The sequence below is a fragment of the Pseudomonas sp. KCJK9016 genome (genome assembly GCF_046231795.1).
Lineage (GTDB): Bacteria > Pseudomonadota > Gammaproteobacteria > Pseudomonadales > Pseudomonadaceae > Aquipseudomonas > Aquipseudomonas bananamidigenes.
In genome coordinates this window covers 1-55272 of record NZ_JBJJMM010000028.1, presented here as the reverse complement: position 1 = coordinate 55272, position 55272 = coordinate 1, and the positions used below count along the sequence as shown (strand labels likewise).

Here is a 55272-nt window from a genome sequence, read left to right as displayed (position 1 = left end):
ACATCGCCAAGTGGCGCGACCACGATCAGAAAGGGGTTGCCGAGCAGCGGAATGAAAGCCTGGCTGCCCAGCGGATGGCGTTCCAGCATGCTCACGGTCAGTGGCATGTCCTGCGCGTCGGCGCGGAAGATGCTGATGATCGCGTTGTCCTCGGGCGTCGCGGTTTCGACCGTCGCCAGTTTGTGGAAGCGCATGGTCGAACCGTTGTTGATCATGAAGTGATCGCTGCCGTCGGTTTCGATCACGTCACCGAACGGGGCGAAGGCTTCTTTGGTCAGCGGTTCAATCGTCAATGTGCGCATGCTGTTCTTTTCCGAATTCTGTGTTGTTTGATCTGACGCTTTCGCGAGCAAGCTCGCTCCCACAGGCGTTGCGATCAATGTGGGAGCGAGCCTGCTCGCGAATGGGTTCAACGCTTATTTAGCGACCTTGCCGAACAGGCGCAGGCGGCTCACACCACCGTCCGGGAACACGTTCAGACGGATGTGGGTGATCGGACCCAGTGCCTTGATCTGCTCGACGAAGGTGTGTTCGGCGTGCATTTCCAGCTTCTGGCTCGGCAGCAGTTCGCGCCAGAACAGCGATTGGGTTTCGATCTGGCTGTCGGTGCCTCCCTTGACGAACGCGCCCTGGATCGAGCAGCTGTCCGGGTAGTTGCCTTTGAAGTGCAGGGTGTCGACGACGATTTTCTCGATCTCGCCCGGGTGGCCCAGCGCGACGATCACCCAGTCATTGCCCGGGGTGCGGCGGCGTGCGGTTTCCCAGCCGTCGCCCATGTTGATGCCACGGCCCGGGTTGAGGATGTTGCTCATGCGGCCGAAGTGTTCGTCGGAACAGGCGAGGGCGCGGCCACCGTTGAGGGCTGCAGCCAGGTCGACTTGCTCGTTGTCGCCAACAGCGGACCAGTCGCGGAACGGGATGCCGTACACGCGCAGACGTGCCACGCCGCCGTCCGGGTAGATATTGAAGCGCAGGTGGCTGAACGCCTGGTCGTTGCTGATTTCGTGGTAGTGATGGCTGTTGCCTTGCAGCTCGACGGCCGACAGTACTTCAGTCCACTGGGTGTTTTCGTCCGGCTCGCCCGACGCCAGGAAGCAGGCTTCCAGCGAGGCCGATGGCGGGAAGTTGCCGGTGAAGAATGAAGTGTCGATGTCCACGCCTTTGATCGAACCCGGTACGCCCAGGCGGATCACCGCGCTGTCATAGCCTTCGAAGCGCTTGCGGCGCGATTCCCAGCCGTCCATCCACTTGCCGTTGTCATCGAACACGCCCTCCTTCCATACGGCCGGGGTCGGCTGAAACAGACGGTTGGCGTCTGCGAACCAGTCATCGGTGACCGAGATGATTTTGGTGCCCAGACGGGCATCGGCCAGGTTGACGAACTTCTCGAAAGGTACGGCGTAAGCTTTCATTCTTCTTGTCTGCCTTTAAATAAGTGGCTTGGGATGCTTGCGAGGCCCTGGGAAACACAAGCGTTCTGGAGGTTTCTCGGGCCAGGCTTGCTAGAGAGTCAGTAAACGGAACAGGGCGATCTTGTTGATCTCCGCCAGCGCGCATTTGAACTCGGTGTCGACCGGGTTGTGGATGCGCGTTTCGAACGCCGCGAGGATCTGATGCCGGTTGCTGCCTTTTACCGCCATGATGAAGGGAAACTTGAACTTGGCCTTGTAGGCCTCGTTCAGCTCGGTGAAGCGCTGGAACTCTTCGGCCGTGCATTGGTGAATACCGGCGCCAGCCTGTTCATTGGTGCTGGCTTCGGTCAACTGGCCCTGGACGGCAGCTTTGCCGGCCAGGTCCGGGTGAGCGTTGATCAGCGCCAGCTGACTGGCGTGATCGGCGCTCAACAGGATGTCGCTCATGCGCTGGTGCAGGGTTTCGATCTGGTCGATCGAAGCGTCCTGGCCCAGGTCGAAGGCCTTTTCGGCCACCCATGGCGAATGTTCGTAGATGTCGGCGAAGGCTTTGACGAAGGCGTCACGGCTCAGGGCCGACGGTTTCAAGGTTTGAAAGGTGCTCATTTGGCAGCCCCTTGGTACGGGTGGGTTTCGTGCCAGTGACGGGCGATGTCGACGCGGCGGGTGAACCACACCTGTTCATGACTTTTAGCGTATTCGATGAAGCGTTTGAGCGAAGCCAGACGCGCCGGGCGGCCCACCAGACGGCAGTGCAGACCGATCGACAGCATCTTCGGCGCTTCGGCGCCTTCGGCGTAGAGCACGTCGAAGGCGTCTTTGAGGTATTCGAAGAAATCGTCGCCCTTGTTGAAACCCTGGACCTGGGTGAAGCGCATGTCGTTGGTGTCCAGGGTGTACGGAATCACCAGGTGCGGTTTGCCGGTCGGATTGTTCGGCTCCCAGTAGGGCAGGTCGTCGTCGTAGGTGTCGCAGTCGTAGAGGAAACCGCCTTCTTCCATCACCAGACGCCGGGTATTCGGGCCGGTGCGGCCGGTGTACCAGCCCAACGGGCGCTCGCCAGTGAGTTCGGTGAGGATGCGGATCGCTTCGAGCATGTGCTCGCGTTCCTGAGCCTCGTCCATGTACTGGTAGTCGATCCAGCGATAGCCGTGGCTGCAGATCTCGTGACCGGCCTCGACCATCGCGCGGATCACGTCCGGGTGGCGCTGGGCGGCCATGGCCACGGCGAAGATGGTCAGCGGAATGTCGAATTCCTTGAACAGTTTCAGGATCCGCCAGACACCGGCACGGCTGCCATACTCGTAGAGCGATTCCATGCTCATGTTGCGCACGCCTTGCAGAGGCTGGGCCGCGACCATTTCCGAAAGGAAGGCTTCCGATTCCTTGTCGCCATGCAGGATGTTGCGCTCGCCGCCTTCTTCGTAATTGAGCACGAAGGACAAAGCGATCCGGGCATTGCCCGGCCAGTGTGGGTGAGGAGGGTTACTGCCGTAACCGATCAGGTCGCGTGGGTAGTCAGCGCTCACTGCAGTCTTCCTTCTTATCGTTGACAGATGGTGTGGCGCCCTGGCGGTGAGATGGCAGGCTGGCGTCACAGCGATGGGCTGATTGTATACAACTTTATTCTCGATTTGTAAGCCTGAATTTTTGCATTTTTCACCGGCTGTCATCTTTTGCGGATCATGGCGTGAAGCTGCAAGAAACCTGCCTGACCAGTCAGCTAATGGTTCAGGGGTTCAATGAATGCGTGGTTCATGGGCAAATTCCCGATAAATCACGGGATGGCGGGGGTGAGAGGAAAAATGTCGTTTTTATTGTGTACAATTTTTTTGAAAAGTGTCTTAATCAGTCGCTCGCCGCAGCTTTTCGTGCTCCGAAACGGTGCGGTCTCCTTTTTCAACTGACTTCGGGAGGCGCGAAGTCTGACTGCTCCATGCAGGCAGGCGCGCAGAATCAATGGGACGTTTGACAACACACGTTTTGGACGCTGCACACGGTTGCCCGGGCAGCTCGATCAAGGTCGAGCTGTACCGCGTCGAAGGTTCGCACCTGGAATTGGTCGCCAGTGCGCTTACCAACAGCGATGGCCGGGTCGATGCGCCGCTGCTGCAAGGCGATGACTACCGTACCGGTGTCTATCAGGTTCAGTTCCACGCTGGCGATTATTACCGCGCCCGTGGCGTCCAGTTGCCGGAACCGGCATTTCTGGACGTGGTCGTGCTGCGGTTCGGTATTTCGGCCGAACAGGACCACTACCACGTACCGTTGCTGATCTCGCCTTACAGCTATTCCACCTACCGGGGCAGCTGACCCCAAGCAGCTGCCCCCACCGGGAAGCGACTGCGCATATAGCTTCTTTGGTCTTTCGCCCGCTCACACTGCGGGCTTTTTTTCGTCTCCCCGAAAGCGTTCCGGATTATTGGTTCGCAAGACTATCGAGCCTCGACTCATTATCCCTGACGATGAAAATACTGTCCGGTTGCGATACATGGGTCTGAGATCCACCCTTGAGCCACACCAGTCTGTTTTCAGCGTGCGCCTGAAGGATTTCCTGCAGTGCCGGGTATCCCACTTGAGCGTTCAGTCGCGCGTCGCTCTCAGGACCGGAATTCAAGAGCTGATGGATTTTCCTGCCCCTGACACGGTGCAGGCTGATGAAAAAGACGAAGGGATGATTCTCCCGACGAAACACCAGAGCAGGGAAGGTCGTCGAAGGCGTCGGCGTGAAAACATCGTAGCCCTGGCGGATCAGGATGCCGGCCATGAGCCGCTTGAGGTCGACCCCTGACTGCGTCGTTTTGAAAGAGTCCCACTCCTGTCTTGTCAGATCGAAGTCCAGCCGCTGCAGGGGGCCTTCCGCCGTCAGGGCTGGCAGTTCCAGTGTGCGACTGAACCCTGGCCCGGTGCCGGAGTTTGTCAGCGCCGGGAGCATCAGCAACGGATCGGCCAGCGCCGGATGAGGTGTGCTGTTGCCGCGCTTCCAGTCATTGAACGTCTGCCTGAGGCGCGTCAGGCCGACGCCGGTCGCCATGTCGCCGTTGTTGGCCAGGCTGAACTGATGTCTGGCAACCTTGTTCACCGAGATTTCGGACAACTGCGGAAAAAAAACGCCAATGTATTGCTTCAGCGGATGTTGAAAGGGGAGGTTTGGATCAACCTCCCACTGATTCGCAGGCGGAACGCGGATCGCACCTCTGGGTTGCTGCATCAAATCTGTACCGAGGATCCGTTCCAGGTAATCGAAGTCATACATCCAGTGTTCCGGATTCCTGATGTAGACGATCGGGTGATGCGGATCGGTTCCTCGTGGCACAACGAGAAAACGGATACCGTCGACTTCAATGCCTCCGGCGGAGGGTTGCTGGAGTGATGCATCCCATTTTTTCCAGGGATCGGACCATTCCTCACCCGTCGAGGTGGAAGCACGTTTGGGCGCGACGGCGGTTTCTGCGGAATCGTCATCCGGGTTTCGCAGGCGTTTGAGTGACAATCTGGATTCGTTGCCCGAGGCGCCCTCCACAGCAGGTTTTACGCGCCAGGTGAGTGTGCCTTCGACCCGCTCGACTCGTGGGCCGGAGGGCCTGAAGTCGCTGTTCAATCTGGCCCGGTAGTGATTTTCCGCATCGATTCCCAGCAGGACCGTACCTCCTTCCTGAAGATCCACAAAGTGTCTCTGCGTTCCGAGTTCCCGGATACCGGAAAGCGCATTCGGCGCCGGGAGTCTGGAGAGCTGATTGGGCGGAAGGAAAAAGTGCTCGATCGGCGCATGAACCACCACAGGAGTCACATGGGTCTCGACCGGCAGGTCGGCGATCTCCAGAGGCACAGGTCGGGAGGAAGGTGATTGAACAGATGTCCCGAGGGGATCGATCGATACTCGATCTTCGCCATGAGGGGCGATGTTCAGCGGCAATCTGTGGATGGCCGGAGGCCCGACGTCGGGAAGGGAGGAAGGCGTTTCGGGGGTGTTGGTTGGTGCGCCGGTTTTTATCGGGCGTCTGGGGCTCATAGGTATTTTACTCGCAAGGTCGATTCACGTTGGTCTGGCCAGAAGAAGCCGGATGTTCGGTGAATCGACGTTGCAAAGTGCGGTACATAGATCTATCTGCGAGACGAAATGTTACCGGGTATCGCTCGCTCCCGAGGGGCTCAGTGACTGCTCAGCAACGAGGCTGCACCTGCTCCGCCAAACAGTCCGGCACTGATGCGGTTGAACCAGCTCTGGCCCTTGCCGCTGCGCAGGTATCGCGCTGCACCGTGAGCGCCGAGACCGTAAGTCAATTTGCACAGCAGATCGAGCACCGTCCAGGTCGCAATCATCACCAGCAACTGCGGCAGAAACGGCTGCTCGGCATTGAGGAACTGCGGCAGAAACGCGGCAAAGAACAGGATGTCCTTCGGGTTGCTGGCGCCCAGTACGAATGCACGCCCGAACAGTGCGCGAAAGCGCGGAATCGGCGCTGCGTCTGGAACCTGGGCGCCGACCGATGGCTGACGCGATTGTTGCCAGCTCTGCCAGGCGAGGTAGAACAGGTACAGCGCACCGACGATTTTCAGTGCGCTGAAGAGTTTTTCCGATGCCAGCAGCAAGGCGCCCAGACCCAGGGCCGAGGCGCTGAGCAGGCAGATCGACGCACTGACGCCACCCAGAAAGGCCGGGTAAGAGCGGCGCAACCCGTAATTCAGACTGTTGCTGATCATCAGCAGCGACAGTGGTCCCGGTATCAGAATCACCACCAGCGCAGCGCCGCTGAACAGCAGCCAGGTTTCCAGACTCATCACTTTCTCCTTTTTGTCGTTATCAAAGATGTGCAAAAGCCCCACCCGCTGGGGTGAGGCTGTTTTGACGCTTGAACCGCGTGTCGCTTACAGGAAGATGAACTTGGCGATGAAGATCGCGCAGAGCACCCACAGGCTGACGGAAATCTCTTTGTACTTGCCGGTGCCGGCCTTCAGCGCGACATAGGTGATGAAACCCAGCGCGATGCCGTCGGCGACCGAGAAGGTCAGCGGCATCATGATCGCGGTGACGATGGCCGGAATGCTGTCGGTCGCTTCGTCCCATTCGATATGTGCCATGCCGCCCATCATCAGCATCGCGACATAAATCAGCGCGCCAGCGGTGGCGTAGGCGGGAATCATGCCGGCCAGCGGTGCAAAGAACATCGCGGCTATAAATAGCACACCGACGGTGACTGCGGTAAGACCAGTCCGACCACCCGCCGCTACACCGGCGGCACTTTCCACGTAGCTGGTGACCGGTGGAACGCCGACGACCGCACCGAATACGCTGGAGGCGGAGTCGGCTTTCATCGCGCGAGACAGGTTTTCGATACGACCGTCAGCGCCTACCAGATTGGCGCGCTGGGCAACGCCCATCAGGGTGCCGGCGGTGTCGAACATGTGTACGAAGAGGAAGGCCAGTACCACGCTGATCATGCTGACGTTGAACACGCCGGCGACATTCATGGCCATGAAGGTCGGTGCCAGGCTTGGCGGAGCGGACATGATGCCCTCGTAGTGCACCAGACCGATGCCCCAGCCGGCCAGAGTCACGGTGATGATGCTGATGAGAATCGCGCCGAACACCTTGTGGTAACTGAGGATCGCGATCATCAGGAAGCAGAGCGCGGCGAGCAGCGGGCCGGGTTCGCGCAGCGAGCCGAGCTTGATCAGCGTGGCCGGGCTGTCGACCACGATACCGGCGGTTTTCAGGCCGATCAGCCCGAGAAACAGACCGACACCGGCACCCATCGCAAAGCGCAAGCTGACCGGAATGCTGTTGAGCAGCCATTCGCGGATGCGCGAAAAGGTCAGGATCATGAACAGCACGCCCGAGACGAACACCGCACCGAGGGCGGTTTCCCAGTTGTAGCCCATGGTGCCGACCACGGTGTAGGTGAAGAATGCGTTGAGGCCCATGCCCGGCGCCAGGCCCACCGGCCAGTTGGCGTAAAGGCCCATCAGCAGGCAGCCCAATGCGGCGGCAATGCAGGTGGCGACGAAGGCCGCACCATGGTCAATCCCGGCATCGGCCATGATGTTCGGGTTGACGAAAATGATGTAAGCCATGGTGATGAAGGTTGTCAGACCGGCAATCAGCTCGGTCTTCACCGTGGTGCCATGCAAGCTGAGTTTGAAGATACGCTCCAGCAGGCCATTGCATAACGGCGGCGAGAGTTCCAGCGTCGATGCTTCGGATTTGCGGCTTTCCACAGCGAGTACTCCTCAAGAGTTTTATTGTTATTTCCAGGGCCGGACCCTATGAGGAGGGTGGCAGCGGCCCTTTGAGGCATACGCGAATTTGTTGACCATGCGGTCAGGAACTCGCACGCAGTGGATTATGCTTTTGTATACAAATAAAGCAAATAATGTTTTTGGTTTTGTTGACGAAAGTTTTGAGGATCGCGCTATATCACTCGGTCGAGCGGTTTTTCCCCAGGGCCGTATTCACCGCCAGCCAGCCATTCACTGCTGTTTCACCGGCCTCGGCGAACGCTCGCTCCAGTAATTTCACCTGCTCGCGACGCAGCGCCTGTTCAAGTTTCGCGCCTTCGACGGTCAGTTCCAGCAAGCGCTTACGCTTGTCAGCCTCGGACGCGACGCTGTCGACCAGGTGCATTTCCTGCAGCTGACGCAATGGCATGTTCAACGCCTGTTTGCTCACGCCGAGCAGTGTGAGTAACTCCTTGACGCTTGAATTCGGATAGCGGGCGATGAAAAACACGATGCGCTGATGCACTCGCGACAGACCGCGACGTTCGAGCATTTCATCGGCTTTGGCGGTGAATGCCTGATAGCCGAAGAAGAACGCTTCCATGGCCTGTTGTTGGCTGGTGCAGTTTTTAAGGTCAATCATGTTGACGTTTCCGCGGGGGTTGACGTAATTTCAGTCAACAAGTTTGACTCATTTCCTTCCAGCCTCGCTAGCGGTGATCCCCATGGCTTTTTCCGAACGTGTGTCGCGTCTCAAAAGTTCTCTGATCCGTGAAATCCTTGCCGCGGCGCAGCGCCCGGAAGTCATGTCGTTCGCCGGCGGCTTGCCGGCTGAAACGATGCTGCCGAAGGTCGAGTGGGCCAACATGCCGCTGTCTATCGGCCAATACGGCATGAGCGAAGGCGAGCCAGCGTTGCGTGAAGTGTTGGCTGCAGAGGCAAGGGCGCTCGGGTTGTCTTGCGAGGCGAGCCAGGTGTTGGTGGTCAGTGGCTCCCAGCAAACCCTCGATCTGGCCGCCAAGCTGTACATCGACAAGGGCACGGAAATTCTGCTCGAAGCACCGACGTATCTGGCGGCGTTGCAGATTTTCCAGTTGTTCGGCGCCGATTGCCTGACCGTGCCGCTCGAGGCCGACGGACCAGACCTTACGCAATTGCGCCAGCGCCTTGAACAACACCGCCCGGCGTTCATCTATCTGATCCCGACCTTCCAGAATCCGTCCGCCGTACGCTACAGCGAAGCCAAACGCGAGGCGGTAGCCGCGCTGCTCGACGAGTTCGGCGTGACCCTGATCGAAGACGAGCCCTACCGCGAACTGACCTTCGACGGCGGCAGCGCCCGACCGATTGCCGGTCGTTTGAAGAAATCCAGCTGGATTTACACCGGCACCGTTTCGAAAACCCTGCTGCCAGGCCTGCGCGTCGGGTATCTGATTGCCAGTCCGGACCTGTTTCCACATTTGCTCAAGCTCAAGCAATCGGCAGATTTGCACACCAATCGCATCGGCCAGTGGCAGGCGTTGCAGTGGATCGGCAGCGAAAAATATCAACAACATTTGAGTGAGTTGCGCGGCTTCTACCGTCAGCGCCGCGATGCCTTTCAAGCGGCGCTGGAAACTCACTTCGCCGATCTGGCGGACTGGGAAACGCCGCAGGGCGGGCTGTTTTTCTGGCTGACCCTGAAACAGCCGCTGGACACGCGCACCTTGCTCAACACCGCTTTGGCCAACGATGTGGCGTTCATGCCGGGCGAACCGTTCTTCCCCGAGCCGGATCGCAACCCTGGCCATCTGCGCCTGAACTTCAGCCACATTGATCCGGTTCGTCTGGATGAAGGGCTCAAGCGTCTGGCAGGCGTCGTGCGCCAGGCACTGGCCGCGCAGGCGGCATAAAAAAACCGGCCGCGCAGGCCGGTTTTTTGGGTTCAGACGGCGGCGAACCGCTTGTTCAGATATTCGATGATGGTGTTGGATTCATACATCCAGGTGGTCTGACCGTTCTCTTCGATGCGCAGGCACGGCACCTTGATCTTGCCGCCCTGTTCCAGCAGGGTCTGGCGATCCTGCTCGTTGTTCTTCGCATCCTTCAGGGTCACCGGAACGTTCAGGCGACGCAGGCTGCGGCGGGTCTTCACGCAGAACGGACAGGCGTGAAACTGATACAGGGTCAGGTCTTTCGCGGCGGCGTCCACTTGGGCCTGGGCCGCGGCAGGGCGTTGCTTCTTGCCTGGTCGGGTCAGGAAGTCAACGAAGATGATCAGTTGGCCGAGGCCGACACGAAGCGCTTTGACGAACACGTTACAAGCCTCACAGGGACATTGAAGAAGGCGCGCAGCTTACCCGATTTTTCACGGACGAAAAAAAACCGGCGATCAGCGCCGGTTTTTTTGTGTCGCAGGTTACTTGATCAGGCTGAGAAACTCGCTGCGGGTCGCCGCGTTTTCACGGAACTCACCGAGCATCACCGAAGTGATCATCGACGAATTCTGCTTCTCCACACCGCGCATCATCATGCACATGTGCTTGGCCTCGATCACCACGGCCACGCCCAGCGCGCCGGTGACCTGCTGGACCGCATCGGCGATCTGGCGACTGAGGTTTTCCTGGATCTGCAGGCGGCGGGCGTACATGTCGACGATCCGCGCGACCTTCGACAGGCCCAGCACTTTGCCGCTCGGGATATATGCGACATGGGCCTTGCCGATGAACGGCAGCAGGTGGTGTTCGCACAACGAGTAGAGCTCGATGTCCTTGACCAGCACCATTTCGCTGTTGTCGGAGCTGAACAGGGCACCGTTGGTGACCTCTTCGAGCGTCTGTTCATAACCGCGGCAGAGGTACTGCATGGCTTTGGCGGCACGCTTCGGCGTGTCGAGCAGGCCCTCGCGGGACACGTCCTCGCCCAGTTGGCCGAGAATCGCGGTGTAATTCTGTTCCAGTGTCACAGAGGCTGATTCCATAAGGGTTTCAGAGGGGTACTGTTTCTGTCTGTACCAATTTTGTACCAATCAAGCTGTTTTCGAGCTTTCCGAGTTCACCCCAGTCGGTGCTGGAGTTGATCCATCGGGCGTAGGTCGATAGCAACATCTGAACGCTATGACCGAGCTGAGTGGCAATAAACGCAGGGTTCATACCCGCCATGAGGCACATGGTAGCGTAAGTGTGTCGGCAGTTGTATTGCCGGTGGGTGCGGATCCCTTATTTGTTAGCACCATTAACTTAGATTGCACGGTCTGGACGGCAGCATTGCTCTCAGGTTTGTTTTGGCAGGCTTCGTAAAGCGTGCGCTGGAGTCGTAAAATTGACCTTTGCAGATTTGAGGTAATTCCGCTCTTGAAGGGCAAACACTACATATAGTGGTTTATCCTTTGGATCCAGCCTCGCAACACAACATATTTGTGTATAAGTATTAGTGGCGAATTGCCATCAATTTCCGGTGGGCAAATTACATGGCAATCCCTTTTGTTTATTGCCCTTGGAGATTTTCACCTTAACTGGTGGCCACATCTTGTCCACAGACTTATCCACAGATGATTGTGCATAAAAAAGGAGTTGATTTCTCTTAAAAGAGATGGTTATTATCTTCTCGCCGGACCTAGATGTAGGGGGCGGCGTTTTGATGGAGTCTTTTTTGACGCCATAAAAAAGTCCCGAATGCTTTCGCACACGGGACTTCTAGGCTGACTTTGGGGACGATTTTCCAGACCTTCCCAAATCAGAAACCATAGCCAACAAGAAGCTACAGGTTTATTGATTCTATATGCGCTTGCGTTTCAACGCAAACGTAGTGATGTGTCTCAGTGTCTGTAGCTCCTTTTAGGCATCATTGCCAATTAGGAGAACCTCCATGGCAGACGGTAAAAAACCCGGTCAAAACACCGGAAAACAAGGCGGTATTTTTCAAGAGCAAGGCCCTCGTGGTGGCTTGAGGGATAACTACGCGGCGGTGCCTGACGGCAAGCCGTTACCTCCCACCAGCAAGCCAGGAAGCACGTGGGTTCCAACCCATACGACTCCTGATAGTAAGCGCTAAACAAAAGGCCGCGGATTTTTCTCCGCGGCCTTTTTCTTTTATGGTTGATTTTGGAAGGGGTGGCTTATTCGAGTAGCCCTCTGTTCATTTTACTTTTCTTGTATAAAGAAGCTGCTCACATTCTTGAAGGTTTGCAGGTACGGCCAAATCTAGATTTGTTACTCCAAAAAAAAGCCCTAGCACTTGGCTAGGGCAGCTTTTTGCCATCAATATCAGGCGCAAGCTTCTTCCGCTCGATGTGATACAACCTTGGACATTCCCACGCCTAGTGCTTGAAGCACTTTGAGAATGGTTGAGAGCTTTGGATCTCCACCTACAGCGATAGATCTGTAGAGATTGCCCCGGGCTAGGCCGGTGCTCTGAGAAAGGCTGACCATGCCGCCCCTAGCTTCTACAAGGCGGCGAATGGCAACGAGGAAAGCATCCTCTCCACCGATTTCGTCGATTTCTTCAAGCGCGACGGAAAGATATTCGATGGCAAATGCTTCATCGTCTCTTAGCATTTCGAGAACGCTGTCTTCATGAGAACGAGTGCGAGTTGTCATTTTCTTTTCACCTTAAAAGAGTTCCAGAGAGCCTTGGCCTGATCGATGTCGTTTTGCTGTCTATCCTTTGAGCCTCCGCCCAATAGGAAGACCACCTTTTGTTCCTGAATTGCGTAATAGACGCGAAATCCAGGGCCAAAATTCAACTTCATTTCGAAGACCCCATCACCTACCGGCTCGGTGTCGCCAAAGTGCCCGAGGGAAGCTCGGTCCACTCTGGTGGTGATTCTTGCTTTAAATCGCATGTCTCGAACGGTGTCGAGCCAAGCTTGGTAAATATCCACTCCGTTGGCAGACAGTACGTGTTCCACTTCGTACATCACAAATGTACCTTAAAAGAGACACTGCGTTGATTGATATTTTATATCGAGTCCAGTGGTTGGCCCGAATTTTCAGCGTGGTGGCAATGTTGTAACAGTGTATCTGTTATGCATTGGTATTGGGAGGAACCCAAAAATTTCAGCTCCTTTGAGGTAGTCTGGATGAGCGTCTGTGACGTTTTAGCCGGTTGGCACAATCTCTAACATATTGATAAATAAGAAAAAATTTATGTGTTTTTCGAAGACTCCGGTTTCTTACCGAGCAATCTGGCGGTCAATCAAATTTTTTTCAAGTTTCATGATTTCTCCCCAGTCTGTTTGAGAGTTGATCCATCGGGCGTATGTCGATAGCAGCATCTGAATGCTATGACCTAGCTGATTGGCAATAAATGCAGGGTTCATCCCCGCCATGAGGCATGCGGTAGCGTAGGTGTGGCGGCAGTTATATTGTCGCCGTGAGCGAATGCCCAATTCGGTCAGCGCAGCCTGGAAGTGTTTGTCGGTCACACTCGATTGTTGAATGAACTCAAAGTTCTTCGTCGGCGGGAATACATAGGGCGATTCGGCGCGTTTGCGGCGGCTCTGCGAAGCGCGTTGTTGCGCCTCCAGCTCGGCTTGCTCAAGGGCGTGCAGCGCTCGGCTGTTGAGCATGACCTGGCGCACGTTCCGGGTTTTGGTGCGCTCCTCGATCTTATAGTCCGCGACGATCCGACACACGTTGACCAGTCGCTTTTCCTTATCGACCTCTTCCCAGCGCAGCGCCGCGATCTCACTGGGGCGCATGCCGGTGTAGAAGGCGAACTCAAAGTACGCCGCGTAGATCCGCATCGAATGGGTCAGCGTCTTATATAGGTGATCGATAATCTGGTTGGCCTCACCCACGGTGAAGGGATCGATGGGTTTCTTGGTCTTCACCGGCAGCTCAATAGACTCCACCGGGTTACGGGTGATCAGACCGTCTTTCACTGCCGTACCGAACACCGTGGTCAGACGCTGGATCGCCGCGCGCTTCACGCCCGGTGTCGGCCATTCGGTATTGGCTACTACCTTGCGCAGCATCACCGATGTGATGCTGTCGATGGGGAGCATTGCCAGATATGGCATCCAGTACAGATTGAGCGAGCCGAGGTAGTTCTTGCGCGTCCCGGCCACGATCTCTCTGCTGTCGAGCCACTCCTGGGCATACTCCCCGAAAAGGGGAGTCGCCGAGTAGTTGGCATAGGTGGAGTTGGGGAACAGTTCGGCGTAGCGCTGATCATCCAATACGCCATGCTTGATCAGGCTGGTTACGTTAGCGCGTAGGTCGGCGGCAGCCTTAATCCCCTTCGGCGTTTGGGGATAGGGGAGGGTTTCGCAACGGCGTTGCCCGTTCCAGGTGAAGCGAATGCGGACGGACTGTCCAGCAAATTCAACTCCGGTGGGCAATCCCATTGGCTTTCTAGCCATGCCTCGTATCTCCTGATGCTGTAGTAAATGCGGCTGTCGATGGTGTTCCAAACACCTTTTGGGATAACGCCTCTGGCGCGCTTACCTTGTAACGCCCGGCGGGTGGTACCAACCAACTCGGCCATCTTGTCTTCTGGAATCTTGTCCAGGTGGTAGGTCGGCAGCGATGAGTCTGCATCGTCATCAACGGGCGTATACCCCTCGGCAAGCTGCGCGGGCGGGCGTTGCTGAGCGGTCAGCGTTGCATTGGGTGTCGCTGCCCGGCGCAGCTTTTCTTGGGGGGGAAGTGCCTCGGTAGCGGCTTGAGGAAAAGCACTAATGCCTGCTGCTGCGCAGCAGAGACCTTTTATTTCTTGAGTGTCGACGCGCGTGCTGTCGCAGAGCAACGCGGTCGATAATCGAGCTCGTACGTAAGATTGCTCGCCGCCTTGCTCTGAGATTCGATAATGAGTCGGTCCGAAGTAAGACAGTGTGCCGTTCATGCGGCCTCTCCCTCATTTGTAACCTGCAGAAGTTTTGCCATGGCCAGCGCTTGGTTGCGCAAGGCTCTGGTTTCGCGTTCGAGTTTTTTACCCGTGCGGAAGGCGGCGAACGTGTCGGCTGCGATCCGCAGTTTCTCGGCAATCTCCAGCAGGGTGGTGCGTGCAGGTTCTCCAAGCTGTGAGGCCTCTACGGCGCGTTTGTAGAAGTCGTAGAGTTGCTCGTGTTTGTTTTGAACCTGCTTGAGCGATAGCGTGAGGTTGCGGATCTCTTCAGATTTGTCAGCGCTCTGAACGGCTATGCCTTCGCTGTAGCCTTCTGCATAACCCTCGGTAAGGCCGTTGCTGAATCCGTTCCGGTAGGCGAGCCAGTAAATGCCGGCGGTCATTAGGACGATTGCTATCAGCGCGTAGATTTGAATTGCAGTCATGTGGTGTGCTCCTGGTGATGTCATTGGCTGGTGGTGGCAGCCGCTCGGTTGTGGTTGTTACTCGGTGGTGTCGTCCTGCTGTCGCTGCATGTCTTCGTCGGCCTTGTAGGCGCGGATGTCGATCAGGGAGGCGACGTGGCGGATGTGGGCGTACTTCGGCGCTTTGCGGCTGGTGTCCAGCGTTGTGATGGGGAGCTGGATGCGGCCACTGCTGATTTCGGCCGCGAACGATTGCTCGTTGAGGTTGCGAAAGTAGCGTTCGCGAACTCTGTCTAGCGGGATCAGGACGTCGCCGAAGGTGCGAAAGAGCAGCTCGACGGTGGCTGACTCCGGTGCCGGGTGTAGGCGCAGCGGGTTTTGTGCTGTGTTACTCATGGCTTTGTTGGGCCTCCTTGCGTTGTTTTCTGGCCGGGTGATTCCAGGCGTTCAGGCAGTGGGTTCTGGTCAGCTCGCGCAGATGTTCGGGCACTTCGAGGAGCGCGGCGTTGCGCTCCTCTCGTGTCCGCATGGCGATGATCTGGCGGGCGTATTCCCTAGGCCACGTCACGGTTGTCTGCCGGTATGGCAGGTAGGTCGATGCCCAACTGTTCGGCTAGCCAGCGGATGCCGGGCTGTTTCACCCTGGTCGACTGGCTGTACTGCATGCCGAGTTGGTCGTGGTACCACTGGCCGTCCTTGATGCGCAGGTAATCGCGGTCGCGGTTGGGGTAGGCCGGTAGGTTCCTCTCGTTCAGCAGGCCTTTCTCCCGCATGCGAGCGATGAGCTTTGGCCGGGTGAGGCCGAGTTGGGTTGCGGCTTGGGCGAGGTTGCGTTCCATGGCGTCCTCCTCATGCCGCGTGCGCGGCTGGGGTGGCCGCTGCAGCGAGGTGGTTGATGGACTCGGTGACCTTGCCGTAGATCTCGACTTCGGTGCCGTAGGTGGTGAAGCAGCGGGTGTGCGGGCTTTTGTTGCCGATGCTCAGGATGGTGGTGACACCTGAGCGCGATTGCGTGCGATGCACCGCGACTTGCAAGGGGAAATCGAAACCCATGTCGAGGCTCAGCACGCCGCCGGTGCGTACCAGCTCGAACACGCGTTGCTTGTCGGAGACCTCGAAGCGGCCATATTCACGGCTGGCGTGCGGGCGGTGCACTAGGTCGCTGGTGTTGCTTGCATCGAACGGGCCGTTGGCAATCTCTTCGATAAAGTCGGCCAGCTTGAGGTGCGTTTTCTTGTCGTTCTGCAGGGTCAGCGTGTGGCGTTCGCTGCCCAGCTCGACGACGAAGGTACTCTCGGTCGTGCCTCGTTCGACCTTGAGACGGAACGCCAGGCATTCACGCTTGGGGGCTGTCCGGAGAACGTGGTTAAAGGTCTCGGTCAGGTTGACCTGGGCGTTGAGCAATTGCAGGGTGCGGTTGTCGATTTTGTACTTGATCATGCTGCATGCCCTCCGCCATTCGGATCGAATGGGGTGGGGGCGGTGCGAGGTTGCTGCTTCGGTTTGCTGGTGACAAACGAGCAGCCGCTCTCGCGGGCCAAGCGACGGATTTCGAAGATTCGGGAGGGGGCAGCAGCGGCCGGGTGGACGTGTAGGGTTGCTGTGGTGTGCATGGTTTTGCCTCGCTCTGTGGTGGAAGAGTGAGGTAAATATCAACTGATAGTTGATATTAGTCAACCCCCTCTTATCTCCCTTAGAGAAAATGGGCACGAGGACATTTTCAGAGTAATGGCTAATTGCCAATAACGTCGGATCTGGTATAGCTTCTATTTTTTTTTATTACAATAGGGACATTAGCATGCTCGAGAGCTGCATTTATCGTGGCCAAAGACTCCATTTTCATACGCGTACTGTTGACCAAGAAGGCAATATTTTCACAACAATTGTAGGGCGCAATGGGTCTGGTAAAAGTCGCTTTTTAAGAGAGCTAGTTAACTCTTTTGCGGAGGTGAATGAGCCTCGCAGAGAAAGGGAATTAAAAGAAATTTCCAGTTTGAGCGATTTAATAGGAAGTCGCCCAAAAAATATAATTGCTTCGTCAACAAGTCCTTTTGATAAGTTCCCTATACCTTATAGTAAAGTTGGCTATGAGCTTACTCATGATAACTATTATTTCTATCAGGGCTTAAGGGGGTTGGGAAGTTCAAATCTAAGTCTTGCTTTCATGAGTCGTACTCTCGGCTTTTTAATCAAGGCGCTAAGTAGCGATAGGGAACGTGTAGGCACTGTGATGGAGGTGCTAGATTACTTAGGGTATCAAGAGTTTATCGTTGCGCGGTTTATGCTGGATGTGCCAAGAGATTTCATGACGGGCTTCATATCTGCACATAATCCTACGGACTTTATAAATAATTTTTTAGGCAATGCCACGAATATCATAGGTATTCACGGGCGCAGAATTAGAGGCCTTCTCGACAGCATAACCAGTGAGGAGGATATATATAATCTGAGAAGTGCATTGCGGGATTTCTTGAGTAATTTTGGTCGCCCGCGAATTGATGCGGTGATTAGTGGTGCAGGAGCAGTGGATGCTATTTCCGGAAAAATACTAACTAGACATTTCAATGTGCTGTTGGATATGGGGTTGTTGCGACTTCGTGATGTGACATTGAAAAAGAAAGACGTAGAGGATGGTTTTACCATCACGGATGCGAGTTCGGGTGAGCAATGCGTCTTAATGGCGCTTATGGGGCTCGCTGCAAATATTAAAGATGGTTCTCTAGTTTGTATTGATGAGCCGGAGATTTGCCTTCATCCTGAGTGGCAAGAGCGTTACATAAAGTTGTTGATGAAGACTTTTAGTGGTTTTAAAGGATGTCATTTTATTATCGCTACACACTCACCTCAAATCATATCTAAACTTGCGGATGATAACTGTTTTGTGCTGGATATCCAAACTGGTAGAACTATCGATGCTAAGGATCTAAATAACAGATCCGCTGACTTCCAGTTGGCAAGAATTTTTGGGGCCCCGGGTTTTAAAAATGAATATTTAACAAGAGAGATACTGAACGCGTTGACTACTTTGGGGGCTGGGCGATCTTTGTCCGAGGAGCGGATAGCAGCATTGGAAGATCTGCTTAAGCTTAAGGAGATTCTTGAAGAGGATGACCCGGTTAGAGACCTGTTGACTCTATTAGATGGGGCGTTGGAGGCAAGAAAAAATGGCTAAAGTCCCGCCTCCTGAATGCTTTTTAATGCCTGTGGTTTACGTTGGGAAATTGAAAGAGAAAGTCGAAAGCTTTAATAAGCTACCTTTAAGTTCAAAAAAAGGAAAGCTTTGGGACTCCACAGATGATGGTGATATGGAGGATGTAAAGAAGTTCATCAAGGATCATTACAAGATCGCACAGAACTATAGGTGCCCATATTGTCAGCAAAAAATAGAAGTGGAGCACAACGGTTCGTGGGACGCTGAGCACATTATTCCGAAGGATACTCATCCGCAGTTCATGTTTGAACCGAGGAATTTATGTGTTAGCTGTAAAGATTGTAATTTAATCAAGTTGAATAAAAGGGTTCTAAAAAATCAGAAACGTGTGACATTTCCTGATGCTGCTGACGATTATCTTTTTTGCCACCCTCACTATCACTCGTATTTTGATCATGTAAATATTATAGAAGAGGCAGGCTTTTATTTGCCAAAAACTCGCCATGGCGTCCATTTAGTGGAAATCTGTGGGCTTTTAAGGTTCGTGCTAAAGTATGCAGACTGTGAATGGGATGATGATCAAATATGTTTGCAAGTGCAGTCTTTGGGGGACGAGCTTGTCAGTACGAAAGAGCCCGAAGCCAGGATAGCAATCATGTCTATGATGAAAACGTTGCTAGATGATGGAATTCGTAAAGCTACTTATGCAGGAATTAAAGCAAGAGTTGAGCGCTTTGCGATGTCAGCAGGTTGACTGGTCAAAGTAGTCGGCTTATTCAGGGATAAATGAGCCGACTACTTTTCCGCATATATGGGTTTCTTCTGTTATTTCGATTATCGGATATTGCGGGTTTATTGGCCTAAGGAATTGCCGACCTGCATCTTCTACCAAAATTTTAAATGTTGCTTCATTTGTGCGAGGCACTCTCGCAATCACACGATCACCAGTCTTAGTTTCAGCCTCAGGATCCACGAAAATTATACATCCAGTTGGATAGCTTCGACCGGGGCCTGGATTGGTCATAGAGTCGCCTTGTACCCTAAGAGCATAACCATTCTTACTTATAGGAACGGGGCAGGATAACCACGAAGCGGAATCATAATCTTCCAGGTTTGATACCGCCTCGCACCAAGCACCAGCTTGGACCCAAGAAATTATGGGTATTTTTCCAAAATGTTGACTTACATTTGTAATGTTACTCGCTTCGCTAATTGCCATTTGGTGAACGTTGCTATCGCCCTTTTGTTCTTTGGGTAGCACACCATACTCCAGCCATTCCCTGCGAACCTTTAGCCATTCACAGAGCGCTGACATGCTGTCCGCCTCAGCAATAGCTTCCCCGTTCAACCATTTACTAACGGCCTGAGTGGTTTTATCAACGCCCACGCTTTTCAACTGACGATGGATATCCACTCCACGACCCCGGGTGCGTACGCCGGCGTCGTCGAGGGCTTCATGTAGGCGCTCGCTGAAAGCTGCGCGGAGAGAATTTTTATCAACCATTGGTTGAGAGTCTCATAAAGGTTGCGCAATAGTCAGTTGATCTATAACATCAACCGAAAGTTGATAAGTGGAGGTTGTCATGTTGGACCCCGCAGATTTTCCGAGCGCGATTGCATTTGCGTTTGAAGCCGTAGGCGGCATCGGGGCCGCCGCGAAGGTATGCAATAGAAGCTATCAGGCGTTGAACAAATGGCGTCAGGCTGCGTGCTTGCCGCGAACGGATTACACAGGTGAAACCAAATACGCAAAGCTGTTAGCGACTGCGGCAGAGCAGAAAGGCAATGTATTCCAAGCATCTTGGCTGTTGAACGCATCGGCACCTCATAAAGCCGCAGCGTAGCAAGAAAAAAGGCGGCCCTTAGGGTCGCCCAGTTCCTCCCGGCACGCACCACCACAGCGCTGTCGGGTCGCGATAAAGGTAGGCGGGCACACCACATGCAACCACCTCTCTTTATCGCGCTTTTCCAAGGCTCGGAAGCCTTGGTGTTGCTGCCTTTTCCACCACAGATTAGGCAGCTGTTGCGCCAAGGGTGAGCAACGGATTGCTCGCCCCGGCACGGTGCCGGTATCGATCCCGAAGATCTAGCCGGCGTTTGGGCCTCTTCAAGCCACGCGGCAAATGTATCACCACTGCACGCCGCGCGGCACTGGCAACTTACAAGGATTAATGCCATGAGCCGTATCATTCTGAGCTCTCTAGACCGGGCGCAGCGGGAAGTTTTGCCGCTCGATCTTGCGCTTTACCATGCTGCACGGGACTACCCCGGCGGCGCCGCTGCTATCGCCGCCACCACCGGCCGAAATGCGACCACGCTGCAACACAAGCTTTCCCCAACCCATCCAAGCCACACGGTGAACATTCAGGAGTTCGGCGAGATTCTGGAGTTGACCAAGGATCGCCGCATTCTGGATGCGGTGCATGCGCTGGTCGGTGACACGACCTGGCAGGAGCTGGCCGAGGCGTACACCAATGACATGCCCGAGACGTTGACCACCGGTATCGCGGAATACTTCCGCAAGGTGGCGGATCTGGCGGACACCTGGGCCAAGAGCATTGGTGACGGTGTCGTTACTGATGAGGAACTTGCCGCGATTCGCCTGCAGGTGTTTCGTGGGATTCAGGGCTTGCTGGGGATGTTCAACCGCGCCACGTATGTCAACCAGACGACGCGGGGTGTTGATCGTGGCTGACATCGCTGACTTCGCTAATGACCTGGTGCAAGAGCGTATCGATCAAGCGCTCGCTGCACGCAACGCCGCCAAGCCCGCTTTGGCGGCGCATTCGTTTCTGTACTGTGAAACGTGTGATGACCCGATCTCGGAGGCCCGTCGTTTAGCGTCGCCCGGCTGCACACAATGCGTGGGATGCCTTTCTCTCGAGGAACTGAAGGGGGCTCGCCATGCTGGATGAGGTACTGGGGCAATTCGCCGATTACGGGCTTGAGCCCGCGCAGCCATTGGTATTCGGTAAGCTCACTCGGTGCAAAACGGCGCAGGACAAGGGCAAGGAAAAGAACGGCTGGTACATCGCCCACGAGCATCGCACCGAGAAGGGTGAGACGCTGATTTTCGGCGCGTTTGGTGACTGGCGTTCGGGTGAGTCGCAGAAGATCAAGGTCAAGGCCGGGCGGATGTCGCCGGAAGAGCGTGAGGTTATGCGCGCTCGACAGGAGGAGGCCAAGCGCCGCGCTGCAGAGATTGCGGCCAGTGCGGCACGTCGTGCAGCCAAGCGAGCGGCGGGCATGTTCAAGCGCATGCCGGAGAAGGGCCGTAGCGACTATCTGGATCGTAAGCAGATCGTCGGTATCGGTGTTCGGTATGCGCCGCGAACCGGTGCGTTCCTGGTGCCGATGTGCAACGTGCGTGACGAGATTGTCGGCCTGCAGGTGGTTTTTCCAACCAAGCAGGAAGACACCGGCCGCGACAAGACGTATTGGCCCTATGGGATGTCGAAGGAGGGTGCTTTTCACCTGATCGGTCCGCATCCGGATCCCGGTGAGCCGGTGTTGGTGTGTGAGGGCTATGCCACGGGCGCAAGCCTGCATATGGCGACGTCGCTGACCGTGGCCATCGCATTTGACGCCGGCAATTTGCTGGTGGTGTGCAAGGCAATGCGTGAGCGCTTCGCCGGCTGCCCGCTGATCATTTGCCGGGACGATGACTGGAAGACCACGAAGCCTAACGGTGATGCCTGGAACCCTGGTGAAGAGAAGGCCAACAATACGGCGCTGATCGTCGGTGGCCAGGTGGTTGCGCCGATCTTTTCCGGTGAGCGGGAGATCAAGTGGACCGACTTCAACGACCTGCATGTTGCCGAAGGTTTGGAGGCTGTGCGCCGTCAGGTGCTGGCGGTGGTCAAGCCGCCGGCCGCTGGTGGCTGGAAAGACATGTTGGCTCGGAGCGAAAGCGGCGCGCTGATCGCGCACATGCAGAATGTCGAGTTGATCCTGGCCAACGATGAACGTTGGGCCGGGGTGATCAGTTACAGCGCGTTCAGTTCGAAGATCGTGAAGCTGCGTGCGGCGCCGTACGGCGGCGGCACGGGCGATTGGGCGGACATCGATGATGTGCGGGTGATGAAGTGGCTCGCGCAGCAGTACAACTTGCGGGTCAAGGCGTCGCATGTGATCGAGGCGGTGAGTGTGGTTGCGCATGACCATGCGTTTCATCCGGTGCGGCAGTACCTGCGCAAGCTTGAGTGGGATCGCGTGCCGCGCCTGGAAAGCTGGCTCACGGATGTCATGGGCGTGAAGGCCACCGATTACTCGTCCAAGGTGGGTAAGCGCTGGATGTTGTCGGCGGTGGCCCGGGTGATGAAGCCGGGCTGCAAGGCTGATTCGGTGATGATCCTTGAGGGGGCGCAGGGCGCCGGTAAGTCGACGGCGATGAGCATTCTCGGTGGCGAGTGGTTCATGGATACGCCGTTCGCCCTCGGCGACAAGGACGGCTTTCAGGCGATCCGGGGCAAGTGGATCGTCGAGCTGGGCGAGTTGGACAGCTTCAACAAGGCCGAGAGTACCAAGGCCAAGCAGTTTTTTTCGGCGTCCACCGATACCTACCGTGAGAGTTACGGCCGTCGGACGATGGACGTGCCGCGTCAGTGTGTGTTCGTGGGGACAACTAACCAGGACGAATACCTCAAAGACGCGACTGGTAACCGGCGTTATTGGCCGGTGGCGTGTACGAAGGTGGATCTGGAGCTGTTGCGCTCGATCCGCGATCAGCTGTGGGCTGAGGCGGTGTTCTGTTACGACGCAGGCGACCTCTGGTGGGTGACGCTGGATGAGGCGGCGATGTTCGGCGAGGAGCAGGACGAGCGCTTTGTGGTGGACGAATGGGAAGGGCCGATTCTGACTTGGCTGGAAGAGTCGCAGATCGGCGAGACCACCACCGGCAGCGAAGTGCTAAGCAGTGCGTTGAAGTTGGACTTCGGGCATTGGGGTAAGCCTGAGCAGATGCGCGTCGGCGCGATCATGCATCGGTTGGGATGGCGGCGTGTTCGGATGCCGCCGCTGGTGAAGAGTGGTCAGCGGCCCTGGGCTTACAAGAAACCTGCAGGGTGGGGCGGTGCTTCGGCGTTGAAGCGGGAACCGATTGAGGAGCCTTGCTTTGATTAAGGAGATCGATTCGCTGCTTCGGTTGTGGGCGCAGGAGCTGCATTCCGAACATTCGAAAGGGGGGCTTGCTGGGGGGAACATGGTTGCCATGATGATGGAGAGCAATGGGCAACTGATCCGTGGACGGCGGGCCTTTCGTGCGCCGCTGGAGAGTTCTCTCGACATCGAGCTGATCGTGACCAAGCATCTGGCGCCCGAGCTGGTGACGGTTGTGCGGGAGCATTACTGCATGCTCGATGTTGATATGCGCTCGCGTTACGCACACTGCGGTTGCGGCCGCGATACGTACTACCAGCGTCTGCATGACGCACACCTGCAGATCTTCGGGGTGATGATGGGGATTGCTGCGTGACCCCAGGCATTCGTCCGGCTGTTGCTGTCCCACTGGCCCGTCTTGTCCCGCTGCGTTTTGATGCAGTGGGACAGGTGCGGGCCTTGTCGTTGTTGGGCTGTCCCACCGTCCCGCTACAAAGTGCCTCCCGCCCATGTAAGCGTAGCGGGCAGCAATACGCGCGTTTCGCGCGCACGCGTGTTCTTTAAGACTCTTCCTTTACACGAGAAAGGAGAAATCAAAGTAGGACAGTGGGGCGAAGCCCCGAATTTAGGCGCTCTCAGGCGTCCTACTTCGATTCCGAATGGTGGGACAGATGGGACACCGCCGAAACAGCAGAATGCCGGGGTGGGATATTCGCCGACATTCGCTAGGCGTTCACCCGGTGTTACCCACATATTCGCCGGGTGGCGTTAAACCGGGGTTGCTGCCACCGGAATCGACCTGTAAAAAGTAGTCATCTTCGATAGGTGCGACCGCAGAGAGCGGCAGGCACCACACCACCAAACCCGGCCATTGCGCCGGGTTTTTGCGTTTAGGGGTTGGCGATGACAAACGAGCAACAAGCGCTGGCAGAGATGCCGATCTGGTTAGTGATCGTCCTGGCCCTGGTCGGCGGCGTATCGGGGGAGATGTGGCGGGCCGACAAGGATGGGGCGCGGGGCTGGGCATTGTTGCGCCGCCTCGCGCTTCGGTCCGGGGCCTGCATTGTCTGCGGGGTGTCGGCGATGATGCTGATGATCGCAGCTGGCATGACGCTCTGGACAGCGGGCGCCTTGGGTTGCCTGACGGCAATGGCCGGTGCCGATGTGGCCATCGGGTTGTACGAACGCTGGGCTGCCAAGCGGTTGGGCGTCTGCGAAGTCCCGCCAGCCGGGGGCGAGCAGGGGTGATGCACCGATCTGGGGCGCCGAAAACCGCCGGGGACCCTGGCGAATTTCGGGGGGTACGGGGTCGGAAACCCGCGGGACTGTGTTAGCGGACGGTTCACCAGCTTAGTGAACTGAGGTGAACAGGTGAACTCGTGGGGTGAACTGGAGAATTAACCATGACAATCATCAGCAAAACGGAGTTTGCGGCCCGGCGTGGTTGGGCCAAATCCTATGTTTCAAAATTGGCCAGCCAAGATCGGCTGGTCCTCACCGAGAACGGCAAGATCGACCTGGAAGCCACTGAGGCACTGCTCGATAAAACCAGCGACCCCAGCAAGACCGCTGTCGCTGACCGGCATCAGCAAGATCGGATTCAGCGTGACGTTTACAACCATCTGTCGCCCCTTGCGGAGCCTACTTCCACGGCTGCGCCGCCGCAGCTGATGCCGAGCGACGGCAAACACCCCGATTATCAGAAGTCCCGCGCTCTGCGGGAGCACAACATGGCCAAACTGGCCGAGATCGAGCTGGGCAAAGCGCAAGGTTCGCTGGTGTCTAGGGAGGCCGTCGAGACCGGCGCCTACGACGCGGGCCGATTGCTACGCGACCAGTTGTTCGGACCGCTACCTCAGCTGTCCTACGACTTGGCGGCCATGACCGATCCCTGGCAGATCGAAAAACACCTCACCGCGACAATCCGTCGAACGCTGGAGGAAGCCGAGCGGCTTTCATCAGCGGACCTTGATCATGCCTTAACAGTGAACTGAACCTATGCACACGGAATTTTCTGACGGTGCAAAGGTGTACCGTGAGAATTACTTTCGTGGCCTGCGGCCCGACCCCGATCTCTGGATCGACGAATGGGCTGACGATTACATGCGGATCCCGCGTGACACCGGTGCCCCCGAGCCCGGCCAGTACCGCACTTCACGGACACCTTATGCCCGCGAGCCAATGCGCTGCCTGTCGCCGGCTCATCCTTGCAGGCGCGTGGTTACCATGGTGGCCTCGCAGTTGATGAAAACGCAGATTGCTCTGAACTGGATGGGCGGCCTGATCCATATGGCCCCTTCGAACATCCTGGCGCTACTGCCCAGTCTCGGCCTGTCCAAACGGGTATCGGGGCGGATTAGCAAGACCATTCAAGCCACTCCTGTATTGCGCGAGCGGGTCGCGGCCACTCGCTCGCGAGACGCGCGCAACACGATGGACACCAAGGAATTCGAGGGTGGCTCGCTTTACGTCACTACCGCCGGTTCTGCGGCCAACCTGTCGGAGCTGTCGGCACGCTACATCTACGGGGACGAAGTCGACCGCTGGGAAAACGACGTCGGCCAAGAAGGTGATCCGATCAAGCTTGCAGAGACGCGCGCGACCAACTTCGGCCGCAATGCCAAGATCTACTTTTCCAGTTCACCGACGATCAAAGGCGCCTCGCGGATTGCCGATCTGTTCGAGTCCAGCGATCAGCGCCACTACTACGTGCCTTGTCCGCACTGTGGGCACATGCAGGTGCTGGAGTGGGAAAACCTGCTGTACTCGGACGATTTCAGCGTAGTGCATTACAAGTGCGCGGCGTCCGGGTTGGACTGTGACGTTCTGATCGAGGAGCACCATAAGAGCGACATGCTCGCCCGGGGCGAGTGGCGTGCGCACGCTAGCGGCGACGGCAAGACGGTGGGATTTCATCTCAGCGCCTTGTACTCACCGACCGGCTGGATGGACTGGACCTCGCTTGCCATCGAGTTTGAAGACGCGAAAAAAGCTCAGGCTCAAGGCGATACCAGCCTGATGCAGGTGTTCTACAACACCCGGTTGGCCAAGGTCTGGGACAGCGCGCTCGAACAAACCAAGGCGGAAGTGCTAATGGCCCGTGCGCGGCAGGAGGCCTATACCCTCGGCACGATGCCGGCCGGTGTACTGATGCTGACCGGCGCCGTCGACGTACAGGCCAACCGCCTAGAAATGATGGTGATGGGTTTTGGTGTTGGCATGGAGCGCTGGATTGTGGATCACCAGGTCATCTGGGGCGATCCAGCCGATGAGCGCACCTGGTCGGTGCTGGACGAAAAACTCAAGGTTCGCTACCGGCATCCTTGCGGTGTTGGCTTAGGCATCCTTGCCGTTGGCGTCGACTCCGGCGGTCACCACACCGATGAGGTTTACCAGTTCTGCCGAGTTCGTCGCTGGCGCAACGTCTTTGCCATTAAAGGCGCGAGTAAGCCCGGGAGACCGGTCATCGCGCAGCGTCCATCACTGGTCGATGTGACCTGGAAAGGCCAGACCGAACGTAACGGTGCCGAGTTGTGGTTCGTCGGGACTGACACGGCCAAGGACTGGATCTACAACCGCTATCCGTTCCCGGACGGGCCAGGCTCTCTGCACTTTGCCAACGACTTACCGGACGAATTCTTCGCTCAGTGCGTGGCCGAACGCAAAGTCGTGCGTTACGTGCGCGGTCACAAGCGCATCGAGTGGATCAAGGGTAAAGCCGAACGCAACGAAGCCCTCGATCTGATCGTGTACTGCTTGGCCATGGCCCATTACCTCGGCATCAACCGTTACCAGGAGCACGATTGGGATCGAGTGCGTCAGGCGCTGGCGCAGTCAGGGTTATTCGACGATGCGCCGGCCAAACCGGTCCCGGCCGAGCTCGTTGAACAAGCCCAAACAGCCGAAACAGCGCCGCCGGCTGCTGTCCGGCAAGCCCAGTTGTCACCACCAACACCGGCTGCATCTGTCGCACCTGCGCGACCTGCTGCATCGCCATCACAACGCCGCAGCTCTACCAGCGGTTATCTGAAGAGACGCTGATATGTCCTTTACCCAACAGCACCTCGACGTGATCGAGAAGGCCATCGCGCGCGGTGAAAAAACCGTTCGCTTTGGCGACCGCACGGTCGAGTACCGCACGATCAACGAGCTTCTGCAGGCGCGTGAAGAAATTCGCACCTCGTTGCTCAACGCTGCCGGGCCGCGTTCACGCGTGGTCCGGCTTTATCACGGAGGCAAAGGACTTTAATGGCTCGTTATCCGACGCTGACCCGTAACGGATTCTTGCTGCCGTCGAATATCAAGGCCAGTTACGAAGGCGCCGGGGAGGGCCGTCGTTCTGCTGGCTGGGATGCGCCCGACAATGGCTTGAACACTATCAACACGCCGGCTCTGCGCAATCTGCGTTCACGTTCGCGGGCCGCAGTGCGCAACGACCCTTATGCTTTCAACGTTATTGAAAAGCGCGTCAGTAACCTGATCGGCACCGGCATCAACCCGCGGCCGAGGACGGATGACGACGCGTTGCGCAAGCGATTGCAGGAACTGTGGGAAGACTGGGTCGATGAATCGGACGCCGATGACCTCACCGACTTCTACGGCCAGCAGGCGCTCGCAGCGCGCACGGTCGAAACCTCCGGCGAATGCTTCATTCGGTTGCGGCCACGCAGTCTGGACGATGGTCATGCGGTACCGCTGCAATTGCAGTTGCTCGTACCGGAGTTTGTGCCGCACGACAAATTTGAAACCACTCGCGACGGTAACGTGATCCGTGCCGGCATCGAGTTCAATCCGGTGGGCAAGCGCGTGGCGTACTGGATGTACCGCTCGCACCCGGGCGATCCCTCGGCATTGCATTCTGGCTACAACCAGCTTGTGCGGGTACCCGCCACCCAGGTGCTGCACATCTTCGAGCCACTTGAGCCTGGGCAGTTGCGGGGCGTGCCGCGCTTGTCGCCGGTGCTCAAGCGCCTGCGCAGCCTCGACAACTACGACGACGCTGTGCTGTTTCGCCAAGAGGTGGCCAACCTGTTCGCAGGCTTCATCACCCGACCGCCGCCGGAGTCCGGTCCCATGCCGCGCGACCCGGTTACCGGTCAGCCGCTGATGACCGACCGCGACGGCTTTACGCCAATGGTCGCGCTCGAGCCCGGCACCATGCAGGAACTCGGGCCGGGCGAAGAGGTGGAGTTCTCCAAACCACCGGACGCCGGTAACAACTACCCGGATTTCATGCGACAGCAACTGATGGCCGCTGCTGCCGGTACCGGCACACCCTACGAGATCCTCACCGGCGACATGCGCGAGATAAACGACCGCGCGTTGCGCGTTGTGCTCAACGAGTTTCGCCGTCGGCTGGAGCAGCTGCAGTTCAGCGTTTACGTGCATCAGCTGTGTCGTCCGGTCCGAGCCGCGTGGATGGACATGGCGGTGCTGTCCGGTGCGCTGGTGCTGGAGGATTACGCCCAACGTCGACGCGAATATCTGCGCACCCGCTGGGTACCGCAGGGCTGGGCCTACATCCAACCGGTGCAGGATGTGCAGGCGCGCACGATGGAAGTGAAAGCCGGTTTCGCCTCGCGCAGCGAGATGGTGCTGCGCACCGGCTACGACGCCGAAACGGTTGATGCAGAAAACGCCGCTGATCTTGCCCGGGCCGTGCGCCTGGGCCTCAACTACAACACCCTCGACGTCATCGAGTCGCTCGACGACAAGGAGCAATCATGAGCAAACAAGCGCGACCGCGTATTTACAACAAGGCTGGCGAGCGCGTGCAGGTCTCGGATAAAAGCTGGTACGCCATGCAGGCCAACGGCGAAGCCGAACAGCGCACCATTGAAGTGTTCGTCTACGGCGAAATCGGTACCTGGGGCATCACTGCCAATCAGTTCGTCCAGGATCTACGGGCGATGGACGACGGCGTGTCGCCGGTGGTCGCCGCCTTCAACAGTGTCGGCGGCGATCTGTTCGACGGTCTGGCTATGCACAACGCGTTGTCGCGGTTGGGCGAGCGTTGTACCGGCCGGGTCGATGCACTGGCCGCTAGCGCAGCCAGCGTTGCGGTGTGCGGGGCGCACCGTGTGGTCATTGCGTCCAACGCGATGTTGATGATCCACAACCCGTGGACCTACGCCGCCGGCGACGCCGAGAGCTTTCGCAAGGTCGCCGATGTGTTGGACCAGACCATGGAAGCCATCATCGCGGCCTACAAGGCCAAGGCTCCTGACATCGATGAAACCGAACTGCGCCGCCTGGTTGCGGCCGAGACCTGGTTGACTGCGAATGAGGCAGTGGCACTGGGACTTGCTGACGAGGTCGGCGATGGCGTCAAGGTCAAAGCGTGCCTGGGGCAGGGCGCCGTGTTGCAGCGCTTTCAACACGTCCCAGTTGAGCTGCTGGCCCAACTCGATGAACCCACGGAGCCCGAACCGGAACCTAAGCCAATACCGGAGCCGGTGCCGCCGATTGCAGATGATCCACCGGCGCCGGCGTCCAATGCTGCGCAACTGGCGGTGCTGATCAGTCAGCGTTGCACGGCAGCGGGCATCAGCAACCTGATCGAGCCGCTGCTCGCAGTCACCAAGCTGGAAAGCGAAGCGGTGGTGCAGGCGGCGCTGACCCAAGCCAAAGCCATCAACGACCTGTGCGTCGCCGCGCGGTTACCGGAGTTCAGTGCCGAGTATGTCTCAGCCGGCCTGGATGCCACAGCGGTACGTGCCCGCCTGTTCGAAAAACTGGTAGGCAGCGGCAAAGGCTTCGAGATCGACAACAGCCTGCCGCTAGCCGATGACCCTCCGCCGAAAGTGCAGGCCAAGCAAATCGACCAGCCCTCGATCTGGTCTGCACGCCAAGCGGCGCAGACCGGCAAACGAACCTCACTTACTGGAGCTACTGCATGAACATTCAACGTGAACCGATGCACGCCGGCGAATTCCTGCTGTCCGAGGGCGCTGGCACCATTTCCCGCGAAGCAATCAACGTCGCCGCCGGCCCGGCGCTGGAGCCTGGTCAGATCCTGGGTCTGGTCACCGCCACCGGCGAATTCGCCCCGTACAACCCGACCGCTGAAGACGGCAGCGAGAACGCGCAGGCGATTCTCTTCGGCCCGCTGAGCATGTCCGACATTGTCCGTCGCGGGCGCGCCGTGGTGCGGCTGGCAGAGGTCAGCGAAGCGCATTTGACCGGTCTGGATCTGGCCGCCGAGAAAGCGCTGGCTGCCCATAACGTGATCGTCCGGTAAGGCGAACACCTTCAAATTTTCAGCCCGCCCTGTGCGGGTTTTTTGTTTTCTGGAGACTGCTTCATGGCTGACATTCAAATCTTCAACGACGAGGCATTCTCGGTGTCCTCGTTGACCGCCGCCATCAATGAACAGGAATACGTACCCGGGCGCATTGGCAGTCTTGGTCTGTTCCAGGAGGAAGGCATCACCACCCTGACGGTGCAGATCGAGAAAGACGGCGACACGCTTGCTCTGGTACCCGCGGGTGAGCGCGGCACCTCAGGTCTGGTGGTGTCGGGCAGCAAGCGCAACCTGATCCCGTTCAACACCGTGCACCTGCCAGAACGCTTCACCATCAAGGCTGATGAGATCCAGGGTATTCGCGCTTTCGGTACGCGCTCCGAGCTGCAGTCGGTGCAGGACGTGGTCAACAAACGTCTGGCCAAGGCGCGCCGCCAGCTGGACGTCACCCATGAATTCCAGCGGCTGGGCGCACTCAACGGCAAGATTTACGACGCCGACGGCAAAACGGTCCTGCTCGATCTTTATGAGCGTTTCGGTGTGAAACGCAAAAGCTTGTCGATGGGCTTTGGTGGCTCGGACGAAGACTTCCGTATCAAGTGTGGTGACGCCCTGGATTTGCAGGAAGACGCTCTTGGGAGCGTTACCCGCAGTGGTTCGCGCGCTTTTTGTGGCAAGAATTTTTGGAACGCAATGCTGAAACTCAAGGAGGTGAAGGCGACTTATCTCAACACGCAGCAGGCGGCCTCGTTGCGTGGTGATGCGCGTGAAAGCTTCGACTACGGTGGCATCACCTGGGAACGCTATCGCGGCAAGATCGCCGGGGTGACCTTTGTACATGACGACAAAGCGCTGCTGATTCCTGAGGGCGTACCGGACCTGTATATCTCGGTGTTTGCTCCTGCCGATTACATGGAAACGGTTAACACCGAAGGCGTGCCGTACTACAGCAAAATCGAACCCCTGCCATTCAACAAGGGCATGGCCGGTGAAGCGCAGTCCAACCCGCTGCACATGTGCACCCGGCCGTTGGCACAGATTCTGTTGGAAATGTAGTCATGGGCATTCGCGAGCTGATGGCCGATGTCGACGACATTGTTTTCGAAACACTGGGCGACAGCGCGCGGATCGAGGGGCGCAGCGAACCGGTGCTGGGCATGTTCTCGGCGCCCTGGTTGCAACCGCGGATAGGTCGGATGAACACCGCCATTCGTGAGCCGCGCTTCGAGGTCCGTGTCGCTGACGCCGATGGTTTGAGCAAGGGGCTGCTGGTAAGCGTGGACGTACCGGAGCTCGACGGTGGTGGAGATTACGACCTGCTGCAGCTTGAGCCAACCGGTGACGGTCTGGTCGCCTTGATTCTGAGGAAGCGACCATGAGTGTCGGCAGCTACTTCAAGCCCTCGGCCGGCGGCGGGATGATCTCCCTGCAGACCTCGGCGGCAGACCTGAAAGCCTTTCAGGATTTCGCCGCCCTGGTGCCCAAGGCTGCCGCCGCTGCTCAGCGCCGAGCCATCAACAAAACCCTGCGTTGGCTCGCCACACACATCGCCCGCGCTGTCGGCCGTCAGGAACGTATCGCCGTAGCAGCAGTGCGGCAGCGCCTGCGGGCTTACCCGGTCAGCGGGGGAGCCAACAGCGGCAAACTCTGGTTCGGCCTCAACGCCATGGAAGCCAGCCGCATCGGTCGTCCTCGGCAGAGTCGGTCCGGTGTGTCGGTGGCCGGTCGACGCTTTCAGGGTGCGTTCTTCAAGAAGGTCTACGGCAACAGCGCGGACGTCTGGATCCGTACAGCCAGCAAGCATTTCGACGCCAGTGACTACCCCGACAGCGATGTCAGCGGGGCAGGCGGGGCCAGTTCGGGTTGGATCGCCGAACACGGTAGCCGTTTTCCGTTGGCGAAAGCCAAGGTCTCGCTGGAGCAGGCGCGGCCACATTTCGAAAGCTGGATCCGCAAGGCCGACGAACAGTTGCTGCACGTCCTGCAGCAGGAACTCAACTTTGAGCTGCAGAAGCACCTGAGGGGGAAATGACGTGACCGATCAAGTCGACGAGCCGTTCAGTCTTGAGCAGTTGTATCACGCCATTGAGCGGCGTATTCAGGATCACTTCCCGGGTCTGCAGGCCGTGGCCATGTGGCCGAACGACCTGGATCGCTTACCACTGCCGGCGGTGCTGATCGAGCTGGCCGAGATGGAGCCGGGCCTTGACCGGGGAACGGGTGAAACCGGTTTGGCCTGCAAGTTCGAGGCGCGGGTGATCACCGATCCGATTCAGCCTGATCACCATCACCAGGCGGTGTTTCTGGCCGGTCATCTTGGCGCGTTACTGCGTATGCAGAGCTGGGGGGTGGCGGTCGAACCGGCCGAGTTCGTGCAGGCCATGCCGGATTGGACCAAACCCGAGTTGGACGGCTACACCGTCTGGGTCGTGGAGTGGACACAGCAGATCTACCTCGGCGACGCCGAATGGCCTTGGCCGGATCAGCCACCGGGCACTCTGATGCTGAACATCGAACCGGGCGACGGTCCATTCCGTCCTGAGGACGTGCCATGAGTGCCAGTTACGTCGCGGCACAGCACGACCGCATGCTCGCCGGCCTGGTAAAGGACTGCTATGTAGTCGCAGTCGACCTTACCTCTTCACCACCGGCCTGCCGTGTCTCGGACGGCGAGTGGGTCAGCGGCTGGGTGCGCTGGCACAGCGTTGCCGCTGGCAAGGCGCGGCACTGGCGGGCGCCCAGCCTGAACGAGCAGGGCACCCTGATCAGTGCCAGCGGCGACGTGGCACAAGGCACGTTCATTCCTGGCCTGTACGGCAACGGCGGCGCGCCGCCGGACAACCGCGAACATGTCGAAGTCTGGCATTTCGAGGATGGTGGGCGCTTGGTCTACGACTGGCTGGACAGCATTTACAGCATCACCCTGCCCACCGGAACGGTCACCATCAAGGTCGGGGCGACCCTGGCCGAAGTGACCGACAACGCCGTCACGGTTAAGTCGGGAACGATCGATCTCGAAGGGAAGGTAAATATCAAAGGGCCGGTCAATGTCGACGGGCCGCTGCACGTCACCGGGGACATCACCAGCGACGGCGCGATCCTGGACACCACCGGCAACAGCAACCACCACAAGCACTAGCGAATCTTTTCAATCCGGCCCGCCCAGTGCGGGCTTTTTCATGTCCGGAGCAATCATGGCCAAACCTCAAGACGATTCAACCACTCAGGATTCTGCCGCTGTTATCCAGCCGATCTCGGCCGCCTCGTCGCTCACTTTTCGCGACACCCTCTACACCTCGCGCACGGTGATCCTTCCGGACGGTCGCACGATTCCCGTGATCAAGAGCCTGGTCTCGGTCGAGGCGGGCGATGACATCGCGCTGAAATGCCTCAAGGCCCACCCTGAATACGAGCAGCTCAAGGAGTAGACCCGATGATCGGAATGGATCGCCACACCGGGCAGCCCATCTCCGGCATTGAGCATCTACGTCAGTCGGTTGCGGACATCCTCGGCACACCGCTGCTAAGCCGCCGCGAACGTCCGGATTACGGCAGCAAGCTCCGGCGCATGGTCGACCTGCCTATCAACGAAGGTTGGAAAAGCGCGGCGCAGGCTGAGGCGGTGCGGGCGCTGAACCGATGGGAGCCGCGACTCAAGCTTGAGCGCGTTGTTGTGGTCTCCGTCCTGGGCGGTCAAATCAATTTCAAGATCAGCGGCGAATACCTCGGTGAACGCGGCACGTTGGAGGTGTGGGTATGAGTACCCTGGTGGATCTGTCGGAGCTGCCGGCACCGGACGTGCTGGAGCCGCTGGACTTTGAGGACACCTACAGCGAAGTGCTGGAGGTGTTCCGTGGACACATGGGTCAGAACTGGACGGCCTCGCTGGAGAGCGATCCGGTGACCAAGTTGCTGGAGGTCGGCAGCTACATAAAGCTCGGCAACCGGGCACGTGTGAACGACGCGGCCAAGGCCCAGTTGCTGGCCTATGCCACCGGTGCCGATCTGGATCATCTGGCCGCCAACGTCAATCTCAAGCGCCTGGTGATCCAGGCAGCGGATCCGTTGGCCGTGCCGTCCGTGGCGGCGGTGATGGAGTCCCACGATGCGCTGCGTGAACGGGTGCAGTTGGCTTACGAAGGCCTGACCACAGCCGGCCCGCGCAACAGCTACATCCTTCATGCTCGTAACGCCTCGGCGCTGGTCGCCGATGCTACGGCGGAAAGCCCGAAGCCGGCCTGCGTCGACGTCACGGTGCTGGGGCTGGAGGGTGACGGCACGGCCGGGCCGGAGCTGTTGGCTTTGGTCGCGACGGCTGTGAACGACGATGACGTGCGGCCCGTCGGTGACCGCGTCACCGTGCGCGGCGCCGAGATCCTGCGTTACCGCGTGGACGCTGTGCTGCACATGAAGGGCAGCGGCCCGGAGAACGACGCCGCCCTCACGGAAGCGATCCGTCGGTTGGAGGGCTGGATCAATCCACGGCGCCGGCTGGGCGTCGAGGTGGCTCGGTCCGGTGTCGATGCGCAGTTGCATGTCGCCGGTGTCGGCCGGGTCGAGCTCAAGGATTGGCAGGATCTGAAACCTACGAAGGCTCAGGCCGCGTACTGCACGGGTTACACCGTCGTACTGGGAGGTTGAATGCGCAGTCTTTTACCGCTCAACAGCACTCCACTGGAACGGGGTATCGAAGCGACCTTCGCCGAGACCACGCTGATTCCGTTGCGCGCGCTGTACAACCCCGACACCTGTCCGGTGCATCTGCTTCCACATCTGGCTTGGGCCTGGTCTGTCGACCGCTGGGATCCGGAGTGGCCGGAACCGGTCAAGCGCGCCGCGATCAAGGCCTCGTTCTATATCCACAAGCACAAGGGCACCATCGGTGCTTTACGTCGGGTAGTCGAGCCACTGGGCTACCTGATCGAGGTGTTGGAGTGGTGGCAGACAGTGCCGGAAGGCGTGCCGGGCACCTTCGCCCTGAAGGTCGGTGTCCTCGACACCGGCATCACCGAGGAAATGTACCTCGAACTCGAACGCCTGATTGATGACGCTAAACCGGTCAGCCGGCAACTCACCGGACTCGCTATCAGCCTTGAAACACAGGGCGACCTGAACATTGCAGCGTCCCTCTACGAGGGCGACGAAATCGACGTCTACCCACCCGTTATGCGGGACATCGAAGTCACCGGCCGTTTCGGCGTGGTCGGACGTGAACACACCATAGACACCCTGGACATCTATCAATGACTGATGCGAATTCTCAGTTTTTCGCCATTCTCACGACTGTGGGAAAGGCCAAACAAGCGAACGCCGACGCGCTCGGCATTCCCTGGCTGATCACCCAAATGGGCGTCGGGGACGCCAACAACATCGATCCGGTCATCCCCGCTGAAGGGCAGACCAAGCTGATTAACGAATGGCGGCGCAAGCCGCTCAACCGGCTGTTCGTCGACCCTGTTAACCCGGCAGTGCTGATTGCTGAGCAGGTCATTCCGGCCGATGAGGGAGGGCGCTGGATCCGCGAGATCGGCCTGTACGACGCGGACGGCGATCTGGTGGCGGTGGCCAACTGCGCGCCGAGCTTCAAGCCGTTGCTGTCACAGGGCTCGGGCCGCACGCAGATCGTGCGCATGAACTTCATCGTCACCAGCACTGGCAACATCCAGCTCAAGATTGACCCGGCGGTGGTGCTGGCCACGCGGGCCTTTGTCGAAGCGGCGATTCTGGAAGTGTTGCCGAAGAACAAGACGCCGGGCCAGTTCACGCGGGTCAAGGTCAATGATCGAGGTGTTGTAGTGGAGGGCGACAACCCGTCCACGCTGGCAGGCATGGGAATCACGGACACCTACACCAAGACGCAGATCGAGGCGATGATTGCCCAGGCCTCGGCGTTGCCGGTGGGTGCGACAGTCGCGTTTCCGCTGGACAAGGTCGCGCCCGGTTTTCTGGAGCTGGACGGCAGCGTCAAGAGCATCGCGGTCTATCCCGATCTGGCGGCGTTTCTTGGCACGGCTTTCAACAAGGGCGATGAAGGCGCCGGCAATTTCCGCTTGCCGGATTCGCGCGGCGAGTTTTTGCGCGGCTGGGATCATGGGCGTGGTGTGGATGACGGTCGTGGTGTGGGTTCATCGCAGAAAGGTACGGTTACAGCCTTCGACAGTAATCAGTCCACAACTCCCACGGTGGAAGTTGTGGCGGCATCGGTTGCAGCGGCGCAGGCTGACGTATTTGTTGCGAGCGACTATCCGGGCGTCAAAAGGTCGGTAGTCAATACCGGGGTGTCGATATACCCTGATTTTGCTGACGCTGGTGTGATGCGCCCGCGAAACGTGGCGGTGATGTGGTGCATCAAGGCCTGGAACGCGCCGATCAATCAGGGAAACATTGATATTCAGGCGCTGGCAGCCTTAGCGACGCAGGCCACTGAGATCAAGCTCGGTACGGCCAAGATCGCTACGCAGGCGCTGATCGATGCGGGCGCCGATGACGCCACTATCGTCACACCGAAAAAGCTCCGCTGGGGATTCTCAGCAGTCTTGGCGAATAACGGTTACATCGTTTTTCCTTCCTGGCTGGGCGGATTGATCCTGCAGTGGATCGGGACGACCAATCTGGGAACTCAGGGAGCCTATTCGACGTGGGTGCTGGGCTTTCCAAATGCCTGTTACGGCGTTTGGGTGACTGGGGCTAACGGGTCTTCACCTGGCAGCATTTCATTGGGTGACAAGCAACTGACGAAATTCGCCGCGTTTTCCTCAATCCTGCCATTCAGTTTCGGTGCCATCGGTATCGGGCGTTAAGGGGGATTTATGAAGAGTTTTTACAGTCAGTCAACGGGCTGCACTTATCTGGAGGGCCTGCACGAAAGCATGCCCGCCGATGCAGTGCAGATCGATTTGGATCGGATACTTTCCGTGATGGGGAATCCGGCGCCGGGAAAAGTGCGCGGTCATGATGAGTCGGGACTGCCGATTCTGATCGATCCATCCACCGACGAGCTGGCCGACGCGGAACGAGGTTGGCGTGACGCCGAGATTGAGCGGGTACTGTGGCTGCGTGAACGACACCGCGATGAGGTGGACAGAGCGCGCGAGACGACATTATCGGCTGAACAGTTCGGCGAGCTTCTGGATTACATCCAGCTCTTGCGGGATTGGCCGGCCAGCGCCAAATTCCCTGATAAGGCGAATCGCCCAGCGGTGCCTGATTGGGTAGCCGGCCAAGCCCAATAATCGCTCCGCACTGACGGGGCGTTTTTCTTTTCTGGTATCCGCCTCACGTACACCTTCACAGCCTCGCTTTTGCGGGGCTTTTTCGTTTCTGGAGATTGACCTCTATGAGCTTTTATCACGGCGTCACGACCACTTCGGTCGATACCGGCGCACGCACCATCTCGCTGCCGTCCTCGTCGATCATTGGTTTGTGCGACACCTTCACTCCTGGACTGGTCGGCGGCGGTACCGCCAAGGCTGGTGAGCTCAAACTGATCACCACCGAGCGCGAAGCCATCGCCGCATTCGGCGCGGGCTCAGCGATCACCAAGGCTTGCCAGGCGATCTACACCAAGGCCAAGGCGGTAATCGTCGCCATTGGTGTGCCGAAGATGGACGACCCGGCGCTGCAAACCTCGGCGATCATCGGCGGCGTCTTGGCCTCCGGACAGCGTACTGGCCTGCAGGCGCTGCTCGATGGCAAGAGCCTGTTCAACGCCCAGCCGCGATTGCTGATCGCACCAGGACATTCAGCGACACAGGCTGTGGCGACGGCAATGGACGCCCTCGCGCAAAAACTGCGGGCCATCGGCATCATCGACGGGCCATGCACCACCGATGAGGCCGCGATGGCCTACGCCGATAACTTTGGCAGCCGCAACCTGTTTATGGTCGACCCTGGTGTGCAGTTCTGGGACACCGATGCCAGCAAGACCGTCGATGCGCCAGGATCGGCATGGACCGCCGGCCTGTTCGCCTGGACGGATGCGACCTACGGATTCTGGGCTTCGCCGTCGAACAAGGAGTTCACCGGCATCACTGGCACCACCCGCGCTGTCGAGTACCTGGACGGCGATGAGACCTGTCGGGCCAACCTGCTTAATAACGCCAATATCACCACGATCATCCGCGACGACGGCTACCGGCTGTGGGGCAACCGCACGTTGTCGAGCGATCCGAAATGGGCGTTCGTCACCCGCGTACGCACGCTGTTCATCCTCATGGACGCAGTGCAGGCCGGGCATAAATGGGCGGTCGACCGTTCGATCACCAAGACCTACGTCAAGGACGTTACCGACGGCCTGGAAGCCTTTATGCGCGACCTGAAGAATCAGGGCGCGGTGATCAACTTCGAAGTGTTCGCCGATGAAGAGCTGAACACGGCCAGCCAGATCGAGCAGGGCAAGGTGTTCTGGCGGATCCGCTTCACCGACGTGCCGCCGGCCGAAAACCCGAATTTCCTCTTCGAAGTCACCAACCAATGGATGACCGAAGTCCTCGAATCGGCCTAAGGAGGCCCCCTGATGAAACCTGAAGTTTTGTCCAATTGCGCGGCGTTCATCGACGGCGTCAGTTTCTCCGGCGATGTGCCAAGCCTGACCTTACCCAAGGTCGTGCTGAAAACCGAAACCTACCGGGGCGGCGGGATGGCCGGCGAGATCGAGATCCCGGTCGGTGTGGAAAAGCTCGAATCCGGATTCACCACCAACGGCGTGCGTCGTGAGGCGTTGAAGTGGTTCGGGCTGTCCGACCGCACGGCCTGCAATGCCGTGTTTCGCGGCACATTTAAGGGCCTCCAAGGCAAGGTCACCTCGGTCATCGTGACCATGCGCGGCGGTCTGAAAGAGGTCGACATGGGCGACTGGAAGGCCGGCGAAAAAGCCGAGACCAAACACAGCATGGCCTTGACCTACTACAAGCTGGAAGTCGGGGGCCGGCTGATCTACGAGATCGACATGGTCGGCATGGTGCTGGTGATCGACGGCGTCGACCAGCTCGCAGAAGAACGTTCGGCCCTGGGCCTTTAAGGAATACAGACCATGAAGCAAGACATGCAATCGACCACTGAAACGCCCCTGCCTAAATGGCTGCAACTGTCCGACGATGGCTTTCGCATCAGCCTCAAATACCCGACCGAATTGTCCGGTGTGACCGTCGACACGCTGATGATGCGCGCGCCCTGCGTGCGGGATGTTCGGGCGGCGCAGGCGGCGTCCAACGGCGATGCCGAGCAGCGCGAAATGTCATTGTTTGCTTCGCTGACCCAGACCCCCGAAGCGGATCTGATGGGACTGAAGATGGTCGACTACCTGCGCCTGCAGGCCGGTTATTTTCGCCTGGTCACGGACGAGTAAATGCGACGGCTCGACGTTGAAGCTCCTGGCCAAACGCATGGCCAAAGAGACCGGGTTCTCGGCGGCTGAGATCACGGCCATGCCCTTCAACGAACTGGTGTGGTGGCTTTCTGACTGAGCCACCGCTCAACACGTTCCGACGCATAAGGCACGTTCATGGCGAAGAACCTCGCGCTTGGCTTTGTCATTGGCGGCGCCGTCGATCCGACGGTAGGCAAAGCGTTCAAGGACGTCGAAAGCAAAATCAAACATCTGGATTCGGTCGGTAGCAAGGCCCGAGTCCTGCAGAACACCATCGGCGACACCATGCGTTTGCGTGATGAATGGCGCAAGGCGCACATGACCGGTGCCGCAGGCGCAGACAAGCTGCTGGCCAAGTACGAAAAGAACCTCGATCTGCTCAAGAAACAGGGCGTCGAGGTCGGTCGACTAAGCAAGGCCTACGCCACGATGGGGCGTGTGGCCGCCGGTGCCGAACTCAAGGCGCTCGGGCATCGGCAGATCGAGGAGGGCCGCTCGGGTCTGAAAAGCACCCTCGGCCAGGCTGGTGCGCTGACCGCTGCAGCAGCCATCCCGACCAAGGTTAGTGCCGACTACGGCGCGATCATTCGCGACATCGCGATCAAAGCCAACATTGCCAACTCACCGGAAGAGGCGCAGTTGTCCAAGACGGTGATCGAGACGTCGCGCGATACCGGCATGGCCCGCAATCAGGTGGCCGAAGTGATCAACGCCCTGGTCGGTGCCGGCATGGAGCTGGACAAGGCGTTGGCCTACGCCCCGACGGCGGCCAAGTTTGCCATCGGCCAAGGATCGGAAGGCACCGAAACGGCCAAGATGATCAACGCCTTGGGGCAGAACGCCAAGATCACTGACCCCAAAGTAATGGAAAAGGCGTTGGAAGCAATCGCCTATCAGGGTCAGGCAGGCAGCTTCGAAGCGGTCGACATGGCCAAGTGGTTCCCCGAGCTGCTGGCCGGCATGGGCAAGCTGGGCATCACCGGAATGGATTCGGTGACGCAGCTGGGCGCCATGCTTCAGGTGCAGATGAAGACGGCCGGCGGTTCGGACGAGGCCGCGAACAATCTCAAAAACTGGATGGAAAAAATCGGTTCCGGCGAGACGGTCGACGCTTACAAAAAGGCCGGTATCGACTACAAGGGCTCGATGCAGACCGGTTTGCAAAACGGCATGTCGACACTGGAATCCAGTTTTGCCCTAGCCCAGAAATACATCCAGGCCACCGATCCAAAGCGTGCCGCCGAAATGGCCAAGGCCACGGCAGCGATCAGCAAAGAGGCCGATCCCGAAAAGGCCAAGGCCATGATGAAGTCGCTGGAAGAGGCTTTGCGTACCGGTGACCTGTTCGCCGACATGCAGGTCAAAGCAGCCCTGACCGCGTACATGCAGAACAAGGATCTGTACAACCAGTTGAAAAAAGACTCGGCCGGGGCCACCGGGATCCTCGACAAGAACCTTGCCGAACGTCGACAGACGTCAGCGCAAAAGTGGTCCGAGATGGCCCAGTCCATGGACGACGCCATGCGCAGCATCGGCGATGCGATCCGACCGGTCACCGACGCCGTGGCTGACGGCATCAACAACGTCAGCCGCAAGCTGTCGGTTTTTGCCGATGAGTTTCCCCGGGTCACGCTAGGCATTGGTACGGCCGTGGCTGGACTGGTTGCGCTGAAGGGCGCTGTCAGCGCGTTCAAGGTTGGCAAGGGCTTGATGAACCTCGGGCGTGGCACCTTGATGGGCAACCCGAATATCCCGCAAAAGGTGATCGTCACCAACCTGCCAGGCGCTGGAGGTGGGCTGGATGCCGGCGATATGAACGGCGGGGAGGGCAAGAAGGGCAAAGGCGGTAAGGGGGGCGGCAGTAGAGGTGGTGGGCGCGGTGGCCAAATCACCGAAGGCATGAAAGGTCCGGTGATCTTCGCGGCCATCGACGCCGGTTTCAAGGCCTACGACACCTACCAGAATGCCGAGACTCAGGACGAAAAGGCCGAAGGCTACGGACAAGCGGCCGGCAGCCTGGCGGGCACTTTGGCCGGTGCGGCCGCCGGCGCTGCCATCGGCACCGCGGTGCCGATCATTGGCAACATCGTTGGCGGCGCGATTGGAGGTTATATCGGTTATATGGGTGGCGATCTGGCCGGCGGGATTCTAGGCAAAAAACTGTTCGGCACCGACGAGTCGCTGAAGCGAGTGCCGGACGCCGGGCCATTGATGATGGCCAACGCCGGAAAAAACCTGCCGCCGGTGATGGGCGACATTGCAAAGTCATTCGAGCCCAAGCCCGCGTCTGGTCCATTGGCTCCTGCAGCGATGGGCGATGTGGCCCGGTCGTTGGCGGCTCCCGCCGCTGCCCCCGTTCCACCGGCCCTGTTGGCCGCACCAACGCCTGTCGCCAGATCTGAGGCGCCGAAGATGGAACAACGGGTCGAGATCTCGGCGCCGCTGCACATCACCGTGCAAGGCGATGCCAAGGATCCGGCACAGATGGCGCGGGAGCTGCAGCCCTTCATCGCGCAACAAATGCAGCAGGCCACGCAGCAGCTGCAGAACCGCAAACTCTACGATGAACCGCATGTGTAAGGAGGACTGATGGCCTACATGGAGCAACTGCAGTCAGGACTCAAGCAACTGGCAGCAGCGGGGGAGGCCGGGCGGCGTAGCCTCGATGGGATGATGGGACCGGTCAACGGTGCGATTAGCGAGATCAGCGGCGCCGCCTCGGAGCTGGAAGGCATTCCATTTGTCGGTCCGGCAATCGGGGAAAAGCTGCAGCGTGTGATGCGCGGGGTGAATGCTGCCCAGGCCAAGGTCGGTCAGGTGGTGGCCACCTACAACAAGGCTGCGCGAGCTGTATCAGAGATTGATGAGCGCATGGGCCAACTGAAGGAGCAGGCTGCCCGGGCGTCGACCGCGATCAACAAGATCGCGGGCAAGATCAGCCCGTCGCTGGGGAACATCCTGCCTACCGGATCGCTGGCCGGGAACGCGACGCCGGTACCGGAAGCGGTGAAGCCGTTTCCGCACCTGCTGATCGTGCAGCCGCTGGATCCGAAGGCGGTGCCGTATTACTTCAATCTGGACACCGCCGCCTTCGATGAGCTGCGGCGCTCGACCGAATACCGCTGGGCTTCGCAGGAACGCCTGACCCGGCGACCGGCGCAGCAAGCGGTGGGCATCGGTGAAGAAAAGATCACGCTCAAGGGCGCGATCTTTCCGGGCTTCAAAGGTGGCATCAAGCAACTGGACACTCTGCGCAGCCTCGGCGCGCAGCAGCTACCGCTGACGCTGACCACCGGCTATGGTGATGTGCTCGGCACCTGGTGTCTGAAGAGTGTCGATGAAGAACAGAACGCGCTGCTGCAGGGCGGTATCCCGCGCAAGCAGGCGTTTACTTTGGAGTTTGTTCGTTATGGCGATGACCTGCAGAACGTCTGACGGGGATCTACTCGACACCCTGTGTTACCACGCTTACGGGCATCTGAACGGAACGATCGAGGCGGTGCTGGATGCTAATCAGGGCCTGGCCGATGAGCCGCAACCGTACCGCGCCGGCATCGTGATTGAGCTGCCTGATCTGCCGGCGCCCGACGACAGTGAGGTGATGTTGTGGGGTTGAGTGCAATGTCGAGCTCGATTTAGCAGGGTTTGCCCTGCCCGTCGGGCGCCGATAAGCTTGTCATTTTTGCGAATGACTAAGGCGCTCCTCATGGAAAGATCAACAGAGTTAAGGAAAGTAAAACGCAGCATTTGGGGGGAGCTCAACTACAGGCTGAACTGGATCATCTTCGGTACCATCGGTGCGATCTTCCTGGCCTTCATTCCTGTACTCGGGTGGCTCCTCGCTATCGGGGTCATGGGCGCAGTGTTATTCAAGACCTTCGGTTTTCGAGAAACCCAGCTTGTCGGGAGCTGCCCGGCATGCACCAAATCGCTACCGGTTGATCCTAAGAGCGACGTGTTTGCCTGCCCCGTCTGCCACAGCGTTATTGCTGTGGGAGAGGACAGCCTGACCATCGTCAAGATCGACTGACCAGCAGAAAGTAGAAACCACTGAGCCCGCCTTGTGCGGGCTTTTTATTGGACGAAACAATGACCCCCATCTTTCGCGTCGTGGCCGATGGCGCCGATATCACCCAGCGGATCAATGACCGCCTCCTGCAGCTGAAAACCACAGATAAACCCGGCATGGAGTCCGACGAGTTCGAACTGCGTATTGATGACCGCGACGGTGCGGTGGTTCTGCCCTCGCGTGGGGCCAGCATCGAGATCTACCTGGGCTACGCAGAAACCAGACTGACCCGCATCGGCCGCTACGTCGTTGATGAGATCGAGCTGTCCGGCCCGCCGGACACATTGGTGATCACCGGCAAGGCCAGCGACATGCGTGGCAGCGGCAAGACAACTCGCAGCGGCAGTTGGGAAAACGTGCCGTTGTCGCGGATCGTCGCCGACGTCGCCGCTCGCAACGGATGGCAGGCGGTCTGCCCAGTGCAGACCAAGGTGCCCCGCGCCGATCAGCTCAACGAATCGGACTTCAATTTCATCACGCGTCTGGCCAAGCAGTACGACTGCACGGCCAAGGTGGCCGACGGCAAGCTGTTGGTGATGCCACGTCAGGGCGGGGAGAGCGCATCGGGCAAAGCGCTGGGAACAGTGACTATCCATCGTCGGGACGTCAGCCGCTTTCAGTTCAGGCTTGGTGACCGCAACACCCACAAAGCCGTGTCGGCCAAGCACCAGGACAAGAAGACCGGCAAGCTCGCCGTGGTCACTCTCGACAACGACGAATCACCAGACGGCTTGCCGCCGGTGCACACCGACCGGCACATCTACCCGAACAAATCAGCCGCCGAAGCTGCTGCCCAAGCCCGCCTCACTGCATTCAATCGATCCACGGCCGGCGTCCGGCTGGAGATGGCAGGGCGCACTGACCTGTTTGCCGAACGATCGATCAACGCCCAGGGCTTTAAGGTCGGGCTCGACGGCGAGTACCTGGTCGACTCCGTGGAGCAGGTATTCACCCAGGCCGGCTGGAGCACGACGGTCGAGTGCAACGGCGGCAAGAAGGGCAAGGCGAAAGCCAAAGGCAAAAAGAAAAAGCCGGCGAAGGATCTGAAGGTTGTTCAGATCAAGCAGTAGCGCTGCATTCCCATAACCCAGGAGAACTCCATGCCAATCACAGAGCAACAGCTACAACGCATCATGCCCAACGCCCGCCGCCAAGCGGGCGTTTTTGTTTCTGCGCTCAATACCGCGATGATCCGCCGGCAGATCAACACACCGCAACGCCAAGCTGCGTTTCTCGCCCAGGTTGGGCACGAGTCCGGCGAGCTGAATTACGTGCGCGAGCTGGGCGGCGATCAGTACCTGAGCAAGTATGACACCGGGACTCTGGCCGCACGGCTGGGCAACACGCCCGAGGCCGACGGCGATGGCCAGCGCTACCGTGGTCGCGGGCTGATACAGATCACCGGTCACAACAACTACCTGCGCTGCAGCTTGGCGCTGTTCGGCGACGAGCGTTTGTTGCGCACGCCTGAGCTGCTGGAGCTGCCGCAGTGGGCCGCTGAGTCGGCCGCGTGGTTCTGGTGGGTTCGTGAGCTGAACGCTCTGGCGGACCGACACGAGTTCGAAGCGATCACCCGCAAGATCAACGGCGGCTTGAATGGCCTGCCGGATCGACTTCAGCTATGGGAGCGGGCGAGGGCGGTGCTATGCGCCTCGGCGAAATGATCCCGGCGCCGTATCGGTTGTTGGTCAACGCGGCGCTGCTGGCCACGCTGGTCGGCGGATCCGCTGCCATCGCCTGGCAAGTGCAGGATTGGCGCTACGGCAAACAGCTCGCCGAGCAGGCTCGCCTCCACACCGCAACACTCAATCAACTGGCCCTGGCCTCCGCCGCGCAGCAGCGCGCCGAACAAGACAAACGCCTCGCGCTCGAGCAGCGCCTGGATACCAGTGAACAAACCCATTACCGAGCCTTGACCGATGTCCAACGTAATCAAGATCGCCTGCGTGACCGTCTTGCCACTGCTGATCTGCGCCTGTCAGTCCTACTCGACGCCACCACCGATGCCGGCAACGGATCGGTGCCAACCTCCACCGCCACCGGCAGCGTGGTTCATGGCCCCACAAGAGCCGAACTTGACACAGCGCATGCTCAACGAATTATCGGCGTCACCAACGACGGCGACCGAGGGCTGATTGCCCTCGCGGCCTGTCAGGCATACGCCACAGAAGTCTCAACACCGAAGTGAAAAAGAGCGGTCGGTCCGGATGCGTCAACATCCGGATCGACCGCCGTCCCTGCAGATGGTCCCTGCAAGTCCAGCCAAGGCTCTTGCTCCGTGCACAAAGCGCGGCGAGCCTAGCACCTGTTTATCCATACAGTAAAGGTCTTGCTTTTTATGTCTACACCTATCATCCCTTGGATGGGCGGAAAACGCCGCCTGGCCGACCGCCTCCTACCGCTTTTTCCGCCTCACGAATGCTACGTCGAAGTCTTTGCCGGCGGTGCCGCGCTTTACTTCATGAAGCCTCAACCATCGCCCGTCGAAGTCCTGAACGACATCAACGGCGACCTGGTCACGCTATACCGCGTCGTGCAGAACCACCTCGAAGAGTTCGTACGCCAGTTCAAATGGGCGCTCAGCTCGCGGCAAGTGTTCGAATGGCAGAAAATGACCCGCCCCGAAACCCTCACCGACATCCAGCGCGCCGCCCGATTCTTCTACCTGCAGCACCACGCCTTCGCCGGCAAGGTCTCGGGGCAGACGTTCGGTACGGCGACCACCGCACCGGCCATCAACCTGCTGTGCATCGAGGAAAACCTCTCGGCCGCATGGCAGCGCCTGTCCGGCACCTACGTCGAAAACCTCCCTTGGCTTGAATGCGCGGAACGCTACGACCGTGCCCATACCTTCCACTATATGGATCCGCCTTACTGGCAGACCGCCGGCTACGGCGTGGACTTTCCGTTCGAGAACTACGAACGGATGGCCGACTTCATGCGCCGTTGCAAGGGCAAAGTGATGGTCAGCATCAACGACCATCCGGATATCCGCCGTGTGTTCGAAGACTTCCACTTTGAGACTCTCGACATCCGCTACACCACAGCGAATCAGCGGCAGGGGAAGGCTGAAGTCAGTGGCGAGCTGGTAATCATGAACTGGGAGCCGGTAGTGTTGGGTGGGTTGTTCTGACGGATGCTGGTTGTCATTTCTTTAGTCCCCGCCCTCCCGTTTATCCGATATTTCCTACAGAAATTGACCAAGAGCCGTTCTGAACGTTAACTGTATATTCGTACAGTATCGGAAGTCGTGCGTCATGAGCTTTTCAATCCTAGGCCCTATTGCTGTGGCCGGTCGGAAATTACCTCTTTGTCTTTTTCGGGTGCCGGCAGGTTTTCCTTCGCCGGCAGCGGATCACATCGAAACCCACATCTCGCTCGACGAAGTGCTCAATATTCGTGCCCCGCATGTTTACTTGGTGAAAATTGCCGGAGAGAGCATGCAGGGGGCAGGGATCTTTGACGGCGATTTGGCGGTAGTGGATCGTTCACTGGAGCCGGCGCACGGGCATATTGTTGTAGCGCTGCTTAACAATGATCCGCTTTGCAAGCGGCTGTGCATCCGTGGAAAAGAGGTGATCCTTCTGTCCGAAAATCCCAAGTATCCACCGCGCTACGTGCTGGAAGGCGACGAGCTTGCGATCTGGGGCGTGATCATTGGCAGCGTGCGCAGTCATGTCTAAGCGGGTGCCGGTGTTTGGCCTGATCGATTGCAACAGTTTCTACGCCAGCTGCGAGCGAGTGTTTCGTCCTGACCTGGCAAAGGTCCCCATCGTTGTCTTATCGAATAATGACGGCTGCGTCATCGCTCGCAGCTACGACGCCAAGCCTTACGTGAAGATGGGCGAGCCGTACTTCCAGATCAAACACAAGCTTAAGCAGCACGGCATCGTCCCGTTCTCCTCGAACTACGCGCTTTACGGTGACATGAGTGAACGCGTCATGACGCTGATTGAGACGATGGTGCCGGCCGTTGAGGTCTATAGCATCGATGAAGCCTTCGTCGAACTCACTGGCATCAATGATTTGGACGGCCTCGGTCGAAAAATTCGGAGTCGGGTGCTGAGTTGCGCTGGCATTCCAGTCGGGGTTGGTATTGCTCACACCAAAACGCTGGCCAAGCTGGCCAACCATACGGCCAAACGCCTTCAGGCGCAGACGGGCGGTGTCGTCAATATTTGCGACCCAACTAAGCGTGATTGGGTGCTGCGCAACACAGACGTTTCAGAGGTGTGGGGTATAGGGCGTCGAATGAAAGCGCACCTGGATACTATGGGAATCAAGAGTGCGATGGATCTGGCAAAAGCTGATCCTTGGACGCTACGCAAAAACTTCAGTGTGGTGATCGAAAAGACGGCGCGAGAACTGGCCGGCACTCCCTGTCTGGAACTCGACGAGCCCGAACCTCCGAAGCAGGAGATCTGCTGCAGTCGAATGTTCGGCACCCGGCTGACGGAGCTGGCACCGATCAAGGAGGCGGTGGCCACGTACATGATGCGAGCCTCAGAAAAGCTCAGGGCGCAAAACTCGCTGTGCAAGAAAGTGCGCGTGAGCATCCGCACCGGTATGTTCAATCCTGAAGAGGCGAAGTATGCCAATGGTGTGGTGATCGATATGCCTTACCCCACGGATGATGTCCGGCTACTGACCAGGGCCGCAGTCGATGCGGTGGATCGGGTATATCGCCCTGGTTTCAAATACAGCAAGGCGGAGGTATTGCTGATGAGCCTGTGTCAGCCAGGCGAATACACGGATGATCTGTTTGCGGCTTCTCAACCGACCGAATCTACCAGGGTGATGGCCGTACTGGATCAGATCAACGAACGGTGGGGAAGGGGGACGCTGCGAGCGGCGAGTGTCCCTAGTAGCCCAGCGTGGGCCATGCGGCGTGAAATGATGAGTCAGAGCTACACGACTCGCTTGGACCAATTGTGGACGATCAACTGTAGGTAGTAAATCGTCCGCTATCGGCTGTGGATTCAACCGGTCGACGCAACACAACTAAATTCTGTGTAAGCAGAAGGAGTGTTGCAGATGAAGCAGAGACCGCGAATCTATTACACCGAAAGCCAGAAAAAGCTGATGTGGGATCACTGGCAGAAAGGCGACTCTCTCCAGCACATCGCCCAACTATTTGATCGAAACCATTCATCGATACAGCGCATTTTGGCGGAAACAGGCGGTATCAGACCCGCTGTACGCCGCCGGTCAAGATTGGCGCTGACGTTGGCTGAACGCGAAGAGATTTCGCGTGCAGTGGTGGCAGGTAACTCGATCCGTTCCATGGCCGCGCTGCTAGGGCGAGCAGCCTCTACGATCAGTCGTGAGATCAGACGTAACGGTGGCCAAGGATGCTACCGGGCTAATCAAGCTGATCAGGCTGCCTGGGATCGCGCCCATCGACCCAAGGTCTGCAAACTTGTTGAGAACCGAACGGTGGCGCAAATTGTTGCAGACAAGCTTCAATTGCAGTGGTCACCGGAACAAATTGCCGGTTGGTTGAAGCGTACGTACCCGGACGATACGAGCTATCAGGTGTCACACGAGACGATCTATCGCACGCTCTTCATACAGGCTCGCGGGGCTCTGAAGAAGGAGTTGCTTGAGCATTTACGGCGCACGCGGGCCATGCGTCGCTCGCGCCATCACACGCAGAAGAAAGAAAATCACGGTCGAATTACTGACGCGGTATCGATCCGCGAACGCCCGGCCGCGGCTAAGGATCGGGCGGTGCCAGGTCACTGGGAAGGCGACCTGCTGTGCGGTAGCAGGAACAGCCAAATTGCCACTCTTGTTGAGCGACATACCCGCTATGTAATGCTGGTGAAATTGGACGGAAAGGATAGCGAGACGGTAATCAGCGCCCTTATCGAAAACGCCCGTAACTTACCCCAAGAACTCTACAAATCGCTGACCTGGGATCGCGGCAAAGAGATGGCTGACCATAAACGCTTTACGGTGGCTACCGACATCAAGGTCTACTTCTGCGATCCTCATCGTCCTTGGCAACGAGGATCAAATGAGAACACCAATGGGTTGCTAAGGCAGTACTTCCCGAAAGGAACCGACCTTGCGGAGCACTCGCAAGCCACACTCAATGAAGTGGCAAGGCAACTAAATAGCCGCCCTCGGAAAACGCTAGACTACGAAACACCGACAGAACGATTTAGCCAATCTGTTGCATCGACCGGTTGAATCCACAGCCAATAGCGGACGATCACCTTGCTCTGCTACCCGGCAAAAAACGACTGCTCGTACCGTCTTAGATCTATGCTGTTTCAAGCCACGATCAGGTAGACTTCAAAACGCCACTACGATGCCAATATAGGAAGGTTGATGAGCAGGAAAGCGATTAGTGAGGTGTTTACCCCTCGTAGCAGAGAACTCAACCCAGAAATGTACGTGCCTCGACCTAGGCTGGAAAAGGATCTAGCCCGTTCGTTTTCCCGGCATACTCACACCTTGCTATTTGGGGAAAGTGGTAATGGTAAGACGTGGCTGTTTAAGAGAGCTTTGACTGAGAGTAATTTTCCATACATAGCAGTTAATTGCGCTAACGCATCACGCTTGAAGTCACTCACTGCAGAGATATGTAGCTGCATAATTGAACCAGGCACTGCGATCAAGATGAAATTCAACGAAGAAAAAATGGCTGAGTTGAGTGCATATATCGCAAAAGGCGGATTGAAACATACAGGCATGTATGATGTGACTCAAGAAGAACCATTGCTTCGAGCATTCAAGCTTTTTGCCGACAGCGGAGCAAGTGGCCGAGCACAGAAAAAAATAATTGTCTTGGATAACTTGGAATCAATTTTTAACAACGATGAATTAATGTCGGAGCTGGCGGATCTCATCATTCTATTGGATGATAGCCGGTATGCCGAATGCAATATCAATTTCCTTATTGTGGGAGTGCCTAACGGTGTGCTCCAGTATTTTCGTGAAACAAAAAACTCAGAATCTGTCGCCAACCGAATATCTGAGATAAGAAAAGTAGACGGACTGGATTCTGGGCAGGTTCAACAGATACTGCGAAAAGGTTTCGCGCAGCTTGAAGTCTCTATGACAGGTCCAGAATTTGTAGAGGTCTCAAATCATATCTGGTCTATTACTCTCGGAATTGCGCAACGTGTACATGAGTATTGTGAGGCTCTTGCACACGCCATCGAAGATAATCAATGGCGTTATTCTCCAGAGCTTCTTGATATTGCCGACGAGGATTGGTTGGTTACCGGGCTGCGCCAATGCTATTCCGTAATTGAAGGGCATCTGAATAGCCGAGATACGACAGTCGCCAGAAGAAACCAAGTCATTTACTGCATTGCGCAGGCGAGTGGACATCAGTTTGATTTAAATGATATTGATAGGATAGTTAGGACGGAATTCCCAAGCACAGTTGCAAACAATATGGGAATTGGTAACATTCTTTCGGAACTCGCGTCCGGGGGAAGCCCGCTTATATCAAAAAATGACCGATCTGGCTCATACAGTATTCGAGATCCCAGATACCTTATGTGTATCAAGGTTATGCTGCGCAAAGACAGTACCAGTTCGAAAGTCACAAAGAGAAAATTTACAAGGTAATGCTAGAGACAGCTCTGATTTGAGAGGCTGCCGTTCATCAGTAACGGTAGCCCCCACAGACAATTAGCTGGCGACGTACAAATCCAACCAGAAGTCTTGTCGCACTGGCCCCGGAAATTCTTCCGGATATCAGAATTCAGCAGGAGATTCATACGCGACATGCACTCAGGCTGAAGTTCGTTTACTCGCGCGAAAATAAATCGTCAATTGGATCGATCGCAATAAAAGACCGCTCGCGCCAAGTCATGCTCTCTCTATAGGGTGTATAGCTTGGTTCATGGTCCGTCTCATAAAAATACTTATCGTAAAATCTGTCCACATTGACTAAATTAGCTACACTGTCAGCCACACTATATGAATCATTAGCTCCCAATTCAGAAGCCTTTTCATCCATTAGCTCTATAAACTTCCTGCGCGCTGACGTTTGCGAGCCCCCATCAGAAAATACTTCTGCCTCTGGAAACTCATCTTCAACCGAAGTGATTAAATAATCCGTGACCGTTTGATCGTATGCGTCATAAAGTGCTTGATTAACCACAATATCAAAGCATTTGACTAGCTGACCTAAAATCAGTAATTCGTCATAGCTCGGACCAATAGAGAACGCCCCTGACAAGAACGCCTCAACAGCTCTTTTATCAATGCCACCATTGCGCAGCGCCCATAAAAGCACTCGTGCTGACGCCAAAAAAAATCCTCCACATTCCTCACCGCCGATAAAATCAATAGCTTTTGAGAGGCCTTGGTTTGATAAGCTAAATTTCTCACCAAGTTCAGATCGTGTAATACACAATTGAGCTACAAACTCTGCGCTAGATCCAAGAAAGTTAATATCTGAAATGGATGCGAAAATATGATCTATAACCTCAGCAGCCACGCTGGATTTGATCATCTTATTGTCCGTCATGTCTTTCAAGGTCTTCAATGAAGAAAGTGTCTTCAGACTACCAAAGCACTGCCGCAAAGTCGGGGTGTTATTGGCATATCTGTTGAGTACGAAGTCACCTAGAGACGGGTTAAATAGCCGAACAAAAGGATGATTTTCGCCTACTACGAATCTCGTGAGCATCGAGCCCGATAGGTGGCGGAGGTTTAGTAGAAAATCTTTTTTCCCAGTAAGTCCGGCTGCACCTGGATATTCTAGATACCGAGAAAATGCCTCTGACAGCTCAGGCTCCTTAATCAGTCGCCCGTTCATAGCGACCAGTATTACCAAGGCACGGCCACAGTCATCTAGTTGCGCTTCGAAAGGATGCCCCCAGACTAGGGACGGATCATTCAGTAAGTCAGTTATATGAGACCAGTAAGACTCTGATGGGACACTTTCCAATCGCTGCGTATCGGTAACAAATCGAATTAAACGCGGGTTAAAATTTTTATGATCAATAATTGCTCTATAACGCCTATGCGAGTACAACTGCTCGACGTATTCACAATCCAGTTTGGAATGCCAGATATGGTTATAAAGAATTTTGGCCTTGTCGAACTGTGACAAAGATTCAAGTGTAATTTCGAACTCGTTCCGATTTATATTAGAATTATGAAAGACGTCGTTTAAAATCTTTCCTTGATTGAGAATGGTCGTTCGAGATGTCAACACAAACCTTTTTTTGGGATTTTTGACTATGCGCCTAATAAAACCCACAATCTTGGCGCCCTCATGACCTGAAAGCGCTTCCAGATAATTACGACCCAAAAAATCATCAAAATAGAAAATTTGCTTTGAATCAGGGTCATAGACTCCTTCAGCCTCCCTAATATCATCAGAAATCACCGATAAATCAAAGCCGTCTGCTACATACTGCAAAATTAGCTGCCCAGCCAATGTAGTCTTACCAATTCCAGCTGGACCTGTGATTATTACAATACTCGTAGACTCAAGCTTTTCAATGGCTTGAAGGTGATTCGCTGTAGCCACGTATTGCTTTGACTCCTCGATTAGCTCGCCAAGCTCAAAATGGCTCCGGTCATAAATTGGTTTATTAAGCATATATGCAAGGACATTCGAGCTAGCAATCCAGAGCTTATAGTGCCGTCTTTCAACATCTGGATGTTTCGCTAATAGGTCACTCAAATCCTCCCGTCCCAGTATATCTGCGGGAGACAAAACAAACGGAGAAAGCTTCTGCAGCAGAATATTTTTATCATTACGTGATAGCGAGTGAGACAAAGCTAAAATATATCTACCTGGCGACAACTTCCGAACTTTTAAAATTTCAGAATCAGCAATTGATTTAACGAGTTTTTCTAATGGGGTCGAAATCCAATGCTTACACTGGAGGATCCATTCATCCCCTTCGGGTCTAAAATAGCGCCCATCTACTCCGGCGTCACGACCGGGCTTGAATCTCTCGAATTTGACCCCTTCCCTCGCGCTCAGCAGGTCAGTGCAAAAGATTTCGAACTCTTTGTCGTTTAACCGCGAAAAATCATAATCGCTCACAAAAGCCTCGCTCAGAAGGGGACCACATGCCAGTAAAGTGCTCAGCACGAGAGTATAGATGTTGGAAGTGGCACATGAGCCATCGCAGTGAAAGCCGAAATGATGCGTGCTTTCTTGGGATTGTCGGCCGTATGACTTGGTACATTACTCCGATACAGCAATGCCATGTCGACGAACGGATTATCCAATGGGCCGCTCACGAACTTCCGCTATTGGCCGTCAGCAGTCGTGTGACAATGTCCGCTTTTGGCGAAAGCTGCCGCTCACGGAATGTCGATTTTGGTCGATTGCTGCCTGCAAAGACGATATTAGGATTGCCGTATCCGCATAATCGCATCTGTGATCGCTTTTGCATTTGTGTCTAAGGTCTCCATAGCCATCACAGCGTTATCTGCAACCACTGCCGCGCCACTGGCTGCAAGCCAAATAGCAACCTCCTCGATTGCCGCCGCCAGTGCATGCTGGTTGTGCAGGAGCAACGTCAGGGCGTCAGCAGTGGCGATATTAGAAGCTGAGTTATTTGGCATGTGATCCATCCTGGAAATGAGGTGTTCGCGAAGCCTAGCTCATGCGGCCGCACCAGAGAGGCTTAGATACCGCATGCTTAAAAATTGCTACAACGCGCAGATGATTTGAGACTTCAGCCAACCTGTTGGGGGGAGGCTGGCTACTGCGTCCAATCCATCATCGGAGCAAAACAACGGCTAACTTGGTCGATAGCTGACATCCACGGTGGGCCACCATCGGCCCGAAGCAGGTACTCACTACCGACAAAGAGAAGGTAAGATCCACCATATCACAATGATTAATGACGGCCATTCCTATGTAAGTACAAGTTACACAGGGGAGTTTAAGGCTTTGTTTCGTTTCATTCTATCGTAAATGACGCTCGCTACTACAGATGCTGCTATACCAAGAATAAAGCCTAGAATATAGTCGAGTGGCTTGCTCCACCAAGGAATAGTAGATATGCCAAAAGTTTCTCTAAGAGCAGTTTTTTGATCATCTGTTAGATGCTTTAGAGTTTGCGATTTTTCATATTCTCGTTGAATTCTTTCAGATTCTATCTGGGTCATTTCCATGTCTGATTTTATTTCTAATAGCTGATCTTCTAAACTCTTGATGTTATTAAGCGCTCCAATAACGCTCCCAATGCGCGCATCAAGATTTTTCTCTTTTTGAATGTAGGGAGTAAAACTTGTAAATAAAATTGCTAGCGTCGATAAAATAGAGATCGTGCCAAGAAATAGACTTATCTTTTCTGTTTTTTTGGATTTTCTGATTTCTTTTAACGTTACATTATTTTTTGTATTGGCAAGGCTTTCAAATGTGATGCCTTGGTATATTTTAATAAAGGTGTATCCTAGGTGCTGAAGTAATCTCTTTAAAGTGTCTTGCTCCTCCATGCTCAGCTTTGCTGAGGTTATAAGGATAAAGCCTTCAAATTTATTT

Annotated in this window: 65 protein-coding genes and 1 pseudogene (1 of these 66 only partly in view); 43 read left to right on the top strand and 23 right to left on the bottom strand. The window is 57.0% G+C overall.

The window, feature by feature from the left end; translation table 11 throughout:
- The 4 genes from ACK6BI_RS23275 to puuE all read right to left on the bottom strand — a co-directional run.
- Positions 1–302 carry the 5' portion of an ureidoglycolate lyase gene (locus ACK6BI_RS23275; RefSeq protein WP_027613342.1) on the bottom strand. It extends 202 nt beyond the left edge of the window, so 302 of the gene's 504 nt are visible here — the first part of the coding sequence; its start codon is at positions 300–302; its stop codon lies off the left edge, out of view.
- A 114-nt stretch (positions 303–416) separates the two neighbouring features.
- Complete coding sequence (gene alc / locus ACK6BI_RS23270) at positions 417–1412, bottom strand: allantoicase (RefSeq protein ID WP_409318900.1); 996 nt, start codon at positions 1410–1412, stop codon at positions 417–419.
- A 90-nt stretch (positions 1413–1502) separates the two neighbouring features.
- Positions 1503–2018, bottom strand: coding sequence for a 2-oxo-4-hydroxy-4-carboxy-5-ureidoimidazoline decarboxylase (gene uraD / locus ACK6BI_RS23265; protein WP_409318899.1), 516 nt, complete (start codon positions 2016–2018; stop codon positions 1503–1505).
- Positions 2015–2941: an allantoinase PuuE gene (gene puuE, locus ACK6BI_RS23260; RefSeq protein WP_065258075.1), complete on the bottom strand. Its 927-nt coding sequence runs from the start codon at positions 2939–2941 to the stop codon at positions 2015–2017. Before puuE ends, uraD begins: the two co-directional genes overlap by 4 nt.
- Before the next feature lie 161 nt (positions 2942–3102).
- On the opposite strand from puuE, the gene ACK6BI_RS23255 reads away from it, so the two are divergent.
- Together ACK6BI_RS23255 and uraH are read left to right on the top strand one after the other, a co-directional pair.
- Positions 3103–3384, top strand: coding sequence for a hypothetical protein (locus ACK6BI_RS23255; protein ID WP_409318898.1), 282 nt, complete (start codon positions 3103–3105; stop codon positions 3382–3384).
- The gene (gene uraH / locus ACK6BI_RS23250; protein ID WP_011333195.1) at positions 3372–3725 is read left to right on the top strand and encodes a hydroxyisourate hydrolase; all 354 of its coding nucleotides are present in this window, start codon (positions 3372–3374) and stop codon (positions 3723–3725) included. Before ACK6BI_RS23255 ends, uraH begins: the two co-directional genes overlap by 13 nt.
- Positions 3726–3831: 106 nt before the next feature.
- On the opposite strand, the gene ACK6BI_RS23245 is transcribed toward uraH, so the two are convergent.
- The 4 genes from ACK6BI_RS23245 to ACK6BI_RS23230 form a co-directional block, all read right to left on the bottom strand.
- Positions 3832–5424: a hypothetical protein gene (locus tag ACK6BI_RS23245; RefSeq protein WP_409318897.1), complete on the bottom strand. Its 1593-nt coding sequence runs from the start codon at positions 5422–5424 to the stop codon at positions 3832–3834.
- A 140-nt stretch (positions 5425–5564) separates the two neighbouring features.
- Positions 5565–6194 (bottom strand): LysE family translocator, encoded by a 630-nt coding sequence (locus ACK6BI_RS23240; RefSeq protein ID WP_409318896.1) that lies wholly within the window; start codon positions 6192–6194, stop codon positions 5565–5567.
- An 87-nt stretch (positions 6195–6281) separates the two neighbouring features.
- Positions 6282–7631 carry an NCS2 family permease gene (locus tag ACK6BI_RS23235; protein ID WP_409318895.1) on the bottom strand — a complete coding sequence of 450 codons (1350 nt, stop codon included), beginning with the start codon at positions 7629–7631 and terminating at the stop codon, positions 6282–6284.
- 199 nt (positions 7632–7830) lie between these two features.
- Positions 7831–8274, bottom strand: coding sequence for a MarR family winged helix-turn-helix transcriptional regulator (locus tag ACK6BI_RS23230; protein WP_409318894.1), 444 nt, complete (start codon positions 8272–8274; stop codon positions 7831–7833).
- A gap of 82 nt (positions 8275–8356) precedes the next feature.
- Here ACK6BI_RS23230 and ACK6BI_RS23225 point away from each other — a divergent pair, with 82 nt between their 5' ends.
- On the top strand, positions 8357–9523 hold the full coding sequence (locus ACK6BI_RS23225; RefSeq protein ID WP_409318893.1) for a PLP-dependent aminotransferase family protein: 1167 nt from the start codon (positions 8357–8359) through the stop codon (positions 9521–9523).
- A 32-nt stretch (positions 9524–9555) separates the two neighbouring features.
- Here ACK6BI_RS23225 and ACK6BI_RS23220 read toward each other — a convergent pair whose 3' ends face one another.
- From ACK6BI_RS23220 to ACK6BI_RS23170, 11 genes and pseudogenes are all read right to left on the bottom strand, one after another.
- Positions 9556–9927, bottom strand: coding sequence for a glutaredoxin family protein (locus tag ACK6BI_RS23220; protein ID WP_409318892.1), 372 nt, complete (start codon positions 9925–9927; stop codon positions 9556–9558).
- Positions 9928–10029: 102 nt separating this feature from the next.
- Entirely contained in the window at positions 10030–10575 is a 546-nt protein-coding gene (gene folE, locus ACK6BI_RS23215; protein WP_010456659.1) for a GTP cyclohydrolase I FolE, read from the bottom strand.
- A gap of 22 nt (positions 10576–10597) precedes the next feature.
- Positions 10598–10828 (bottom strand): annotated as a pseudogene (locus ACK6BI_RS23210) (site-specific integrase); the annotation flags it as partial.
- 1047 nt (positions 10829–11875) lie between these two features.
- Positions 11876–12208, bottom strand: a complete 333-nt coding sequence (locus ACK6BI_RS23205) for a DNA-binding protein (protein ID WP_227234919.1) — start codon at positions 12206–12208, stop codon at positions 11876–11878.
- On the bottom strand, positions 12205–12528 hold the full coding sequence (locus ACK6BI_RS23200) for a type II toxin-antitoxin system RelE/ParE family toxin (RefSeq protein WP_227234920.1): 324 nt from the start codon (positions 12526–12528) through the stop codon (positions 12205–12207). Before ACK6BI_RS23200 ends, ACK6BI_RS23205 begins: the two co-directional genes overlap by 4 nt.
- A 255-nt stretch (positions 12529–12783) precedes the next feature.
- Entirely contained in the window at positions 12784–13914 is a 1131-nt protein-coding gene (locus tag ACK6BI_RS23195; protein WP_409318922.1) for a tyrosine-type recombinase/integrase, read from the bottom strand.
- The gene (locus tag ACK6BI_RS23190) at positions 13815–14456 is read right to left on the bottom strand and encodes a hypothetical protein (RefSeq protein ID WP_409318891.1); all 642 of its coding nucleotides are present in this window, start codon (positions 14454–14456) and stop codon (positions 13815–13817) included. The genes ACK6BI_RS23195 and ACK6BI_RS23190 overlap by 100 nt, the downstream gene beginning before the upstream one ends.
- Positions 14453–14884: a hypothetical protein gene (locus ACK6BI_RS23185; RefSeq protein WP_409318890.1), complete on the bottom strand. Its 432-nt coding sequence runs from the start codon at positions 14882–14884 to the stop codon at positions 14453–14455. Before ACK6BI_RS23185 ends, ACK6BI_RS23190 begins: the two co-directional genes overlap by 4 nt.
- A 57-nt stretch (positions 14885–14941) precedes the next feature.
- Positions 14942–15259, bottom strand: a complete 318-nt coding sequence (locus tag ACK6BI_RS23180) for a pyocin activator PrtN family protein (RefSeq protein ID WP_409318889.1) — start codon at positions 15257–15259, stop codon at positions 14942–14944.
- Positions 15260–15417: 158 nt separating this feature from the next.
- The gene (locus tag ACK6BI_RS23175; protein ID WP_163974171.1) at positions 15418–15702 is read right to left on the bottom strand and encodes a phage antirepressor KilAC domain-containing protein; all 285 of its coding nucleotides are present in this window, start codon (positions 15700–15702) and stop codon (positions 15418–15420) included.
- 10 nt (positions 15703–15712) lie between these two features.
- On the bottom strand, positions 15713–16303 hold the full coding sequence (locus ACK6BI_RS23170) for a hypothetical protein (protein WP_409318888.1): 591 nt from the start codon (positions 16301–16303) through the stop codon (positions 15713–15715).
- Between the two features lie 358 nt (positions 16304–16661).
- Here ACK6BI_RS23170 and ACK6BI_RS23165 point away from each other — a divergent pair, with 358 nt between their 5' ends.
- Together ACK6BI_RS23165 and ACK6BI_RS23160 are read left to right on the top strand one after the other, a co-directional pair.
- Positions 16662–18035, top strand: coding sequence for an AAA family ATPase (locus tag ACK6BI_RS23165; RefSeq protein WP_409318887.1), 1374 nt, complete (start codon positions 16662–16664; stop codon positions 18033–18035).
- Positions 18028–18768, top strand: coding sequence for an HNH endonuclease (locus ACK6BI_RS23160; protein ID WP_409318886.1), 741 nt, complete (start codon positions 18028–18030; stop codon positions 18766–18768). The genes ACK6BI_RS23165 and ACK6BI_RS23160 overlap by 8 nt, the downstream gene beginning before the upstream one ends.
- An 18-nt stretch (positions 18769–18786) precedes the next feature.
- Here the strand turns inward: ACK6BI_RS23160 and ACK6BI_RS23155 are convergent, their stop codons facing one another.
- Positions 18787–19518 (bottom strand): LexA family protein, encoded by a 732-nt coding sequence (locus ACK6BI_RS23155; protein ID WP_409318885.1) that lies wholly within the window; start codon positions 19516–19518, stop codon positions 18787–18789.
- Between the two features lie 79 nt (positions 19519–19597).
- On the opposite strand from ACK6BI_RS23155, the gene ACK6BI_RS23150 reads away from it, so the two are divergent.
- The 38 genes from ACK6BI_RS23150 (at position 19598) to ACK6BI_RS22965 (ending at position 51377) form a co-directional block, all read left to right on the top strand.
- Positions 19598–19858, top strand: coding sequence for a hypothetical protein (locus tag ACK6BI_RS23150; RefSeq protein WP_409318884.1), 261 nt, complete (start codon positions 19598–19600; stop codon positions 19856–19858).
- A gap of 332 nt (positions 19859–20190) precedes the next feature.
- Positions 20191–20709, top strand: coding sequence for a phage regulatory CII family protein (locus ACK6BI_RS23145; protein WP_163974176.1), 519 nt, complete (start codon positions 20191–20193; stop codon positions 20707–20709).
- Complete coding sequence (locus ACK6BI_RS23140) at positions 20702–20929, top strand: TraR/DksA family transcriptional regulator (protein WP_163974177.1); 228 nt, start codon at positions 20702–20704, stop codon at positions 20927–20929. The genes ACK6BI_RS23145 and ACK6BI_RS23140 overlap by 8 nt, the downstream gene beginning before the upstream one ends.
- The gene (locus ACK6BI_RS23135) at positions 20919–23135 is read left to right on the top strand and encodes a VapE domain-containing protein (protein ID WP_409318883.1); all 2217 of its coding nucleotides are present in this window, start codon (positions 20919–20921) and stop codon (positions 23133–23135) included. The genes ACK6BI_RS23140 and ACK6BI_RS23135 overlap by 11 nt, the downstream gene beginning before the upstream one ends.
- On the top strand, positions 23128–23487 hold the full coding sequence (locus ACK6BI_RS23130; protein ID WP_236190972.1) for a hypothetical protein: 360 nt from the start codon (positions 23128–23130) through the stop codon (positions 23485–23487). Before ACK6BI_RS23135 ends, ACK6BI_RS23130 begins: the two co-directional genes overlap by 8 nt.
- Before the next feature lie 527 nt (positions 23488–24014).
- A complete protein-coding gene (locus ACK6BI_RS23125) occupies positions 24015–24359 on the top strand; it encodes a phage holin family protein (RefSeq protein ID WP_119427028.1) in 345 nt (114 codons plus the stop codon).
- A gap of 155 nt (positions 24360–24514) precedes the next feature.
- On the top strand, positions 24515–25105 hold the full coding sequence (locus ACK6BI_RS23120) for a terminase small subunit (RefSeq protein WP_409318882.1): 591 nt from the start codon (positions 24515–24517) through the stop codon (positions 25103–25105).
- Positions 25106–25109: 4 nt separating this feature from the next.
- Positions 25110–27152, top strand: coding sequence for a phage terminase large subunit family protein (locus ACK6BI_RS23115; protein WP_409318881.1), 2043 nt, complete (start codon positions 25110–25112; stop codon positions 27150–27152).
- A gap of 1 nt (position 27153) precedes the next feature.
- On the top strand, positions 27154–27360 hold the full coding sequence (locus ACK6BI_RS23110) for a phage head-tail joining protein (protein WP_095139911.1): 207 nt from the start codon (positions 27154–27156) through the stop codon (positions 27358–27360).
- Positions 27360–28838 (top strand): phage portal protein, encoded by a 1479-nt coding sequence (locus tag ACK6BI_RS23105; RefSeq protein WP_409318880.1) that lies wholly within the window; start codon positions 27360–27362, stop codon positions 28836–28838. Before ACK6BI_RS23110 ends, ACK6BI_RS23105 begins: the two co-directional genes overlap by 1 nt.
- A complete protein-coding gene (locus ACK6BI_RS23100) occupies positions 28835–30010 on the top strand; it encodes a head maturation protease, ClpP-related (RefSeq protein ID WP_409318879.1) in 1176 nt (391 codons plus the stop codon). The genes ACK6BI_RS23105 and ACK6BI_RS23100 overlap by 4 nt, the downstream gene beginning before the upstream one ends.
- Complete coding sequence (locus ACK6BI_RS23095) at positions 30007–30351, top strand: head decoration protein (RefSeq protein WP_409318878.1); 345 nt, start codon at positions 30007–30009, stop codon at positions 30349–30351. The genes ACK6BI_RS23100 and ACK6BI_RS23095 overlap by 4 nt, the downstream gene beginning before the upstream one ends.
- 63 nt (positions 30352–30414) lie before the next feature.
- Positions 30415–31410 (top strand): major capsid protein, encoded by a 996-nt coding sequence (locus tag ACK6BI_RS23090; protein ID WP_409318877.1) that lies wholly within the window; start codon positions 30415–30417, stop codon positions 31408–31410.
- Positions 31411–31412: 2 nt separating this feature from the next.
- Complete coding sequence (locus tag ACK6BI_RS23085) at positions 31413–31733, top strand: hypothetical protein (RefSeq protein ID WP_103368794.1); 321 nt, start codon at positions 31413–31415, stop codon at positions 31731–31733.
- Positions 31730–32386 (top strand): hypothetical protein, encoded by a 657-nt coding sequence (locus ACK6BI_RS23080; RefSeq protein ID WP_409318876.1) that lies wholly within the window; start codon positions 31730–31732, stop codon positions 32384–32386. The genes ACK6BI_RS23085 and ACK6BI_RS23080 overlap by 4 nt, the downstream gene beginning before the upstream one ends.
- A 1-nt stretch (position 32387) precedes the next feature.
- Positions 32388–32909 carry a hypothetical protein gene (locus ACK6BI_RS23075; protein WP_409318875.1) on the top strand — a complete coding sequence of 174 codons (522 nt, stop codon included), beginning with the start codon at positions 32388–32390 and terminating at the stop codon, positions 32907–32909.
- On the top strand, positions 32906–33493 hold the full coding sequence (locus tag ACK6BI_RS23070) for a phage baseplate assembly protein V (RefSeq protein ID WP_409318874.1): 588 nt from the start codon (positions 32906–32908) through the stop codon (positions 33491–33493). Before ACK6BI_RS23075 ends, ACK6BI_RS23070 begins: the two co-directional genes overlap by 4 nt.
- 55 nt (positions 33494–33548) lie before the next feature.
- Complete coding sequence (locus ACK6BI_RS23065) at positions 33549–33782, top strand: hypothetical protein (protein ID WP_409318873.1); 234 nt, start codon at positions 33549–33551, stop codon at positions 33780–33782.
- Between the two features lie 5 nt (positions 33783–33787).
- Positions 33788–34114, top strand: a complete 327-nt coding sequence (locus tag ACK6BI_RS23060; RefSeq protein WP_409318872.1) for a GPW/gp25 family protein — start codon at positions 33788–33790, stop codon at positions 34112–34114.
- Positions 34111–34995: a baseplate J/gp47 family protein gene (locus ACK6BI_RS23055; protein WP_409318871.1), complete on the top strand. Its 885-nt coding sequence runs from the start codon at positions 34111–34113 to the stop codon at positions 34993–34995. Before ACK6BI_RS23060 ends, ACK6BI_RS23055 begins: the two co-directional genes overlap by 4 nt.
- Positions 34996–35601 (top strand): phage tail protein I, encoded by a 606-nt coding sequence (locus tag ACK6BI_RS23050; protein ID WP_409318870.1) that lies wholly within the window; start codon positions 34996–34998, stop codon positions 35599–35601.
- On the top strand, positions 35598–37154 hold the full coding sequence (locus tag ACK6BI_RS23045; protein ID WP_409318869.1) for a phage tail protein: 1557 nt from the start codon (positions 35598–35600) through the stop codon (positions 37152–37154). Before ACK6BI_RS23050 ends, ACK6BI_RS23045 begins: the two co-directional genes overlap by 4 nt.
- A 9-nt stretch (positions 37155–37163) precedes the next feature.
- Positions 37164–37586, top strand: a complete 423-nt coding sequence (locus tag ACK6BI_RS23040) for a phage tail protein (RefSeq protein WP_409318868.1) — start codon at positions 37164–37166, stop codon at positions 37584–37586.
- A gap of 104 nt (positions 37587–37690) precedes the next feature.
- Positions 37691–38857 (top strand): phage tail sheath subtilisin-like domain-containing protein, encoded by a 1167-nt coding sequence (locus ACK6BI_RS23035; RefSeq protein WP_409318867.1) that lies wholly within the window; start codon positions 37691–37693, stop codon positions 38855–38857.
- A gap of 12 nt (positions 38858–38869) precedes the next feature.
- Positions 38870–39373: a phage major tail tube protein gene (locus tag ACK6BI_RS23030; protein WP_409318866.1), complete on the top strand. Its 504-nt coding sequence runs from the start codon at positions 38870–38872 to the stop codon at positions 39371–39373.
- A gap of 12 nt (positions 39374–39385) precedes the next feature.
- On the top strand, positions 39386–39700 hold the full coding sequence (locus tag ACK6BI_RS23025) for a phage tail assembly protein (RefSeq protein ID WP_409318865.1): 315 nt from the start codon (positions 39386–39388) through the stop codon (positions 39698–39700).
- Between the two features lie 156 nt (positions 39701–39856).
- Positions 39857–42301 (top strand): phage tail tape measure protein, encoded by a 2445-nt coding sequence (locus ACK6BI_RS23020; RefSeq protein WP_409318864.1) that lies wholly within the window; start codon positions 39857–39859, stop codon positions 42299–42301.
- Between the two features lie 9 nt (positions 42302–42310).
- Positions 42311–43156 (top strand): phage tail protein, encoded by an 846-nt coding sequence (locus ACK6BI_RS23015; RefSeq protein WP_409318863.1) that lies wholly within the window; start codon positions 42311–42313, stop codon positions 43154–43156.
- Complete coding sequence (locus ACK6BI_RS23010; RefSeq protein ID WP_409318862.1) at positions 43131–43337, top strand: tail protein X; 207 nt, start codon at positions 43131–43133, stop codon at positions 43335–43337. Before ACK6BI_RS23015 ends, ACK6BI_RS23010 begins: the two co-directional genes overlap by 26 nt.
- Before the next feature lie 90 nt (positions 43338–43427).
- Positions 43428–43751 (top strand): hypothetical protein, encoded by a 324-nt coding sequence (locus ACK6BI_RS23005; RefSeq protein ID WP_409318861.1) that lies wholly within the window; start codon positions 43428–43430, stop codon positions 43749–43751.
- Between the two features lie 59 nt (positions 43752–43810).
- A complete protein-coding gene (locus tag ACK6BI_RS23000; RefSeq protein WP_409318921.1) occupies positions 43811–44860 on the top strand; it encodes a phage late control D family protein in 1050 nt (349 codons plus the stop codon).
- A 30-nt stretch (positions 44861–44890) separates the two neighbouring features.
- The gene (locus ACK6BI_RS22995) at positions 44891–45454 is read left to right on the top strand and encodes a glycoside hydrolase family 19 protein (RefSeq protein ID WP_409318860.1); all 564 of its coding nucleotides are present in this window, start codon (positions 44891–44893) and stop codon (positions 45452–45454) included.
- Positions 45436–45978 (top strand): lysis protein, encoded by a 543-nt coding sequence (locus tag ACK6BI_RS22990; protein ID WP_409318859.1) that lies wholly within the window; start codon positions 45436–45438, stop codon positions 45976–45978. The genes ACK6BI_RS22995 and ACK6BI_RS22990 overlap by 19 nt, the downstream gene beginning before the upstream one ends.
- Before the next feature lie 150 nt (positions 45979–46128).
- Complete coding sequence (locus ACK6BI_RS22985) at positions 46129–46923, top strand: DNA adenine methylase (protein WP_409318858.1); 795 nt, start codon at positions 46129–46131, stop codon at positions 46921–46923.
- A 124-nt stretch (positions 46924–47047) separates the two neighbouring features.
- Positions 47048–47473 (top strand): LexA family transcriptional regulator, encoded by a 426-nt coding sequence (locus ACK6BI_RS22980; protein ID WP_096796959.1) that lies wholly within the window; start codon positions 47048–47050, stop codon positions 47471–47473.
- On the top strand, positions 47466–48743 hold the full coding sequence (gene umuC / locus ACK6BI_RS22975) for a translesion error-prone DNA polymerase V subunit UmuC (protein ID WP_409318857.1): 1278 nt from the start codon (positions 47466–47468) through the stop codon (positions 48741–48743). The genes ACK6BI_RS22980 and umuC overlap by 8 nt, the downstream gene beginning before the upstream one ends.
- Positions 48744–48824: 81 nt before the next feature.
- Positions 48825–49985, top strand: a complete 1161-nt coding sequence (locus ACK6BI_RS22970; RefSeq protein WP_409318856.1) for an IS30 family transposase — start codon at positions 48825–48827, stop codon at positions 49983–49985.
- 141 nt (positions 49986–50126) lie between these two features.
- Positions 50127–51377, top strand: a complete 1251-nt coding sequence (locus ACK6BI_RS22965) for an ATP-binding protein (RefSeq protein ID WP_409318855.1) — start codon at positions 50127–50129, stop codon at positions 51375–51377.
- Positions 51378–51558: 181 nt separating this feature from the next.
- On the opposite strand, the gene ACK6BI_RS22960 is transcribed toward ACK6BI_RS22965, so the two are convergent.
- From ACK6BI_RS22960 to ACK6BI_RS22950, 3 genes are all read right to left on the bottom strand, one after another.
- Positions 51559–53820 (bottom strand): restriction endonuclease, encoded by a 2262-nt coding sequence (locus ACK6BI_RS22960; protein WP_409318854.1) that lies wholly within the window; start codon positions 53818–53820, stop codon positions 51559–51561.
- 308 nt (positions 53821–54128) lie between these two features.
- Positions 54129–54347 (bottom strand): hypothetical protein, encoded by a 219-nt coding sequence (locus tag ACK6BI_RS22955; protein WP_409318853.1) that lies wholly within the window; start codon positions 54345–54347, stop codon positions 54129–54131.
- Positions 54348–54656: 309 nt separating this feature from the next.
- Positions 54657–55272 (bottom strand): hypothetical protein (locus ACK6BI_RS22950; RefSeq protein WP_409318852.1); only part of this gene is annotated, 616 nt, incomplete at its 5' end.

Bases quoted from the DNA above. Each gene is read 5' to 3' on its own strand.
- ACK6BI_RS23155 (WP_409318885.1), bottom strand. From the start codon at position 19,518: ATGGTTGATAAAAATTCTCTCCGCGCAGCTTTCAGCGAGCGCCTACAT.
- ACK6BI_RS23110 (WP_095139911.1), top strand. From the start codon at position 27,154: ATGTCCTTTACCCAACAGCACCTCGACGTGATCGAGAAGGCCATCGCG.
- ACK6BI_RS23160 (WP_409318886.1), top strand. From the start codon at position 18,028: ATGGCTAAAGTCCCGCCTCCTGAATGCTTTTTAATGCCTGTGGTTTAC.
- ACK6BI_RS23005 (WP_409318861.1), top strand. From the start codon at position 43,428: ATGGAAAGATCAACAGAGTTAAGGAAAGTAAAACGCAGCATTTGGGGG.
- ACK6BI_RS23035 (WP_409318867.1), top strand. From the start codon at position 37,691: ATGAGCTTTTATCACGGCGTCACGACCACTTCGGTCGATACCGGCGCA.
- ACK6BI_RS23090 (WP_409318877.1), top strand. From the start codon at position 30,415: ATGGCTGACATTCAAATCTTCAACGACGAGGCATTCTCGGTGTCCTCG.
- ACK6BI_RS23180 (WP_409318889.1), bottom strand. From the start codon at position 15,259: ATGAGTAACACAGCACAAAACCCGCTGCGCCTACACCCGGCACCGGAG.
- ACK6BI_RS23240 (WP_409318896.1), bottom strand. From the start codon at position 6,194: ATGAGTCTGGAAACCTGGCTGCTGTTCAGCGGCGCTGCGCTGGTGGTG.
- ACK6BI_RS22955 (WP_409318853.1), bottom strand. From the start codon at position 54,347: ATGCCAAATAACTCAGCTTCTAATATCGCCACTGCTGACGCCCTGACG.
- ACK6BI_RS22985 (WP_409318858.1), top strand. From the start codon at position 46,129: ATGTCTACACCTATCATCCCTTGGATGGGCGGAAAACGCCGCCTGGCC.
- ACK6BI_RS23070 (WP_409318874.1), top strand. From the start codon at position 32,906: ATGAGTGCCAGTTACGTCGCGGCACAGCACGACCGCATGCTCGCCGGC.
- ACK6BI_RS23205 (WP_227234919.1), bottom strand. From the start codon at position 12,208: ATGACAACTCGCACTCGTTCTCATGAAGACAGCGTTCTCGAAATGCTA.
- ACK6BI_RS23190 (WP_409318891.1), bottom strand. From the start codon at position 14,456: ATGAACGGCACACTGTCTTACTTCGGACCGACTCATTATCGAATCTCA.
- ACK6BI_RS23080 (WP_409318876.1), top strand. From the start codon at position 31,730: ATGAGTGTCGGCAGCTACTTCAAGCCCTCGGCCGGCGGCGGGATGATC.
- ACK6BI_RS23120 (WP_409318882.1), top strand. From the start codon at position 24,515: ATGACAATCATCAGCAAAACGGAGTTTGCGGCCCGGCGTGGTTGGGCC.
- ACK6BI_RS23225 (WP_409318893.1), top strand. From the start codon at position 8,357: ATGGCTTTTTCCGAACGTGTGTCGCGTCTCAAAAGTTCTCTGATCCGT.
- ACK6BI_RS23040 (WP_409318868.1), top strand. From the start codon at position 37,164: ATGAAGAGTTTTTACAGTCAGTCAACGGGCTGCACTTATCTGGAGGGC.
- ACK6BI_RS23115 (WP_409318881.1), top strand. From the start codon at position 25,110: ATGCACACGGAATTTTCTGACGGTGCAAAGGTGTACCGTGAGAATTAC.
- ACK6BI_RS23170 (WP_409318888.1), bottom strand. From the start codon at position 16,303: ATGATCAAGTACAAAATCGACAACCGCACCCTGCAATTGCTCAACGCC.
- ACK6BI_RS23150 (WP_409318884.1), top strand. From the start codon at position 19,598: ATGTTGGACCCCGCAGATTTTCCGAGCGCGATTGCATTTGCGTTTGAA.
- ACK6BI_RS23085 (WP_103368794.1), top strand. From the start codon at position 31,413: ATGGGCATTCGCGAGCTGATGGCCGATGTCGACGACATTGTTTTCGAA.
- ACK6BI_RS23245 (WP_409318897.1), bottom strand. From the start codon at position 5,424: ATGAGCCCCAGACGCCCGATAAAAACCGGCGCACCAACCAACACCCCC.
- ACK6BI_RS23230 (WP_409318894.1), bottom strand. From the start codon at position 8,274: ATGATTGACCTTAAAAACTGCACCAGCCAACAACAGGCCATGGAAGCG.
- ACK6BI_RS23095 (WP_409318878.1), top strand. From the start codon at position 30,007: ATGAACATTCAACGTGAACCGATGCACGCCGGCGAATTCCTGCTGTCC.
- ACK6BI_RS23165 (WP_409318887.1), top strand. From the start codon at position 16,662: ATGCTCGAGAGCTGCATTTATCGTGGCCAAAGACTCCATTTTCATACG.
- ACK6BI_RS23060 (WP_409318872.1), top strand. From the start codon at position 33,788: ATGATCGGAATGGATCGCCACACCGGGCAGCCCATCTCCGGCATTGAG.
- ACK6BI_RS23055 (WP_409318871.1), top strand. From the start codon at position 34,111: ATGAGTACCCTGGTGGATCTGTCGGAGCTGCCGGCACCGGACGTGCTG.
- ACK6BI_RS23050 (WP_409318870.1), top strand. From the start codon at position 34,996: ATGCGCAGTCTTTTACCGCTCAACAGCACTCCACTGGAACGGGGTATC.
- ACK6BI_RS23135 (WP_409318883.1), top strand. From the start codon at position 20,919: ATGCTGGATGAGGTACTGGGGCAATTCGCCGATTACGGGCTTGAGCCC.
- ACK6BI_RS23015 (WP_409318863.1), top strand. From the start codon at position 42,311: ATGGCCTACATGGAGCAACTGCAGTCAGGACTCAAGCAACTGGCAGCA.
- ACK6BI_RS23030 (WP_409318866.1), top strand. From the start codon at position 38,870: ATGAAACCTGAAGTTTTGTCCAATTGCGCGGCGTTCATCGACGGCGTC.
- ACK6BI_RS22965 (WP_409318855.1), top strand. From the start codon at position 50,127: ATGAGCAGGAAAGCGATTAGTGAGGTGTTTACCCCTCGTAGCAGAGAA.
- ACK6BI_RS22980 (WP_096796959.1), top strand. From the start codon at position 47,048: ATGAGCTTTTCAATCCTAGGCCCTATTGCTGTGGCCGGTCGGAAATTA.
- ACK6BI_RS23025 (WP_409318865.1), top strand. From the start codon at position 39,386: ATGAAGCAAGACATGCAATCGACCACTGAAACGCCCCTGCCTAAATGG.
- ACK6BI_RS22995 (WP_409318860.1), top strand. From the start codon at position 44,891: ATGCCAATCACAGAGCAACAGCTACAACGCATCATGCCCAACGCCCGC.
- uraD (WP_409318899.1), bottom strand. From the start codon at position 2,018: ATGAGCACCTTTCAAACCTTGAAACCGTCGGCCCTGAGCCGTGACGCC.
- ACK6BI_RS23175 (WP_163974171.1), bottom strand. From the start codon at position 15,702: ATGGAACGCAACCTCGCCCAAGCCGCAACCCAACTCGGCCTCACCCGG.
- ACK6BI_RS23045 (WP_409318869.1), top strand. From the start codon at position 35,598: ATGACTGATGCGAATTCTCAGTTTTTCGCCATTCTCACGACTGTGGGA.
- ACK6BI_RS23000 (WP_409318921.1), top strand. From the start codon at position 43,811: ATGACCCCCATCTTTCGCGTCGTGGCCGATGGCGCCGATATCACCCAG.
- alc (WP_409318900.1), bottom strand. From the start codon at position 1,412: ATGAAAGCTTACGCCGTACCTTTCGAGAAGTTCGTCAACCTGGCCGAT.
- uraH (WP_011333195.1), top strand. From the start codon at position 3,372: ATGGGACGTTTGACAACACACGTTTTGGACGCTGCACACGGTTGCCCG.
- ACK6BI_RS23105 (WP_409318880.1), top strand. From the start codon at position 27,360: ATGGCTCGTTATCCGACGCTGACCCGTAACGGATTCTTGCTGCCGTCG.
- ACK6BI_RS23065 (WP_409318873.1), top strand. From the start codon at position 33,549: ATGGCCAAACCTCAAGACGATTCAACCACTCAGGATTCTGCCGCTGTT.
- ACK6BI_RS22990 (WP_409318859.1), top strand. From the start codon at position 45,436: ATGCGCCTCGGCGAAATGATCCCGGCGCCGTATCGGTTGTTGGTCAAC.
- ACK6BI_RS23145 (WP_163974176.1), top strand. From the start codon at position 20,191: ATGAGCCGTATCATTCTGAGCTCTCTAGACCGGGCGCAGCGGGAAGTT.
- ACK6BI_RS23010 (WP_409318862.1), top strand. From the start codon at position 43,131: ATGGCGATGACCTGCAGAACGTCTGACGGGGATCTACTCGACACCCTG.
- ACK6BI_RS23100 (WP_409318879.1), top strand. From the start codon at position 28,835: ATGAGCAAACAAGCGCGACCGCGTATTTACAACAAGGCTGGCGAGCGC.
- ACK6BI_RS22970 (WP_409318856.1), top strand. From the start codon at position 48,825: ATGAAGCAGAGACCGCGAATCTATTACACCGAAAGCCAGAAAAAGCTG.
- umuC (WP_409318857.1), top strand. From the start codon at position 47,466: ATGTCTAAGCGGGTGCCGGTGTTTGGCCTGATCGATTGCAACAGTTTC.
- ACK6BI_RS23020 (WP_409318864.1), top strand. From the start codon at position 39,857: ATGGCGAAGAACCTCGCGCTTGGCTTTGTCATTGGCGGCGCCGTCGAT.
- ACK6BI_RS23200 (WP_227234920.1), bottom strand. From the start codon at position 12,528: ATGTACGAAGTGGAACACGTACTGTCTGCCAACGGAGTGGATATTTAC.
- ACK6BI_RS23125 (WP_119427028.1), top strand. From the start codon at position 24,015: ATGACAAACGAGCAACAAGCGCTGGCAGAGATGCCGATCTGGTTAGTG.
- ACK6BI_RS23185 (WP_409318890.1), bottom strand. From the start codon at position 14,884: ATGACTGCAATTCAAATCTACGCGCTGATAGCAATCGTCCTAATGACC.